The 57,671-nt window shown below is 65.4% G+C and carries 44 protein-coding genes and 2 tRNA genes (2 of these 46 only partly in view); 16 read left to right on the forward strand and 30 right to left on the reverse strand.

The features are described from left to right. The 5 genes from HGK27_RS11795 to treY all read left to right on the forward strand — a co-directional run. Positions 1-2,251: the 3' portion of an acyl-[ACP]--phospholipid O-acyltransferase gene (locus HGK27_RS11795; RefSeq protein ID WP_241127061.1), read on the forward strand. The gene continues 1,193 nt to the left of window position 1, outside the view; the window shows 2,251 of its 3,444 coding nt (coding positions 1,194-3,444); its start codon lies beyond the left edge, outside the window; the stop codon is at positions 2,249-2,251. A gap of 163 nt (positions 2,252-2,414) precedes the next feature. Next, positions 2,415-5,393 (forward strand): DUF2339 domain-containing protein, encoded by a 2,979-nt coding sequence (locus HGK27_RS11800; RefSeq protein WP_206240770.1) that lies wholly within the window; start codon positions 2,415-2,417, stop codon positions 5,391-5,393. A 141-nt stretch (positions 5,394-5,534) separates the two neighbouring features. Continuing rightward, positions 5,535-7,232, forward strand: a complete 1,698-nt coding sequence (gene treZ, locus HGK27_RS11805; RefSeq protein ID WP_206240772.1) for a malto-oligosyltrehalose trehalohydrolase — start codon at positions 5,535-5,537, stop codon at positions 7,230-7,232. Continuing rightward, positions 7,229-9,175, forward strand: a complete 1,947-nt coding sequence (malQ, locus tag HGK27_RS11810; RefSeq protein WP_206240774.1) for a 4-alpha-glucanotransferase — start codon at positions 7,229-7,231, stop codon at positions 9,173-9,175. Before treZ ends, malQ begins: the two co-directional genes overlap by 4 nt. Next, positions 9,172-11,574, forward strand: a complete 2,403-nt coding sequence (gene treY / locus HGK27_RS11815; RefSeq protein ID WP_206240776.1) for a malto-oligosyltrehalose synthase — start codon at positions 9,172-9,174, stop codon at positions 11,572-11,574. Before malQ ends, treY begins: the two co-directional genes overlap by 4 nt. Before the next feature lie 3 nt (positions 11,575-11,577). Here treY and HGK27_RS11820 read toward each other — a convergent pair whose 3' ends face one another. Beyond that, positions 11,578-12,759: an MFS transporter gene (locus HGK27_RS11820; RefSeq protein WP_206240777.1), complete on the reverse strand. Its 1,182-nt coding sequence runs from the start codon at positions 12,757-12,759 to the stop codon at positions 11,578-11,580. Between the two features lie 387 nt (positions 12,760-13,146). On the opposite strand from HGK27_RS11820, the gene HGK27_RS31035 reads away from it, so the two are divergent. Further along, positions 13,147-13,695 carry a hypothetical protein gene (locus HGK27_RS31035; RefSeq protein ID WP_241127063.1) on the forward strand — a complete coding sequence of 183 codons (549 nt, stop codon included), beginning with the start codon at positions 13,147-13,149 and terminating at the stop codon, positions 13,693-13,695. A gap of 37 nt (positions 13,696-13,732) precedes the next feature. Here the strand turns inward: HGK27_RS31035 and HGK27_RS11830 are convergent, their stop codons facing one another. Continuing rightward, entirely contained in the window at positions 13,733-14,812 is a 1,080-nt protein-coding gene (locus HGK27_RS11830) for an AbrB family transcriptional regulator (protein ID WP_206240779.1), read from the reverse strand. Positions 14,813-14,817: 5 nt separating this feature from the next. Beyond that, on the reverse strand, positions 14,818-15,348 hold the full coding sequence (locus HGK27_RS11835) for a phosphoribosyltransferase (protein WP_206240781.1): 531 nt from the start codon (positions 15,346-15,348) through the stop codon (positions 14,818-14,820). Between the two features lie 436 nt (positions 15,349-15,784). Between HGK27_RS11835 and HGK27_RS11840 the strand changes: the two genes are divergently transcribed. After that, positions 15,785-15,979, forward strand: coding sequence for a hypothetical protein (locus tag HGK27_RS11840; protein ID WP_206240782.1), 195 nt, complete (start codon positions 15,785-15,787; stop codon positions 15,977-15,979). A gap of 387 nt (positions 15,980-16,366) precedes the next feature. Here the strand turns inward: HGK27_RS11840 and HGK27_RS11845 are convergent, their stop codons facing one another. The 4 genes from HGK27_RS11845 to HGK27_RS11860 form a co-directional block, all read right to left on the reverse strand. Beyond that, entirely contained in the window at positions 16,367-17,038 is a 672-nt protein-coding gene (locus HGK27_RS11845; RefSeq protein WP_206240784.1) for a PilZ domain-containing protein, read from the reverse strand. A 470-nt stretch (positions 17,039-17,508) separates the two neighbouring features. Continuing rightward, a complete protein-coding gene (gene secA, locus HGK27_RS11850; RefSeq protein ID WP_206240786.1) occupies positions 17,509-20,277 on the reverse strand; it encodes a preprotein translocase subunit SecA in 2,769 nt (922 codons plus the stop codon). 102 nt (positions 20,278-20,379) lie between these two features. Continuing rightward, positions 20,380-20,646 (reverse strand): hypothetical protein, encoded by a 267-nt coding sequence (locus tag HGK27_RS11855; protein WP_206240787.1) that lies wholly within the window; start codon positions 20,644-20,646, stop codon positions 20,380-20,382. A 33-nt stretch (positions 20,647-20,679) separates the two neighbouring features. After that, positions 20,680-21,354, reverse strand: a complete 675-nt coding sequence (locus tag HGK27_RS11860) for a TonB family protein (protein WP_206240788.1) — start codon at positions 21,352-21,354, stop codon at positions 20,680-20,682. A 106-nt stretch (positions 21,355-21,460) separates the two neighbouring features. Here HGK27_RS11860 and argJ point away from each other — a divergent pair, with 106 nt between their 5' ends. The 3 genes from argJ to HGK27_RS11875 are packed head-to-tail and all read left to right on the forward strand — an operon-like array spanning position 21,461 to position 24,121. Next, a complete protein-coding gene (gene argJ / locus HGK27_RS11865) occupies positions 21,461-22,687 on the forward strand; it encodes a bifunctional glutamate N-acetyltransferase/amino-acid acetyltransferase ArgJ (RefSeq protein ID WP_206240790.1) in 1,227 nt (408 codons plus the stop codon). A 4-nt stretch (positions 22,688-22,691) separates the two neighbouring features. Next, positions 22,692-23,300 (forward strand): glutathione S-transferase family protein, encoded by a 609-nt coding sequence (locus tag HGK27_RS11870; protein ID WP_206240792.1) that lies wholly within the window; start codon positions 22,692-22,694, stop codon positions 23,298-23,300. A gap of 8 nt (positions 23,301-23,308) precedes the next feature. Further along, positions 23,309-24,121 (forward strand): inositol monophosphatase family protein, encoded by an 813-nt coding sequence (locus HGK27_RS11875; RefSeq protein ID WP_206240793.1) that lies wholly within the window; start codon positions 23,309-23,311, stop codon positions 24,119-24,121. A gap of 277 nt (positions 24,122-24,398) precedes the next feature. On the opposite strand, the gene trxA is transcribed toward HGK27_RS11875, so the two are convergent. The 9 genes from trxA to HGK27_RS11920 form a co-directional block, all read right to left on the reverse strand. Continuing rightward, on the reverse strand, positions 24,399-24,719 hold the full coding sequence (gene trxA, locus HGK27_RS11880; protein WP_068082393.1) for a thioredoxin: 321 nt from the start codon (positions 24,717-24,719) through the stop codon (positions 24,399-24,401). A gap of 59 nt (positions 24,720-24,778) precedes the next feature. Continuing rightward, on the reverse strand, positions 24,779-28,294 hold the full coding sequence (gene addA / locus HGK27_RS11885) for a double-strand break repair helicase AddA (protein ID WP_206240795.1): 3,516 nt from the start codon (positions 28,292-28,294) through the stop codon (positions 24,779-24,781). Further along, positions 28,291-31,314, reverse strand: a complete 3,024-nt coding sequence (gene addB / locus HGK27_RS11890) for a double-strand break repair protein AddB (protein ID WP_206240797.1) — start codon at positions 31,312-31,314, stop codon at positions 28,291-28,293. Before addB ends, addA begins: the two co-directional genes overlap by 4 nt. Further along, a complete protein-coding gene (locus HGK27_RS11895; RefSeq protein WP_206240799.1) occupies positions 31,314-32,054 on the reverse strand; it encodes a nucleotidyltransferase family protein in 741 nt (246 codons plus the stop codon). The genes addB and HGK27_RS11895 overlap by 1 nt, the downstream gene beginning before the upstream one ends. Continuing rightward, positions 32,051-33,040, reverse strand: a complete 990-nt coding sequence (locus tag HGK27_RS11900; RefSeq protein ID WP_206240801.1) for an aminoglycoside phosphotransferase family protein — start codon at positions 33,038-33,040, stop codon at positions 32,051-32,053. The genes HGK27_RS11895 and HGK27_RS11900 overlap by 4 nt, the downstream gene beginning before the upstream one ends. Next, on the reverse strand, positions 33,037-33,483 hold the full coding sequence (tsaE, locus tag HGK27_RS11905) for a tRNA (adenosine(37)-N6)-threonylcarbamoyltransferase complex ATPase subunit type 1 TsaE (protein ID WP_206240803.1): 447 nt from the start codon (positions 33,481-33,483) through the stop codon (positions 33,037-33,039). Before tsaE ends, HGK27_RS11900 begins: the two co-directional genes overlap by 4 nt. Beyond that, positions 33,480-35,858: a PAS domain-containing sensor histidine kinase gene (locus HGK27_RS11910; RefSeq protein WP_206240805.1), complete on the reverse strand. Its 2,379-nt coding sequence runs from the start codon at positions 35,856-35,858 to the stop codon at positions 33,480-33,482. Before HGK27_RS11910 ends, tsaE begins: the two co-directional genes overlap by 4 nt. A 120-nt stretch (positions 35,859-35,978) precedes the next feature. Then, on the reverse strand, positions 35,979-37,376 hold the full coding sequence (gene ahcY, locus HGK27_RS11915; RefSeq protein WP_206243085.1) for an adenosylhomocysteinase: 1,398 nt from the start codon (positions 37,374-37,376) through the stop codon (positions 35,979-35,981). A 130-nt stretch (positions 37,377-37,506) separates the two neighbouring features. After that, positions 37,507-38,178, reverse strand: coding sequence for a hypothetical protein (locus HGK27_RS11920; protein ID WP_206240807.1), 672 nt, complete (start codon positions 38,176-38,178; stop codon positions 37,507-37,509). Positions 38,179-38,557: 379 nt separating this feature from the next. Between HGK27_RS11920 and HGK27_RS11925 the strand changes: the two genes are divergently transcribed. Beyond that, positions 38,558-39,037, forward strand: coding sequence for a peroxiredoxin (locus tag HGK27_RS11925; protein ID WP_206240808.1), 480 nt, complete (start codon positions 38,558-38,560; stop codon positions 39,035-39,037). Positions 39,038-39,118: 81 nt separating this feature from the next. Here the strand turns inward: HGK27_RS11925 and HGK27_RS11930 are convergent, their stop codons facing one another. The 5 genes from HGK27_RS11930 to HGK27_RS11950 form a co-directional block, all read right to left on the reverse strand. After that, positions 39,119-39,778, reverse strand: a complete 660-nt coding sequence (locus HGK27_RS11930; protein ID WP_206240810.1) for an outer membrane protein — start codon at positions 39,776-39,778, stop codon at positions 39,119-39,121. A 118-nt stretch (positions 39,779-39,896) separates the two neighbouring features. Continuing rightward, entirely contained in the window at positions 39,897-40,517 is a 621-nt protein-coding gene (folE, locus tag HGK27_RS11935; protein ID WP_206240811.1) for a GTP cyclohydrolase I FolE, read from the reverse strand. A 130-nt stretch (positions 40,518-40,647) separates the two neighbouring features. Beyond that, positions 40,648-40,724 (reverse strand) — tRNA-Arg (locus HGK27_RS11940). A 76-nt stretch (positions 40,725-40,800) separates the two neighbouring features. Further along, positions 40,801-40,877, reverse strand: a tRNA-Arg gene (locus HGK27_RS11945). A gap of 97 nt (positions 40,878-40,974) precedes the next feature. Next, entirely contained in the window at positions 40,975-41,400 is a 426-nt protein-coding gene (locus tag HGK27_RS11950) for an NUDIX domain-containing protein (RefSeq protein WP_206240812.1), read from the reverse strand. A gap of 364 nt (positions 41,401-41,764) precedes the next feature. Between HGK27_RS11950 and HGK27_RS11955 the strand changes: the two genes are divergently transcribed. Then, entirely contained in the window at positions 41,765-41,944 is a 180-nt protein-coding gene (locus HGK27_RS11955) for a Flp family type IVb pilin (protein WP_206240813.1), read from the forward strand. 280 nt (positions 41,945-42,224) lie between these two features. Here HGK27_RS11955 and HGK27_RS11960 read toward each other — a convergent pair whose 3' ends face one another. From HGK27_RS11960 to HGK27_RS11975, 4 genes are all read right to left on the reverse strand, one after another. Beyond that, complete coding sequence (locus HGK27_RS11960; protein ID WP_206240814.1) at positions 42,225-43,172, reverse strand: acetyl-CoA carboxylase carboxyltransferase subunit alpha; 948 nt, start codon at positions 43,170-43,172, stop codon at positions 42,225-42,227. Positions 43,173-43,493: 321 nt separating this feature from the next. Next, positions 43,494-44,387, reverse strand: a complete 894-nt coding sequence (locus tag HGK27_RS11965; protein ID WP_274617179.1) for a tyrosine recombinase — start codon at positions 44,385-44,387, stop codon at positions 43,494-43,496. Position 44,388: 1 nt separating this feature from the next. Further along, positions 44,389-46,341 (reverse strand): hypothetical protein, encoded by a 1,953-nt coding sequence (locus HGK27_RS11970; RefSeq protein WP_241127067.1) that lies wholly within the window; start codon positions 46,339-46,341, stop codon positions 44,389-44,391. 5 nt (positions 46,342-46,346) lie between these two features. Next, entirely contained in the window at positions 46,347-46,520 is a 174-nt protein-coding gene (locus HGK27_RS11975; RefSeq protein WP_206240815.1) for a hypothetical protein, read from the reverse strand. Positions 46,521-46,710: 190 nt separating this feature from the next. Between HGK27_RS11975 and HGK27_RS11980 the strand changes: the two genes are divergently transcribed. Further along, positions 46,711-47,403 (forward strand): shikimate kinase, encoded by a 693-nt coding sequence (locus HGK27_RS11980; RefSeq protein WP_241127069.1) that lies wholly within the window; start codon positions 46,711-46,713, stop codon positions 47,401-47,403. Positions 47,404-47,410: 7 nt separating this feature from the next. Then, entirely contained in the window at positions 47,411-48,517 is a 1,107-nt protein-coding gene (gene aroB, locus HGK27_RS11985; protein ID WP_206240816.1) for a 3-dehydroquinate synthase, read from the forward strand. A gap of 145 nt (positions 48,518-48,662) precedes the next feature. Here the strand turns inward: aroB and bioB are convergent, their stop codons facing one another. The 5 genes from bioB to pgi all read right to left on the reverse strand — a co-directional run bounded on the left by bioB (position 48,663) and on the right by pgi (position 56,056). Further along, positions 48,663-49,736, reverse strand: coding sequence for a biotin synthase BioB (gene bioB, locus HGK27_RS11990; protein WP_206240818.1), 1,074 nt, complete (start codon positions 49,734-49,736; stop codon positions 48,663-48,665). Positions 49,737-50,010: 274 nt separating this feature from the next. After that, positions 50,011-50,829 carry a class I SAM-dependent methyltransferase gene (locus tag HGK27_RS11995; protein WP_206240819.1) on the reverse strand — a complete coding sequence of 273 codons (819 nt, stop codon included), beginning with the start codon at positions 50,827-50,829 and terminating at the stop codon, positions 50,011-50,013. A gap of 92 nt (positions 50,830-50,921) precedes the next feature. Beyond that, complete coding sequence (gene gorA / locus HGK27_RS12000; RefSeq protein ID WP_206240820.1) at positions 50,922-52,271, reverse strand: glutathione-disulfide reductase; 1,350 nt, start codon at positions 52,269-52,271, stop codon at positions 50,922-50,924. Between the two features lie 116 nt (positions 52,272-52,387). Continuing rightward, positions 52,388-54,391, reverse strand: coding sequence for an alpha/beta hydrolase family protein (locus HGK27_RS12005; protein ID WP_206240821.1), 2,004 nt, complete (start codon positions 54,389-54,391; stop codon positions 52,388-52,390). A 153-nt stretch (positions 54,392-54,544) separates the two neighbouring features. After that, on the reverse strand, positions 54,545-56,056 hold the full coding sequence (gene pgi / locus HGK27_RS12010; RefSeq protein ID WP_206243093.1) for a glucose-6-phosphate isomerase: 1,512 nt from the start codon (positions 56,054-56,056) through the stop codon (positions 54,545-54,547). A 234-nt stretch (positions 56,057-56,290) separates the two neighbouring features. On the opposite strand from pgi, the gene lepB reads away from it, so the two are divergent. Both lepB and rnc read left to right on the forward strand, forming a co-directional pair. Further along, on the forward strand, positions 56,291-57,175 hold the full coding sequence (gene lepB / locus HGK27_RS12015; RefSeq protein ID WP_206243095.1) for a signal peptidase I: 885 nt from the start codon (positions 56,291-56,293) through the stop codon (positions 57,173-57,175). Further along, on the forward strand, positions 57,172-57,671 hold the 5' portion of the coding sequence (gene rnc, locus HGK27_RS12020) for a ribonuclease III (protein ID WP_241127072.1). The gene runs 241 nt beyond the window's last position; only the first 500 of its 741 coding nucleotides appear in the window; it begins with the start codon at positions 57,172-57,174; the stop codon falls past the right edge of the window. Before lepB ends, rnc begins: the two co-directional genes overlap by 4 nt.

The raw sequence follows: 57,671 nt of genomic DNA on the forward strand, positions 1-57,671 counted from the left end.
TCTGGTGGGCGTGCTGGGCTTTGCCACGCTGATCGTCGCGGTGGTGAGCATCTGGCTGCTGCCCGAAACGCTGTTCAAGGATGTGATCCGCCTGGTCCTGCGCGCCCTCTACCGCGTCGAGGTCAAGGGCCTCGACCATATGCCACGCGAGGGTGAGCGCGCCGTGGTGGTGGTCAACCACCTCTCCTTCCTCGATGGCGTGCTGCTGGGCGCCTTCCTGCCCGGCAAACCCACCTTCGCGGTGCATACCGCCATCGCCAAGAGCTGGTGGATCAAGCCCTTCCTTTCGCTGTTCAAGGCCTTCCCGGTCGATCCCACCAACCCCATGGCCGCCAAGGCGATGGTCAAGACCGTGCGCGAGGGCAACACTTTGGTGATCTTCCCCGAAGGCCGCATCACCGTCACCGGCGCGCTGATGAAGGTCTTCGACGGCCCGGGCATGGTGGCCGACCGCGCCGACGCCCCGATCATCCCGATCCGCCTCGACGGCCCGCAATACACGCCCTTCAGCCGGTTGCGCGGCAAGCTCCGCCTGCGCTGGTTCCCCAAGGTGACGATCACCGTACTGCCCCCGCGCCGCTTCCACATCGAGGGCGAGATGAGCGCCCGCGCCCGCCGCGCCATCGCCGGTCGCCGCCTGTACGACGAGATGAGCGGCATGATCTTCGCCACCTCGCACACTGACAGCACGCTGTTCTCGGCCCTGTGCGAGGCGCGCGCCATCCATGGCGGCAAGGCGAAAGTTCTGGAGGATGTGAAGCGCGAGCCGCTCTCCTATGACCGCATGCTGGTGGGCACCCGCCTGCTGGGCAAGCGTCTGGCGCAGGGCACGGCGCAAGGCGGGGCTGTCGGCGTGCTGCTGCCCAATGTGAACGGCGCGGTGGTGGGCTTCTTTGCCCTGCAAGCCATCGGCCGCGTGCCTGCGATGCTGAACTTCACCGTGGGTCTGGCCAATATGCGCTCGGCCTGCAGCACGGCGGGCATCCGCACCATCGTGACGGCCCGCGCCTTTGTCGAGCAGGCCAAGCTGACCGACATCGTGGCCGCGCTGGAGGCCGATGGCCTGCGTATCGTCTGGCTGGAAGATCTGGCCGCCACCATCGGCAGCTTCGAAAAGCTCTGGGCCTTGCTGACGGTGAAACACAGCGCCAAGCGCCATGAAAGACTGGCGATCAACCCGGATGCCTCGGCGGTGATCCTCTTCACCTCGGGCTCGGAGGGTGTGCCCAAGGGCGTGGTGCTCAGTCACCGCAACCTGCTCTCCAATCTGGCGCAGCTGGCCGCGCGGATCGATTTCAATTCGAACGATGTGGTCTTGAACGCCCTGCCGGTGTTCCATTCCTTCGGCCTGACGGGGGGCACGCTGCTGCCGCTGCTCAATGGCATCCGCACGGTGATGTATCCCAGCCCGCTGCATTACCGCATCGTGCCTGCGCTGGCCTATGATGCCAATGCGACGATCATGTTCGGCACCGACACCTTCCTTTCGGGCTATGCCCGCATGGCGCATGGCTATGATTTCTACTCGCTGCGCTACATCTTCGCAGGCGCCGAAAAGGTGCGCGACGAAACCCGCAAAACCTATGCCGACAAATTCGGCCTGCGCATCATGGAGGGCTATGGCGCCACCGAATGCGCCCCCGTCATCGCGGTCAACACCCCGATGCATTTCCAGGCGGGCACCGTGGGCCGCCTGCTGCCCGGCATCGAGGCCCGGCTGGAGCCCGTTCCCGGCATCACGGAAGGCGCGCGCCTTTACGTGCGCGGCCCCAATGTGATGGCGGGCTATATGCTGGCCAGCGCCCCGGGCGTGCTGCAACCGCCAGTGGAGGGCTGGCACGACACGGGCGATATCGTCACGCTGGACGGCGACGGCTTTGTCACCATCCGGGGCCGCGCCAAGCGCTTCGCCAAAATCGGCGGCGAGATGGTCAGCCTGCCCGCCGTGGAAGGCTATGCCGCCCAGTGCTGGCCCGGCTTTGCCCATGCCGTGGTGACCCGCCCCGATCCCAAAAAGGGCGAGGTGCTGGTGCTGTTCACCACCTGCCCCGCAGCCCAAGCGCGAGACCTCCAGCAATGGGGCCGCCTGCACGGCGCCACCGAGCTGATGATCCCCCGCGATATCCGCGTGATGGCCGAGCTGCCCGTGCTGGGCACCGGCAAGGTGGATTACGTCACGCTGGGCGAGATGGCTCTCAGCGCCAATGCCGCGCCCTCCGATGAGGCCGAAAGCGAGGATGAGCCCGCCTGAAGGCTGGCAATCGCCCCGGGGGACCCCGCAATGATCGCGGCCTCCCCGGCCTGACGCCCATCATAGGCGCGTGAACCTCACCTGAATTAAACGCCGTATAATTTAAATTGCACGGCGCTCAATTCATCGTTAGCGTGATGTGCGACTCTGATGGAGACCGGCCATGTCTTTTCTGCTGCTGATCGGCGTGATCCTTCTGGGCGGCTTGCTGCACGATACGCGCAAGCGCCTGAACGCCGTGGAAAAGCTGCTGAAGGAGCAGGCCAAACTCCGCCCGGACGCCGCAGCAAAACCTGCGCCCTCCATCATGCTTGTCGATGATGATGACCTTCCCCGCCATATCGAGGTTTGGAAAACCAGACCTGCCCAACCGAAGCCCGAAGCGCCTGCCGAGATCGCCGCTCAACCGATGCCGATCGAGCAGGAGGTTGCAGCCACGCCCGAACCGCAGCCGATGGAAGAGGCAGAGACCGCAGCCGTTGCCCTCGCCATCGAATCCATTGAGGAAACGCCCCCCTCGGCCGCCCAGACTGCCCCCCAACCCCGCCGCCAGAGCGCCGGTTTCGAAGACCTCTTCGGTCGCAAACTGCCGATCTGGGCGGGCGGCATCACCCTGCTGATCGCGGCGGCCCTGCTGGTGCGCTATTCCATCGACGCCGGGCTGCTCTCGCCCATGGTGCGGGTGGTGATGGGCGCGATCTTCGGCTTCGCGCTGATCGCAGGCGCCGAAATCACGCACCGCAAGCCCACCCTCGTGGCCGATCCGCGCATTCCACAAGCGCTGGCAGGCGCGGGCATCGGCAGCCTCTATGCCGCCACGCTGGCCGCTGCCAATCTCTACGGTCTGATTGGCCCCATCGCCGCCTTTACCGCTCTCGCCTGCGTCACCGGCGGCGCCATGGCGCTGGCCCTGCGCTTCGGTGCGCCCAGCGCCCTTTTGGGGCTGGTCGGAGGCCTCGCCGCCCCGGCGCTGGTGCAATCCCATTCGCACAATCCGCCGATGCTGGCCGCCTATATCGCGCTGGTGGTGACGGCTCTGACGATGCTGTCGCGCCGCCAGCGCTGGGTCTGGCTGGGCGTCAGCGCGCTCATCGGCGGCGCGGGCTGGAGCCTGCTGATGATCGCCATGGGCGATCTCGACAGCTTCTCCGCCCTCTGCATCGGCGCGCTCATCCTGCTGCTGGGCCTCGGCCTGCCGGTGCTGGCCGTGGCCGAGCGCCACACCACCCTGCTGCGCGGCGCCTCCGCCACGGTGGCGGCGCTGCAACTGGCCGCGCTGGTGGCGACCGGCGATTTCGCCCCGCTGACATGGGGCCTCTATGGCCTGCTCTCCGCCGGTTTCGTCTGGCTGACCACCCGCGTCCCGGCGCTGCGCCCGCTGCTGATCCTGCCATTGCTGACGGCGCTGAGCCTGCTGGCCATCTGGCCCGATCCGCACAAGGACATCTTCATCGCGGTGCTGGCCGGGATCACGCTGATCCATGGCGGTCCTGCGCTCTACCATCTGCGCCGCGCCGCCGGTCTGCCCGAGGCCGCATCGCTGGCTGCCATCGCTCTGGCCGGTTTCGTGATCACCTGCTGGCATTTCGATCCCTCGACCGATCATACGGCACTGCTGGCACTGGGCTTTGCCGCCCTGCCCGCTCTGGGCGCCGCCCTGACATGGGCCAGCGCCCGCGCGCCCGAAAGCGATCCCTTCGCCATGCAAGCTGGCGCTTCTGCGGTGCTGATCGCCATCGCCGCGCTGGTCGCTTTGCCCGAATGGAGCGCTCCCGCCTCGCTGGCGCTGGTGGCCTTTGCCACGCTGGCGCTGGCCAACCGGGCGCGCAACCACCGCCTGTCTCACATCGCCCTGCTGGGCCTTGGCAGCAGTCCGATCGCGCTGAGCATCACCGGCACGCCAGACCCCGAATTCCGCCGCCTTGTGCAGGACAGCAGCCTCGCCCTGCCCGGCATCTCGCTGATCCGCTGGGGGCTGGTCGCGGCATCGTCCATCGGTTTTGCGCGCCTGCTGATGGCCCCGCGCGAGCGAATGCCACTGCAAAGCCTCGCCGCGCTGCTGACCTATGGCGCGCTGGCGCAACTGCTGCCTGCGCCATGGCTGGCCCCGGCCTGCGCCCTTGCCCTGCTCGGCCTGAGCGAGATCATGCGCCGCCGCGCCGCGATCGACCTGCTGCCCGCTCTGCTGGTCACCAGCGCCATCGGCGGACTCTGGGCATTGCAACCTCTGGGCCTGTGGCTGACCGCCGGCCTGCTCTCGCTCGCCGCCCAGCCCGTGCTGGCGAGCGACCTGCCCACCCCGCTTGAGGCCCTGCGCCAGATGCTGCTGCCCGCTCTCCTGGCAGGCTTCGCCCTCTGGCGCCAGCGCGACCAGCGCCTGCCCGCAAAGCTGTGGCTGCCGCTGGCCGGAACGCTCGGCGCGCTGGCGGTGGTGGCGTTGCATGTGCTGTTCAAGCAGATCTTCGCGCTGAACGATATTCAGGCCTTTATCACGCTGGGCATGGCCGAAAGAACCCTGTGGGAAGCCCTGCTGATCGGCGGAGGCATCGCCCTGTGGCGCGTCGTACACCGCCCTGTCGCCGCGATGGCGCTGATCGGCACCGGGCTAGCGCATGCGGCGCTCTATACTGTGGCGCTGCATAACCCGCTCTGGGCCGAGCAGGCTATGGGCGCCCTGCCCATCGCCAATCTGCTGCTGCCCGCCTATGGGCTGATGTTCCTCGCTCTGGCGCTGCCGGGCCGGATCATGCCCGCATGGGAGCGCCTGACCGCAAGGCCGGTGGAATGGGCGCGCATTGCGCTGATCCCGCTGTTTGCCGCCTCGCTGCTGCGCCAGCTCTTCGCCGGAAGCCTGCCCGCCGCCCATCCCATCGGCGCGAGCGAGAGCATCCTCTGGTCGCTGACGGCGCTGGCTCTGGCCGTGGCCTATCTGGTCTGGGGCATCCGCCGCCGTGCTGACAGTGCCTCGCGCGACTGGCGCATCGCCTCGCTGGTGCTGATGCTGGCGGCGGTGGGCAAGGTCTTCCTGCTCGATGCCTCGGGGCTGGAGGGGCTGGCAAGGATCGGGTCGTTCCTGGCGCTGGGCTTCAGCCTGATCGGGGTGGGCTGGCTCTACAGCCGCTATCTGAAACCCGCTTCCTAGGAAAATTATCCTTCGCGGCAAGGATGATGCATCCAAACCGCCGCCCCGGCATTTCCTTCACGCAGGCCATGATCCCAGCGTGAAGGAAATGCCCTTGAGACTTTTTGCTCCACGCCCGCTCCGCCTGAAGGCGCGCGCCTGATGCGGCGCTGGGGGCCGGTTGCCCTGAAGGACAGCGTCCGTTTTCAGCTCTGGGCCCCCGCCCGGACGCGGTTGTACCTGCTGATCGAGGGCCGTGAACCCGCCCCGATGCAGAAGCAAACCGATGGCTGGTTCACGCTGGACACAAAGGCGCCACCCGGCACACGCTATCGCTTTCAGCTGGAAGACGGCACGCTGGTGCCAGACCCCGCCTCCCGCGCGCAGAGCGAAGGCGTCCATGGCTGGAGCGTGGTGACCGATCTTGCCAGCCGCCCATGGCAGGCCCCGGATTGGCAAGGCCGCTCATGGGAAGAGGCGGTCATTCAGGAGGTGCATGCCGGGCTTTACGGCGGCTTTGCGGGTATGATGCGCGATCTGCCGCGCCTCGCCGCGCTGGGCGTTACGGCCATTGAGCTGATGCCGGTGGCGGCGGTCTCGGGCGCGCGCAACTGGGGGTATGATGGCGTGCTGCCCTTTGCTCCCGCCGAGGCTCTGGGCACGCCGCAAGAGCTTCAGGCGCTGGTCGATGCCGCGCATGGGCTGGGGCTGATGGTGCTGCTCGATGTGGTCTACAATCACTTCGGGCCGGATGGGCATTATATCCCGCTCTATGCGCCCGAATTCCTCCATGCCGAGACCATGACGCCATGGGGCGGCGCCGTGGCGGTGGACCGGCCCGAAGTCGCCGCCTTCTTTCTCGAAAACGCGCTGCAATGGCTGGAGGACTATCGCTTTGACGGGCTGCGCTTCGATGCGGTGCATGCCATTGGCAACAGTGCGTTTCTGCACGATCTGGCGGGCCAGATCCGGAAGCGCCTTCAGCCGCGCCGCCATATCCATCTGATCCTTGAAAACGAGCATAATGATGCGGCGCTGCTGACCCCCGGCCTCTATGACGCGCAGTGGAACGACGATTTCCACAATGTGCTTCATGTGCTGCTGACCGGGGAGGATGCCGGTTACTATCGCGATTTCGCGGAAAAACCGGCGGAAAAACTGGCCCGCTGCCTCTCGCAAGGCTTTGTCTATCAGGGCGAGCCTTCGCCGCACCAAAACGGCAAGACGCGCGGCACCTCAAGCGGTCATCTGCCGCCCGGCGCCTTTGTCAGCTTCCTTCAGAACCATGACCAGATCGGCAATCGCGCTCTGGGCGAAAGGCTGACCCTGCTCACCGATCCCGAGCGTCTGCGCGCCGCCACCGCCCTGCTGCTGCTTTGCCCGCAGATCCCGCTGTTCTTTATGGGCGATGAGACAGGATCGCGCTCCCCCTTCCTGTTCTTCACCGACTTCCATGACGATCTTGCCGAGATCGTGCGCGAAGGCCGCCGCCGCGAATTCGCCCATTTCCCGGCCTTTGCCGATAAGGCCAGCCGCGCCCGCATCCCCGACCCCAATGCGCTCAGCACCTTCGAGGCCTCGATTCCGGCTCCCGGGCCCGATGGGGAACGATGGGAAGCCCTCTACCGTGATCTGCTGGCCTTGCGCGCCGCGCGGATCGTCCCCCGCCTGAAAGGCGCCACCGCACAGGGCGCCGAAACCACCGGGGAAAGAGCCGTGCGCGCCGCATGGCGCCTGAACGATGGCGCGGTGCTGACACTGGCCCTCGATCTGAGCAACACCCCCGCCCTGCCCGAGGCGCAAGGCCAATTGCTCCGGCGCGAGGGCCCCCGCTTTGGTGCATGGCTGGCCCCGGCATGACCATGCTGGACGATCTGGCCCAGGCCGCAGGCGTGGCGCGACACTGGCACGATGCCCGCCAACAGAGGCAGACCGTCAGCGACGAAACGCTGATCGCCGTGCTGAACGCTCTGGGCTACCCCGCCCAGACCGAAAGCCGACAGCGCGACAGTCTGCACCAGATCGCCACGCAAAATCTGACACCGCCCAGCCTGATCACCGGCGAAATCGGCCAGCCGATTGCCCTGCCCTCTGCACTGGCCCATGCCCATCAAGCCGATCTGCTGACCGAACAAGACCAGGCTGCCAGCCTGACCATCACGGCTGGCCATCTCCCCGCCCTCCACCAGCCCGGCTATCATCGCCTGACGATCCATGGCCATGCGCTGACGCTGGCCATAGCCCCGCCCCGCTGCCCCCCGCTGGCCACGACGGGCCAGAAGCGCTGGGGCGTGGCGGTGCAGGTGCCGTCTTTGCGCGCATCGGAAGGCAGCGCCTATGGCACGCTGGCCGATCTGCCTTCGCTGATCACGGTTTTAGCCCGCCATGGCGCCGATGCCGTGGCGATCAGCCCGGTCCATGCGCTGTTTCCCGGCGATGGCCTGCATTTCAGCCCCTACAGCCCCTCAAGCCGTCTGTTCCTCAACGGAGCGCTGGCCTCGCCGGTCCCCGATACCGCATCGGATGGGCTGATCGACTGGACGACTGCCGTTCCCCGGCAATTCGCCCGGATGCAGGCGGACTATGCGGGATTGTCCGGGGCGCAGCGAAATGCTCTGGCTCTATGGGCTCAGGAGCAAGGCCCCGCCCTGCATCGCCACGCCCTGTTCAATGTGCTCAGGCGCCAGTTCGGCGGGTTGCCATGGCAACAATGGCCCTCTGCCTTCCGCGATCCCGCAGGCGAGGCCGCCCGCCAAAGCGCCACCAGCCATGCCGAGGAAATCGGCCTCCATCTCTTTATCCAGCAACAGGCGCAGCAAGCCCTCACCCAGGCCCAGCACACCGCCAAGGCCCATGGCATGGGCATCGGCCTGATCGCCGATCTGGCCGTCGGCGTCGATCCGGGCGGCAGCGATGCGTGGAGCTTTGGCAAGGCCATGCTGCGCGGCCTGACCATCGGCGCACCGCCTGATCCACTCGGCCCGCTGGGTCAGAACTGGAGCCTTACCAGCTTTTCGCCGCAGGGTTTGCGCGCCACCGGCTTTGCGCCCTTTATCGCCATGCTGCGCGCCGCTCTGGCCCATGCCGGGGGCCTGCGGATCGACCATGCCTTTGGCCTCGAACGGCTCTGGGTGGTACCGGAGGGGCTCTCTGCGGGTCAGGGCACCTATCTCTCCTATCCGCGCACAGATCTGCTGCGGATCATCACGCTGGAGGCGCATCGCGCCAACGCCACCATCATCGCCGAGGACCTTGGCACCCATCCCCCCGGCTTCTCGCAGGCCATCGAGGACAGGGGCATGGCCGGCATGCGCGTGCTGTGGTTCGAGCGCGACAAAAACGGCGGTTTCCGCCCCCCGGCCAGCTTCGCGCCCCTGAGCGTGGCGATGACCGGCACCCATGACACGCCCACCGTGGCAGGCTGGTGGCGCGGGCGCGATCTGGCGTGGGACCGCGCCTTGCGCCGCCGCACCCTGCCCGCTCTGGCCATGGCCGAAACGGAAAGGATGGTGGACCGCGCCGCCCTGTGGGCTGCCATGGAGCAGATGCCACCGCCTCCCGCGCCAGAGGTTACCGCGCCGGTCGTCGATGCGGCGCTGGAGCATATCGGCAAGGCGGCGTCAGCGCTGGCCATCGTGCCGCTGGAGGATGTGCTGGGGCTGGAAGAACAGCCCAACCTGCCCGGCACCAGCACGCAGCATCCCAACTGGCGCCGCCGCCTGCCCGCGCCTTTCGAGGATCTGGCCGCCCGGCCCGCCATCGCCGCCCGCCTCGACCTGCTCAACCGGAGTCGCCGCGCATGACCGCTTCTGCCATCCCCCGCGCCACCTATCGCCTGCAACTGCATGGCGGCTTCACCTTCACCGATGCCCGCAACATCGTGCCCTATCTGGCCGCGCTGGGGGTGAGCCATCTCTACGCTTCGCCGATCACCATGGCCGCGCCGGGATCGCTCCACGGCTATGATGTGACCGACCCACGCCGGATCAACCCCGAGCTGGGCGGCGAGGAAGGGCTGATGGATCTGGTGGAAGCCCTGCGCGCCAATCACATGGGGCTGATCGTGGATATCGTGCCCAATCATATGGGCGTGGCGGGCGACAGCAACGCCTTTTGGCGCGATGTGCTGGCCAGGGGGCAGGCCAGCCCGCATGCCAGACTGTTCGATATCGACTGGGATCAGCCCATCGCCCTGCCGGTGCTGGATGGCTCTCTTGAAGAGAGCATCGCCTCGGGCACGGTCAGGCTGGTGGATCAGGGCGAAGGCAAGGGCCTGCAGGTCGGTGGCGGCGCGATCTATCCGGCAAGGGATGACGATCCCGGCCTGCGCACCATCTCTCCGGACGATCACGCCGCGGTGGCAGAACTGGCCCGACGCCAGCACTATCGCCTGATCGACTGGCGCACAGCCAACGACAGGCTGAACTGGCGCCGCTTCTTCGCCATCAACGATCTGGCCGGGGTGCGGGTGGAGGATGAGGCCGTCTTCGCCTTCACCCACCAGCTGTTCCTCGATCTTTTCGCACGCGGATTGATCGATGGCGTGCGGGTCGATCATGTCGATGGGCTGGCCGATCCCACCGCCTATTGCCGCCATCTGCGTCAGGCCCTGGTCAAGGCAGGCGATGGCCGCGAGCCCTATATTGTGGTCGAAAAGATCCTCGCCACCGAAGAACAGCTGCCGCCCGAATGGCCGGTGCAAGGCACCACCGGCTATGATTTTATGCGTGAGGTCAGCGCCTTGCTGCATGATGCTGCGGGCATGACTCAGCTCTCCATGCTCTGGGCGCGGAGCAGCGGGCGCCCGGCGGATTTCGCGCAGGAAGCGCTGCAGGGTCGCCGCGATATGCTGTCATGGCAGTTCGAGGGGCAGTTGAACGCCTGCCTCGACAGTCTGGAAGAACTGGCGGCAACCACCGGCAAGGCACCCACGCGCGGCATGCTGCGCCGGGCCGTCACAGGCCTGCTCCATGCCTTTCCCATCTATCGCACCTATGGCACCGGCGAGGCCTCCCTGCCCGGCGATGCCCTATGGCGACAGGCCGCACGCAAGGCGATGGCCGTGCCCCCCGGCGAAGGCCGGGTGGCCGATCTGATCCTGCGCTGGCTGGCCGGAGACGGCCCTGGCGATGCGGCCCTGAAAACCGAGGCCGTCCGCCTCTTCCAGCAATTGAGCGCCCCCATCGCCGCCAAGGGCGTGGAGGACACCGCCTTCTACCGTTACGGCGCGCTGCTATCGGCCAATGATGTCGGCTTCGATCCCGCCAAACCCGCCCTGTCGGTCGAGGCGTTCCATCAGGCCATGACCAAACGCGCCTGCCATCACCCTCACGCCATGCTCGCCCTTGCCACGCATGACCACAAGCGCGGCGCGGATGCGCGGGCGCGGCTGTCGGTGCTCAGCACCATTCCCGGGATCTGGGAGGAGACGCTGCAGCGCTGGATCGCTCTGGCCGCGCCCTTTGCTGAAGGCATCGATCCGGGCGATCTCCACATGCTGCTTCAAGCGCTGATCGGGGCATGGGAGGGCGCGCTGGACGAAGCGCTGCTCCACCGCCTGCACGGCTGGCAACGCAAAGCCCTGCGCGAGGCACGTCTGCGCTCCTCATGGGAAGCGCCCGATGAGAGCTATGAGGTGCGCTGCCACGATCTGGCCTCGGCCCTTTTCGGCAATCAGCCATTCCTTGCGGATGCCCGGCAGTTTCTGGACGCTCTGGCGGCTCCAGCGCTGGCGGCCAGCCTCGGCCAGACGGCCCTGCATCATCTGGTCCCCGGCGTGCCGGACATCTATCAGGGCGGCGAGTTGGGCGATTTCAGCATGGTCGATCCCGACAACCGCCGCCCGGTCGATTTCGCCCGGCGCACCGCGCTGCTGGCCGATCCCGAAGGCGATCCGAAACTCGATCTGATCGCGCAGCTGTTAAGCCTGCGCCGCCATGGGAAGGCTCTGGCGCTCGGCGACTATCAGCCGCTGGCGGTCACCGGGCGCCGCGCGGAGCATGTGGTGGCCTTCCTGCGCCGCCATGGAGATGAGGCTTTGTGCTGCGCCGTCGCCATCAGGCTTGGCAAGCCGCTGTTTGGCGGCACCATCGCCTATCCCGCGCCCGACTGGTGGGAGGACACCGCCATCCACCATCAGGGCAACGCCTGGCTGGCGCGCGATCTCTTCGGCGGTCAAGTGTGGAGCGTGACGCCCGCCTGAGCCTCAGCCCGCTACCGTGCGGCGGTCATCATCAGGCTCGCCACGCAGCAGCACGACCATCATCAGCGCGCCCGTCAGCGAGGCCACCGCACCGAACAGGAAGGGCGCGGCATAGCTGACGCTGGAGGCCAGCAGCCCCGCCACCGGCCCGGTCGCGCAAAGCGCCACATCGGTGAACATCGCATAGGCGCCGATCGCCGAGCCGCGGTTCTGCGGCGGCACCAGATCGACCACGATCAGCCCCAGCGCCGGGAAGATCAATGCAAAGCCGAAGCCCGCCGCGCCGGCGCCCGCCACGGCCGCCCAGCTGTGCGGCACGCCCCAGATCAGGAACTGGCCCAGAGTTTCGATGGCGAAGAACACCAGCGACACCTTCAGCCCGCCATGGCGCGCGATGCTGTTCACAAACAGCACGCGGGCCAGCACGAAGCAGATGCCGAAGAGGCTCAGCGCCACCCAGGCCCCATCCCAATTGTGCGAGGCGTAATAAAGCGCGATAAAGGCCGAGATCACACCGAAACCGATGGCGCCCAGTGCCAGCGCCAGCCCATAGGGCATCACGCGCATCAGCACGGCGCGGAAAGGCAGGCGCTGCGCACGGATCACCGGGCTCGCCGCCTGAGGCCAGGCGAAGAGCAGCCCGACAAGGCCTGTGAGCAGCAATGCCACGCCCACCGCATTCATCTTGCCCAGACCATAAAGCCAGGTGCCCGCCGGAGCGCCCAGCGCAATGCCGCCATATGTGGCGATGCCGTTCCACGAGATGACGCGCGCGGTCTGTTCGGGGCCGACGCGGCCAATGGCCCAGGCAATGGCGCCGGTGCCCAGCATGCTCTCGCCAAAACCCAGCAGGATGCGGCCCAGCAGCACCACCGAAAGCGCCATGCTGGGCATGCCCGGCAGGAAAGAGGCGCCCATGGTGGCCAGTCCGCTGGCGAGGCAGCAGGCAAAACCGACCAGGATCGAAACCTTGGGCCCCGAAGTGTCCGCCATCGGCCCGACAATCCGGCGGCTGACGATGGTGGCGACATATTGCATCGAAATGGCAATGCCCGCGATCACCGCACTGTAGCCCAGATCGCCATGCACCCAGCCGGGCAGCACCGCCAGCGGCAGGCCAACAGCGAAATAGGCCAGCGCCGTGCAGGTGACAGTCAGCAGAATTTGCAACGAAGAACGGGACATGATGGGCCTGATGATGCGGGAGTCCGGGGGACCGGGGGATGTCATCGCATAAACCGCACACCTCAACGGGGCAAACATCCCGTGATGCAAAGCCCTGCCGCTGACATGCATAAAACGCAACAATCTTGCAAAGGGATCATCCCTTTGGTGCAAAAAAACGAAGATTACGCGCCAATTTCATGACCTTCCCGCGTGGGGCCAACGACACGCCATGACAGGCCCGCGTCAAATTGTAATCGGATTTTACATGCAGGATACAATGTTGAATTGAGACTGCATATCCGCTTCCGCACCTATTCAGAAGGACTCGTCTAGAAGAAACTCACAAGGCACGCAGCGGCGACAAAGACGCGATGGATCTAGCGCTCGGCCTTTCGGAGAAAGATCGTGAACAGCATCCTGAAAAAGATTTCGCTCGGTTCCGCGCTGGCCCTCACTGCCTTTGCGGGACTTGCCGCCACCCCTGCCGCCGCCCAGTCGTGGCATGGTGGTTACGGTTATCGCGGCGGTGGCGCCGGGGCGGCAGTGGCTGCCGGTGTGGTGGGTCTGGCCGTTGGTGCGGCTCTGGCCGATCAGGGCGGCGATTATGATTATGATGCCACCCCCGTCGGCTATGCGCCCTATGGCGGCCCGGCAAGCTGCTATGAAGCCTATCCCGGCTATGAAGGTTACTGCTATCCCGTGGCCGATTACTACCGGATGGGCTGGTCATGGCGCGACGGTTACTGGTGGAATCATGACGGCCAGCGGTTTGCTCATCCCTTTATCGGTCGCGGCGGCCCCGGTTTCGCCCCGCATGGCGGGTTCGGGGGCGGCTTTGGCGGCGGATACCATGGCGGCTTCGGCGGTGGCGGCTTTGCCCCGCATGGAGGCGGCAACTTCGGCGGAGGCCATGGTGGGGGCTTCGGCGGCGGGCATGGTGGCGGTCACCGCTAAGCCCTGAAACCTCTCACAAATTCGGGCGGGGTCAGTCTCAGGCTGGCCCCGTTTCGCTGTGCTTGCGTGAGAGCAGGCGGGCCAGCATCGGCCCCGTCAGGATCACCAGAAAGAAGCGCGCCACTTGCATGGCAATCACGAAAGGCACATCCACCTTCGTGGCCGTGGCGATGATCGAGACCGAATCCGCGCCGCCCGGACTGGTCGCCAGATAGGCGGTCAGCGGGTCCACGCCGGCGACATGCACCAGCACGGCTGCCGTGCCACCGCACAGCGCGATCAGCGCCAGGATCGAGGCCAGCACGCGGGGAAAGGCGCGCGCGGCATAGCTCACCACCTCGGGCGTGAAGCGATTGCCGATGCCCCAGCCGATCACCGCATAGCTCAGCGCCAGAAAAGGCATCGGCATCGCAAGCTGGACCATTCCGGTGAGTTTCAGGGCGATCCCCAGCACCATCGGCACCAGCATCGCCCCGGCCGGGACTTTCGCCTTGACCCCCAGCAGGCTGCCGCCCGCCACAATCGCCAGCGTGGCGGCAAAGGCAGGGCTGAGGAAAGCTTCGAGCCCGGCATTCACCGCGCCGCCATGCGCGCCCACCGGAGCGCCAAAGATCCGCGCCATCACCGCTGCCAGCCCCGCGCAGCAGGCCACGCGCAGATATTGCATGAAGGCCACCAGCCGCATGTCGGCCCCATAGCTTTCCGACATCAGCGTCATCGCCGTGGCGGCGCCCGGCGAGGAACCCCAGATCGCGGTCGTGCCCGGCAGCAGGCTGGAGCGCGCCAGCAGCCAGCCGAGCCCCGCCGCCATGGCCAAAGTGGAGAGTGTGCTGAGCAGAAACAGCGGCCAGCGCGCGGAGATTTCAGGGAAGAGCGACAGCGGCAGATTGCCCGCGATCATCACCCCCACCGCGCCCTGCGCCAGAAAGAACACCGGGCGGGCGATCCGCACCGCCTGCCCGCGCATCGCCAGCAGCACGCCCGCCGCCATCGGGCCCAGCAGCAGCGCCGCCGGAATGCCCGCCAGATCGAGCGCCCCCGCCACAAGCAGCGAAAGCGCGATCAACACCGCCCAGCGCAGCCCTGCCGGCCAGCCGGACCTGTCTTGTGCCTTCATGGTGCTTAAGCGAGGCGTTCCGGCACGCTGCGGGCTTCAGCCTCGATGGTGCTGGTCTGGCCGACGGCCTCCCAAGGGAAGACGAACCAGCGCTTGTCAGTCGTGCGATCGATGTCGCGCGCCCAGAAATCCACCTTCACCTGCGAGCTGGCATTGTTGATGCCCACGGCAAAGCGCCAGTTGTCGGCATTGCCGCCATGGTCGGTCAGGATGCGGCGGATGGTGTGGATGGTCCGCCCGCTGTCGTTGATGTCGTCCACGAAGAGCAGCTTCACGCCCGAGGCGCTACGCATCGCCACCTTGCGCAGCAGTTCCTCGGCAAAACCGGGCACCTTAGAGGAATGGTCGATCGAGAGCATCGGCGTGTTCAGCTGATGCGAAATGTAGACCGCCGGCACCAGACCGCCGCGCCCGATGCCCACCACATAGTCGGGCTGCCAGGGGTCGGCGGCAACCTGTCCTGCCACCTTGCGCACATCGGCCAGAAATTCATCATAGGGCAGATGGAAAAGCTCCGGGGCGGCGCTGTCGGTCATGGCGGGGGTCCTGTGTTGCCGGTGAAAGAGACCCGCTAGCCGCTGACGGCCCTCAGGGCAATCCGTGGAAAGGCTCTGTGCGGGGCGATTCGGGGAAATTTGTCGATTCCGTGACAAGGATTCTGTCGGAGCGGCTGCTGCAATGCAACCGATAACAGATGAGTCGCCGCAGCAGCGATTGTGCGCTTGCGAAAAAAATTCGCAGGTGCCGCGAGAAACAGTGCCTGACATCGGTGACATGCCCTCCACGCGCCGCCAACCGTGTTGCGAATGCTCATTCATTTCGCATCTGCGCAAATAGATTGCTGTTTTTAATGGATATTGTTTATCCGCAAACAAGATGGTATCAGTTCTTCAAGGCAGGGGGAGATTGAAGGCTTCGTTTTACGATCCTTCAGTTCTGTAAAAGAGCCGTTGAGTTCGAGGGGGCGCCGCAATGAACACTCATTTGAAACTTACACCGTTCGATCGGTGGATTTCAGGAACCGATCACTTCATTCCTGTCACGAAGACCAGTATTTGGAACGATGCGCCGGAAGAGCGCAATCAGATCGCCAGAGGAATTGTCTATTCTCTGCCGATCAGCGCCTTGCTGTGGTGCGCTCTGGCCGCGATGCTTCTGCTTCGCTGACAGACCGCCCACAGGGGCATCATATCCGCAGGTGGGGAGAGGCAGGCGGATATGGCCAAGAGCGAGGTGCGGGGCAGGGACGCAGGCGATCATCGCCGCCCCTGCCCGCCTTTCTTTCTGTTTACAGCTTTGTGGAGCCCGTCATTGGTTTGATGGGCTTTTGTGTTTGAAGACAAGGAGATGCGAGGGGGTTACCCCCTCGCGCTCCCATTCAGTCTCCCGACGAAGCGGCAAGGCATTTCGTAAGGGCAGTCTTCGGACGATGATGGTGGCTGCTTCAAACCTCTCCGGGGAGGTCGCGCTGATAGCAGCATCATTCACCGGGCAGAATGACTGCATGATCATTGCTGACTGGCAGAGCCTATCGACCGCCTGTCTGAGCGCGTTCTAGATCACCGCGCGAACATTCGCCCCGGGAACCACCCCGCCCGGCGCGGCGACCAGCGGATACTCATGCATCTTCATGATGTTGACCGCCAGCTCATCCATGGTGAAGCTGGTTTCCAGCGCCAGACCATGGCGCGGCTCCTGCCGCCAGCAAACCTTGGCATAAATCTGCGGGAAGCCCGGAATATCCACCTTCACCAGCTGACGCAGCAGCAGACGCTCAGGCGTTTCGATGCAGGCCCCCTGCTGAGAGATATCGCGCAGCAGGATCGGCCAGCTCTTGCTGCCCGAATGGATCGTGGCGGGGCGCTCCAGCCGCAGGCGGATCTGGCGGCGCGGATAGGTCTCGCGGCGATCCTCGATCAGGGCCTGAACATCGATCTCATCGAAGAAGCGGAAACCGGCGTGGTCATCCTTGAACCACATCATTTCCATCGGATAGCGCTCACCGCTGCCGGTTTCGAGCGCAATATGCTCATAGCTGGGCAGAGGGTGGAAGATGCGGACCTTGACGCCTGTGCTGGAAGCATCGCGCAGCACGCAGAGATATTCGCGCCCATCCAGCACCAGCTTGGCCGCCCGCACCAGAAGCGTGTAACGCGGGGCGCGGCGCAGTTCGGCACCCGATTGCGGCGCAGGCTGAGCCACGGCCTGCGTCGCTGCCTCCTGCATCGGGTTAGGGTCCTGCGCCAATTCGTCACCTCGTACACAAGCGCCCGGGGGAGCGCCTTCACTTCAGCCGTCGGTTCAAACTTCCATCGAACGCCCGTTTCAGAGCACCCCATGGCCGACGAATACGATCAAGCCATCACCATCACATCCTGCAGAGCCCCCACACGATATCCTCGTGCGTGATTGCCCCAGCCATCAATGCCTTGCCCATTCAATCGCACAAGAATGGTAAATCAGTTATGAAATCACGCTAAGATTCATGGCATATTCATGCCGAAACTTCGTCAAGGCAAGCCTAAAAACAGCCAGAACGGCCACAACAATAGATTGCCAACCTAAAAGACGAAATCTTTAAATAGGATAAATAATCCTCAACGCATTTCGGCCGCCCGCGATGAAGCGGACGGCCGATGCGATGGAAACAAATCCAAAGGCTTCGTTGGCGAAGCCGGGGCGAGGTTATCCTCGCCTCAGACCACCGCGCCGTGGCAGTGCTTGTACTTCTGGCCCGAGCCGCAAGGGCACAGCGCATTACGGTTGAGACCCATATGCGCATAGGGATCGCCCCCCTGCCCGGCTGCCCCGCCAGCCGTCAGCGAACCCGCCGCCACGCCGCTGCCAAAGCCGCTGGCCAGCAAACTATCAGCGGAGAAGGGCGAACCGGCAGGCGCCGGGCTCACGCCGCCGAAGCCATCGGCGCCCAAATCATCCAGATTGGTCAGGAAATCGGGCAGCTGCGGCAGTTCGGGCGCGGAAGGTTGGCCGAACTGGATCTCTGCGGTGCAGAGGATACGCGTCACATCCTCGCGGATGGTGTCGAGCATGCGCTCGAACAGACCGAAAGCTTCCTGCTTGTACTCGTTGATCGGCGTCTTCTGGGCATAGGCACGCAGGAACACCACCTGACGCAGCGCGTCGAGCGTGGCCAGATGCTCCTTCCAGTAATGGTCGAGACGCTCCAGCAGCACGCTCTTTTCCACCTGCTGCCAGATGGCGGGATCATTGGCGGCAACCTTGGCGGCCATCTTCTCATCGACCAGCGTCTGCACGCGCTCCTCGATGGTCTGGGGCTCGATGCCGTCCTCTTCCATCCAGGCGTCCAGAGGCAGTTCCAGACCCAGCGTGGCGAAGGCCTGCTCGCGCAGCCCCTCAAGGTTCCACTGCTCGGGGTAGGAGCCATGCGGGCAGGCATTGGCGACCAGCGCGTTGACCGTCTCATGGCGCATATCCAGCACCACATCGTCCAGCGCCTCGGCATCCATGATATCGGCGCGCTGTTCGTAGATGACCTTGCGCTGGTCGTTCATGACGTCGTCATATTCCACGACCTGCTTGCGGATGTCGTAGTTGCGCGCCTCGACCTTCTTCTGCGCCTGCTCGATGGCCTTGGACAGCCACTTGGAGCCGATCGCCTCGCCATCGGCCAGATTGCTGTTCATCATGCGCGAGAACATCGTGTCCGGGCCGAAGATGCGCAGCAGATCGTCCTCAAGGCAGAGGTAGAACTTCGACAGGCCCGGGTCACCCTGACGGCCCGAACGACCGCGCAGCTGGTTGTCGATGCGGCGGCTTTCATGGCGCTCGGTGCCGATCACGCAGAGACCGCCGGCGGCCAGCACCTGCTCCTTCTCGGCGTCGATCTCGGCCTTGATGGTGGCGATGCGCGCCTCGCGCTCGGGGCCCTCGGGCAGTTCGCCCAGCTCGTCCTCGATGCGGAACTCAAGGTTGCCGCCCAGCTTGATGTCCGTACCACGACCGGCCATGTTGGTGGCGATGGTCACCGCGCCAAGGCTGCCCGCCTGCGCAACGATATGGGCTTCCATCTCGTGGAAACGGGCGTTGAGCACATTGTGCTTCACACCTTCCTTATGCAGGAATTCGCTGAGCAGCTCCGACTTCTCGATCGAGACCGTGCCCACCAGCACCGGCTGGCCGATCTCGTTCTTCTCGCGGATCAGCTTGGCGATGGCGGCGAATTTGTCATTGGTGTTCTTGTAGAACTCATCCTCCTCGTCGATGCGCTGCACCGGCACGTTGGTGGGGATGGTCACCACATTCATCTTGTAGATGTCGAAGAACTCGGGCGCCTCGGTGGCGGCTGTACCCGTCATGCCCGACAGCTTGGGATACATGCGGAAATAGTTCTGGAAGGTGATCGAGGCCATCGTCTGGTTCTCAGGCTCGATGCGGACGCCTTCCTTGGCCTCCACCGCCTGATGCAGACCGTTGGACCAGCGGCGACCATCCATCATGCGGCCGGTGAACTCATCGATGATGATGACCTTGCCGTCCTTCACAATGTAGTCGATGTCGCGCTTGAACATCACATTGCCCTTCAGGGCCTGATCCAGATGATGGACCACCTGCGTGTTCTCGATGTCATAGAGGTTGCTGCCTTCCAGCAGACCGGCCTCTTCCAGCAGACGCTCGGCGCGCTCAATACCGTCCTCGGTGAAGGTGATGTTCTTGGTCTTTTCGTCAGCCTCGTAATCATCGGGCGTCAGATGCTTCACGATGGCATCGACGGCCAGATAAAGGTCGCTCTTGTCGTCGGTGGGGCCGGAGATGATGAGCGGGGTGCGCGCCTCGTCGATCAGGATCGAATCGACTTCATCGACGATGGCGTAGTTGAAGGCGCGGTGGACCATCTGGTCGCGCGAATGCTTCATATTGTCGCGCAGATAGTCGAAGCCGAGTTCATTGTTGGTGGCGTAGGTGATGTCGCAATTGTAGGCCGCGCGGCGCTCCACCTCGTCCAGATTCGGGACAATCGTGCCCACGGTCAGGCCCAGGAAGTTGTAGAGCACGCCCATGGTCTCGGCGTCGCGCTTGGCCAGATAGTCATTGACGGTGACGACATGGACGCCCTTGCCCTCAAGCGCGTTCAGGTAAACCGCCAAAGTGGCGACCAGCGTCTTGCCCTCACCGGTGCGCATTTCGGCGATCTCGCCGCGATGGAGCACCATGCCGCCGATCATCTGCACATCGAAATGGCGCATGCCCATGCAGCGGGTCGAGGCCTCGCGCACGGTGGCGAAGGCTTCGGGCAGGATATCGTCGAGCGTCTTGCCCTCTTCCAGCATGGCGCGGAAGCGGTCAGTCTGGCCGCGCAGTTCCTCGTCGGTCAGCTGCTGGACGGCGCTTTCGAAGGCCGCGATCTTCTGCACCGTCTTGTCGAGCGACTTCACATAACGGTCGTTGGACGAGCCGAAGAGAGACTTGGCAAGGGCCTGAAACATGGGATTTTTCCTGAAATGAAAGGTCGGTCATGGCCGCAGCGGCGCGTAAAGCCCGCGCGCGTCTCCGGCTTAAATGCTTGAGAAATGGAAAAGGCGCCGCCCCTATTCGCGGGCGCGCTCGATCCCCACCAGCACCGGGGCCACCACGGGCGCGGGTGCAGGCGTAAAGAGGCGCGCAGCGACCAGCGCAGGCTGGGCCGGACGGGTCATGGCCCGCCCATGCGCCACCACATGGGCCGAAACGCGCGCGGCGCCCGGCGTGGCATAACGGCCCGATGCCACCACCGCATTGGGCTGCATGGCCTGGGCAAGCGTCGGCGCGCCAGAGGCGGCCAGCCCGGACATCAAAGCCAGAAAAGTGAGCAGCATGCGGATCATGTTGGGGAGGTGATATAGGCAGGCTTATCGCTCGCGTCCAGAGACTGGCTTGGCTTGCCCGACAGCTTTCTCAGGCGAGGCGGATGCCTCTTCCAGCGGCAGCACTTCGATCCGCGTGGTGTTCACCACCCTGCGTGCGACCGGCCTGCCCTGCTCATCGGTATAAACATCAGAAAAAGTCTGATCGGTAGGGCATTCCTTCGGTTGGACCTTGGCCTTGGCCATGTTCTCCTGAAAGCCTCCCTCGGCCTCCCAGCTGCAATCAGTCAGCGAACCATCAGGCTGAAGGACATAGACCACGCGCAACAACCCAGCCTGCGGCAGTGGCTTCTTGGGAATGACCCACTTGATCCGGCTGCGATAACGCCCCGGCATCGCCTGCCCCTGCGCATCCTTGGCAGGGCTGAACAACGCCCTTTCCATAATGAGCCGGCATGTGGCCTGATCGAGTTCCTGCGAACCGCTGCTGAGCCATACCGTGCACTGATCGACACGGCCCGCGCTGTCGATGTCGAGCGCAAAGCCGGTCACCCCCTCCTTGTCGGCAGCCAAGGGCGCAGCGGGATAGTCTTCGGGCCTGACCCAGTTTGCAGGATCGCCCAAAGGCGTCGCATGGACCGCTGGCTCCGGGAAGCCTGATACAGCCGCCGACGCTGGCGCAGCAGCGCTCGTCGCCAACAGCATCGCCATTCCAATCATACCGCCCCCCTTTAAGTAAAGCCCGCCAAGGTATTAGCAGGCATCCGTCACACTGCCCACCCCATCCGCCCTTGACCTGTCACACCGCTGCGCTACCCCGCTGCGCATGAGTCACGCCATCTCCCCGCTCGCCTCGCCCTTTCCTGCTTTGCCCGCGATTGCCGGGGCCACACCCCGCGTTGCCCGCGCGCAGTACAAGGCCTGGGACCGCTGCGACCTCACCTATGTCGAGCTGGCAGAAGGCACAGCCGTGGCAGGCGTGTTCACCCGCAACATCTGCTGCTCCTCCGAAGTCGAACTGGGGCGCCAGAATGTCGTTCAGGGCCATGCTCGGGCGCTGATCGTCAATGCGGGGAATTCCAATGCCTTCACCGGCTATCGCGGGCGTGAGGCGGTCGAGCAGATCATGGATCAGGTCGCCGCGCATCTGGGTTGCACGAAAGAGGAAGTCTTCGTCTCCTCCACCGGCGTGATCGGCGTGCCCCTGCCAAAGGACAAGGCGCAGGCAGGCGTGGCAGCAGCCCTCACCGCTGCCACCTGCTCGTGGGAGGATGCCGCCAACACCATCGGCACCACCGACACCTTTGCTAAGGGCGCCACCGCCAGCGCCATCGTCGACGGCAAGACGGTGAACTTCAGCGCCATCATCAAGGGCAGCGGCATGATCGCGCCCGATATGGCCACCATGCTGGGCTATATCTTCACCGATGCCGCGATTCAGCCCGCCTTCCTGCAAAAGCTGCTCTCGCAGTCTGCCGACGAAACCTTCAACTGCATCACGGTGGATTCCGACACCTCCACCAGCGACACGGTGATGGCCTTCGCCACCGGCAAAGCGGGCAACGACCTGATCGTCGATGAAACCACCCCCGGCGCCGACGCCTTCGCCGCTGCCCTGAAGGACATCTGCCGCCAGCTGTCGCATCTGGTGGTGAAGGATGGCGAAGGCGCGCAGAAGTTCATCGCCGTCACCGTCAGCGGCGCCGTCAGCGATGCCAGCGCCCGCAAGGTGGGCCTCGCCATCGCCAACTCGCCGCTGGTCAAGACCGCCATCGCCGGGCAGGACGCCAATTGGGGCCGCATCGTCATGGCCGTGGGCAAGGCCGGCGAACCCGCCGACCGCGACAAGCTCTCGATCGGCTTCGGCGGCATCTGGGCCGCGAAAGACGGCCAGCCGCTGGCCGATTACGACGAAGCCCCCGTCGCGGCCCATCTGCGCGGCACCGATATCGACATCACCGTCGATCTGGGTCTGGGCGAAGGCACCGCCACCGTGTGGACCTGCGACCTGACGCATGGCTACATCTCGATCAACGCCGATTACCGGAGCTGACGCGATGTTCACCATCTGGGGACGGCTCAATTCGCACAATGTGAAGAAGGTGGTCTGGGCCGCTGTCGAGGCGGGCCTTGAATGGGAACGCCACGATATCGGCGGCCAGTTCGGCTACACGCCGGAGTATCTGGCGATGAACCCCAACCGGCTGGTGCCCACCATCGTGGATGCCGACGGCTTCACACTCTGGGAATCCAACGCCATCCTGCGCTACATCGCGGACCGCCACGCCCGCCACCTGTGGAGCGGCGACACGCAGGCCCGCGCCCTGACCGACCGCTGGATGGACTGGCAGATCACCTTTGCCGAAGCCCAGCGCGACGCCTTTATCCAGCTTGTCCGCAAGCCCGAAGCCGAACGGGACCAGACCAAGGTCGACAAGGGCGCCGAAGACACCAGCAAGCTGATGGCCGTCCTCGATGAAGCGCTGAGCCGTCAGGAATGGCTCTCCGGCAAGGATTTCGGCATCGGTGACATTCCCATGGGCGCCTACACCCATACCTGGTTCACCCTTGGCCTGAACCGCATCGAAGCCCCCCACGTCCGCGCCTGGTACGAGAGACTGAAGGCCCGCCCCGGCTTCGAATACGTCACCATCCCCCTCACCTGAAAGACGCCATGACCAAGCCCGTCAACGATCCGCTGACCGAAGCCGTCTACACCGTGATGGCCGATGCCGCAGAGCGCGCCATCCGCCCGCGCTACCAGCATCTGGCCGCCAGCGAGATCATCGAAAAGGCCCATGACGACCTCGTCACCATCGCCGACCGCGAGAGCGAGGCCATCCTCTCCGAAGGGCTCGCGAAAATCCTGCCCGAAGCCGCCATCGTGGGGGAAGAAGCCGCCCACGCCGATCCCTCGATCATGGCCCGCCTCGGCGAGGACCTGTGCTGGATCATCGATCCACTCGACGGCACCAACAACTTCGCCCACGGTCGCCCGCCCTTCGGCATATTGATCGCGCTGGCGCAGGGCGGCGAGACCATCGGCGGCTGGATCTATGACGTGCTCTCGGGCCGCTTCTGCCACGCCCGCCGCGGCGAAGGCGCCTTCCTCAACGGCGAGCGCCTGACTGCACGGGCTACAGGCACGGTGCCTCCGGTGGCCGCCCTTTCGCTGATCTTCGCTGATCCGGATCGCCGCACCGCGATCCAGACTCACATCGCCCCGCACTACACCATGGTCGATGTGCCCCGCTGCGCTGCCGAGCAGTATCCGCGTCTGGCTCTGGGCGTGAACGATGTGTCTCTGTTCGAGCGCACGCTGGCATGGGATCACGCCGCCGGAGCGCTGTTCCTGAACGAGGCTGGTGGCAAGGCCGCGCGGTTCGATGGTTCGCCCTATCGTGTGGATGATGATCGCAAGGGCCTGATCGGCGCGGCTTCTCCCGCTTTGTGGGATGAGCTGGCTGGCAGGATTGCAGGGATTTAAGGGAAAAGAGGAAATGCGAGGGTGTTACACCCTCGCGCTCCCATGAATGTCTACGTTGCGCATCGGGTTCAGCCGCAGAGCAACGTCGCAGCGCCGTAGGCAAGAAACGCCCGCGCAGCGCCTGTTTCATGAGATGAATTGCCTGCGGCGCATGAGGTCACACAGGTGGAGAGTCGGGGCGCAACAATGCGGCGCCCCTGCCCTATCGTCGGAAGACGTCATGGGAGCGCGAGGGGGTAACCCCCTCGCCCTTCACTTTTCTTCCTAACTCAGAACCTTAAAGAACGCTTTCGATCCAGCCCTTGAGCTGGCCCTTGGGCGCCGCGCCCAGCTTCTGGGCGACGGGCTTGCCGTCCTTGAACAGCACCAGATAGGGGATCGACTGCACGCCGAACTGGCTGGCGGTGTCGGTGTTGGCCATGATGTCCACCTTGGCGATGGTGATCTGGTCGGCCAGTTCCTCGCTGATTTCCTCCAGCGCGGGGGCGATCATCTTGCAGGGGCCGCACCAGTCGGCCCAGAAGTCCACGAGCACGGGCTTGTCGGCGCCCAGCACGTCGGTGGAGAAGGACGAATCGCTGACGGTAATCGTGGCCATAATCAAAACTCCAAATCTGTTGGACTGTATCTAGGAAGCCGGTCCGGTTTGACAAGCGTTCAGGCGGTGAAGCTTTGCTCCCTGTGGCCCAAGGCAATTTTGTGCTGGGCGATCACCTCGGGGGGAATCGCGATCAGGCGCGCGGCTTCGGTGTAGAGCAAGGCGGCCTCCACGCGGCGCCCGGGAAAGCTGCTTTCCAGCGCCGCGACATAGGCCGCCATCTGGCGCAGCGAGGCGACGGGCACGTCCTCCAATCCCATGGGAGGCCGCCGCGCGGTCTTGTAATCCACCAGCCGGATAGCGTCGGGTGTAATCACCAGCCGGTCGATCACACCCGCTACGGCCTGAGGCCCGGCGGCGGTGGGGATCAGCGCGGCGATGGGCACTTCGGCCAGCGCCTCCTGCGCAAAAAGGTCGGCCCAGCGCGGATCGTTCACCACCGCCAGAGCGGCCTTGGCCAGATTGCCCCGCGTCAGATCATCCAGATCGCCTGCCTGACGTTCCAGCCAGCGCGCTGCCACATCCTCGCGGGCATCGGGCGCCACATCGGGCAGACGCTCCAGCAGAGCATGGATCAGCGTACCGCGCCTTGCAGCCTGAGCGCGCCCGGCGCCCGGCGGGAACGGCGGATCGACCGCCCCTTCCTCGCCCAGCGCGGAGGGCGCAAGCGGGCGCGGCGGTGTCGGCTCATCCGGCGCGGCGCGGGATGCCCAGCCGGGCAGCGCCTCGCCCATATCGAAGCTGATGGCTTCGGCCTGCCACACCGGGCTGGGCGGAATACCTCCATGGCTGGCGCTGGCGCCCCAGATGGTGTCATCCTGCCAAGTCTCGGCGGGCAAGAGTTCGGCAAGGCGCGCATACCAGCTGGCCGGCGCGGGCACCTTGTCACGCTTGCCCAGCGCGCCGCCGATAAACAGCGCTTCCTCGGCGCGGGTCATGGCAACGTAGAGCAGGCGCCAATGCTCCTCACCCTCGGCCTTGGCGGCGACTTCGGCGGCTTGCGCCAGACGGCCCAGCCTTTCCTCACGCGATAGAGGCGGCATGGGCACGCGGCGTGGCTCATCACCGCCGATCAGGCTCATCGGATCGGTAAGAGACAAGGCACCACCCCGCCCGGCCTCGGGATTGCCGGTGGCATCGGCCAGAATCACGATGGGTGCCTGCAGGCCCTTCGAGCCATGCACCGTCATCACGCGGACAAGGCCATCGGCGCGGCCCGCCTCACGCTTCAGCTCGCCATCGCCCGCCTCGAACCAGTTGAGGAAACCCACAAGGCTGGGCGTGGAACTGGCGGCATAGGCGTGGGCCGCATTGATCAGCTCGTCGATAGGGTCATTGGCCTCATGACCCAACCGCGCGACCAGCCTTTTGCGCCCCTGCCACGGGCCGACCAGCATCCAGTGCAGCACCGCCTGCACCGGGCGGATTTCCGCCTTGCCCAACAGTTCGCCCAGTTGCGCCAGCACGGCGCGCGGCTCGGGATCGGTGGCGGCGCGCAGATGGTCCCACAGATGGACGCCCTTCTCGCGATAGCCATGGGCCAGCAACTGCTCTTGCGACCAGCCGACCAGCGGCGACACCAGCAGATTGGCCAGATTGAGATCATCCAGCGGCTGGGCGGCAAAGCGCAAAGCCGCCACCAGATCCTTCACCGCCAGCGGCGCGCCCAGACGCAAGCGGTCCACGCCCGCCACCGGCACGCCCGCCGCATGCAGCCGCGCCACGATCAGCGCCGCCAAAGCGCCGCGCTTGCGCACCAGCACCATCACGTCTCCGGCATTGGCGCGGCGCGGTTCCTTGCCCTTCACCAGCGGAAAACCGCCGGGCGAATCCAGCCACTCCTTGACCTGACGGGCAATCCGCTCGGCCATCTCGCGTTCGGGGCGGGAGAGCCATCCTTCATTGCCCTCCTCGCCTTCGTCCTCGACCTCATCCTCGCTGGTCTGGCCGACAGGGCGCCACAGCGTCACCAGACCGGGCCGCGCCTGCCCCTTGTGCTTTTCCGGCGCGCTGGCCAGGCCAAAGGCGGCATGGCCGACATGCTCGATCGCGCGGTCGACGAAATCCAGCACAGTGCTTGCGGTGCGGAAGGATTGCTCCAGCCCCAACTCGGTGAGGCGTGAGGCTTCGGGGCCATCGCGCAAGGCTTCGGCATTGTCCGCCAAACCCAGCATGCGGCGCTTCACCCGGGCGCGGGCTTCCTCGAAGTTTTCCGGGCTGGTGCCCTGAAAGCCGAAGATCGCCTGCTTGTAATCGCCCACCACGAAGAGCGTGCGCGCCTTGTCGGGCTTGGCGCCTTCCCCGGCGAAGAACTCCTCGGTCAGCGCATCGATGATGCGCCATTGCGCGGCATTGGTATCCTGCGCCTCATCGACCAACAGATGGTCGAAGCGGCGGTCCATCTTGTAGCGAATCCAGTCGGCCATATCGGCGCGGGCCAGCAGAGCGGCGGCGCTGCGGATCTGGTCATCGAAATCGATCAGGCCCTCGCGCGCCTTGGCCGCATCCCAGGCCAGAGCATAGGCGCGGCCCAGGGTCAGTGCCGGGGTCAGCCATGCGGCCAGAGCCACCAGAGCCGCCGCCTCGCGCACCCTGGCGATGCCTTCGCCCACGCGCAGCACATGGGCGGGGTAATCGGGGTCGATCTTCTCAAGGCTGGTGGAGGAGCGCGGTTCGCCCTTCTGGGTGAAGAACACGCCCCACAGATCGTCGATCCGCGCGGCGCGGCTCGCTTCGTCTGCGGCCAGCCAGTCGCCGATGCGGTTGGCGTTGCTTTCGCCGGTCTTGCCCTTCCATTGCTGGTTGGCGATCATCGCGGCGCGCAAGGATCGCACATCGAAGGCATCATCGGCACAAAGCGCCGCCACCAGCGCCTCATCGGCATCTGCGGGCAGGCCCAGCAACTGGCGCACGCGCTGATCCAGCGGCGGCATCCACGCCCCCGGCCCGATCCACAGATCACGCGCGCGGGCGCAATCCATCAGCCAGCGCAGCGCCGCATCCCCCCCCATCCGCAACGACAGATCGGACAGGGCGACGGACAGCCCCTCATCCCCGCCATTCTCCGCATCGAGCAGCAGATCGGCCAGCACCTGACGGCTGAGCAGCACCGTCTCCTGCTCCTCCATGGGCCGCGTGCCGGGGGTGAGGCCCGCCTCCTGAGGGAAAGCCGCCAGCAGCCACTGCGAAAAGGCATGGATCGTATCGATGCGCAGCCCACCGCCGGGGCAATCCAGCACGGCGGCGAAAAGCGTGCGCGCCCGGCCCTGCGTGTCCGGGCCGATATCCGCGCCGATGGCCTGCAATTCCAGCGCCAGCCGCGCCGGTTCCGCCCTTACCCAGCGGGCCAGCGTTTCATTGATGCGCGCGGCCATTTCGGTGGCACCCGCCTTGGTGAAGGTGAGGCAGAGTATCTGCTCTGGCCGCACATCTGGCTCCAGCAGCAACCGCAGCACGCGCGCCGACAACACCTGAGTCTTGCCCGTGCCCGCGCTGGCCGAAAGCCACACCGTCTCGACCGGATTGACCGCCAGCGCCTGATTGCCGAACAGCGGATGGATCGTGGGTTCGCTCATGGCTGCGGCTCCTCATCTCCCAGCAGGCCGAGCCATTCATCCAGACGCATCAGCTGATCGTAATCATTGTAGCCCGCGATATCGGGGTTCAGCCTTGCGGTGAAAGGCTCGCTGCCCAGCAGCCAGCGGGCGATGGCTTGGCGCAAAAACTCTTCAGTCTTGGGCAGAAATTCTTCACGTAAAAGGCCACTACGCTTGGGCTTTTCCAGAATGGGTTCGTCGCGCCAGCCGAAGCCGGGCTCGCCCTTGCGCCGCCGCGTCATCGACCAATATTCGAAGCGCGTGGCCTCGCCTACCGCGCCTGCGAAACCGCCATCCCCGGCGATCATGCCGATCAGCCCCAATTGCAGAGCGAAACCGGCCTGCACCTGCTTGCCCGAAGGCGGCGCACCGGTCTTGTAATCCACCACCGCCAAGCTGCCATCAGGATTGCGGTCGATGCGGTCGGCGCGGCCGTGGATGCGGATGCCGTCGACCTTCATCTCGCCCTTGATCTCGGTGGCGATCACGCGGCGGCCTTCCTTGACCAGCGCCGACACCTCGCTGTCGATCCATTCCAGCGCTGCGACCAGACGCGGGCGCCACAGGCTGCGCTCCAGCGGATGAGCCTGCATCGAATCCAGCACCACGCCCGCCGTGGCCGCCAGCGTGCCGGGCACCGCCCCCGCCTTGTGCCATGCGTCGAGAATGTCATGCACCGCCGTGCCCCGCCACGCCGGGCTGGGCTGGGCATCGAGCGCATCAATCGAGCGCAGCCCCAGGATGGCCTGCGCATAGAACTGATAGGGATCGGCGCGCAGGCGATCCAAGGCCGTCACCGCAATATCCACCCGCCGCTGGTCCTTGGAGGGCATCGGCTGAGGGCGCGGATGCGGCGGCACCTTGCGGCCCACATCCAACCCGCTGGCCCATGCGGGGATGCGCGTCTCGCGGTGATCCTTCGCCAGCTTTTCGCCCAGCATGGCGGTCACGCGCAGCACAAAGCGACTGGGGATCACCGGAGCGCCCTCATCGCGACGCGCCCAACTCAGCACCACCTCAGGCGCGCCGAGGCAGGCGGCAAGGTCATGCGCGGCAAGGCCGATGCGGAAATCGGCGCCGGGCACGCCGAGTTGGCGCAGCACGGCAGGCGGCAGCAGCGGATCGGGCTTGGGCGAGCCGGGCCAGACGCCCTCGGTCAACCCGCCACAGATCACCAGATCGGCGCGGCCCATGCGGGCTTCCAGCAGGCCGTAGATCGCCACGCGCGGATGGCCACCCCATGCCGGGCGGACGGAGATGCGGTCCATCGCATCGCGCAGCACGGCGGGCAAATCGCGCGGCGGGATCGGCAGATCGGCGCCATCGCTTGCATTCCGCAAGCCCTCCACGAAGGAGGCCAGAGCGCGGCCATCCGCCTCACCCCACAGGCCTTGGCCGCACAGGGCCTCGCCGCAGGTGACCAGCGCATCGAGCAGGGTGGAGAGCGGCAAGGCCTCTTCGCGCGCGGCGTCCATCAGGGGCGAGAGCATTGCCCCGGCCTCGCCCCACCATGCGGTGAGGCCCGGCTTGCGGCGGGGTGAGGCCTTTTTCTCGATCACGCCCGCGATGGGCTCCAGCCCGGCATCGGGGCGCGGCCCGCGCAGCAACAGGTCCAAAGCACGCACGCTTTCCAGCCAGCGTGCGCGGGTCTCGCCAGCCTTCACCAGCGGATGGCCCAGCAGTGCGATCAGTGGCACGGGCGTCGCCTGCTCGCCCGCCACCTCGGCCAGCAGCAGCAGGAAGCGGCCCGCCAGCGTCTGCGACAGCGGCTGACCGCCCGAATCGTCCGCGCCGATGCCCCAACGCGCCAGATGCGCCACCACACGCCCGGCCAGAGCGCGGTCCGGCGTCACCAGAGCCACGCGCTTTTCGGGAGTTTCCAGCATCTCGCGCATCAGCAGGGCGATGGCTTGCGCTTCCTCGCCGGGGTGGCCGCTTTCCATCAGGCGGACATTGGCGAGGCGGCGCTGCTTCTCGGGCAGATCGACCCAGCGCGCCGAAGCCTGAGGCGGCAGAAACAGGTTGGATATCGCCCGCGCCCGCTCGGCCGGCGCCGAAGCGGGGCCGGAACGCGGCCAGAGCTGCACCTCGCCGCGCGCCACGCCCATGCGGTTGAGCAGCAGTTTGAGGTGATATTGCGGATGGGTGGCGGCGTCCGAGCGCCCAAAAGGCGCGCCGCCGGGTTCGTCAGCGTGGCCCGCCTGCCCCAGTTCTTCCCACACTGCATCGTCGAGCGTGAGGTCAAGATCGGGCAGCACCACGCCGCCTTCGGGCAGTTCGCTCACCACCCGCAGCAGATCGGCCAGCGCAGGCGAGGCGCTGGTCACGCCCGCCGCCAGAATGGGATTTTGAGGCGGAGACGCCTTCCACGCCCGCGCGGCATGGGCAAACAGCAGATTGCGCCGCGTAGGCGGATCGACGCGGCCCTGCGCTTCCAGCTCGGCGCGCCAATAGGCCATCAGCTTGAGGAAACCGCGCGTGCTGTCCTGCCAATGCGCGGCCTGCTCGCCGACCAGCGCGACGATCTCATCGGACAGCAAGGTTTCGGGCGCAATGCCTTCCACCGCCAGCCGGTCCATCGTCTGCCCGGCTTCCCAGGCGCGACGCAGCAGGGCGGCTCCCTTGGGGGCTTCATCGCCCTCGATCTGGCGAATGAGCGCGGCAAGACGCAACCAACGCGTGGTGGGTTCGGCGGCGGGCGGCACATCGGGGCCGTCCAGCGGGTCGAGCAAAGCGCCCAAGGCCTCGTCCAGATCGAGGTCGCCCAGCACCACCATGCGCGGCAGCAGCAGGCCGCCCACGGCGTCCTGTTCGCCAAGCGCGCGTACAAAGGCTTCGGTCACCGAGCGGATCGCGCGCTGGCTGGGCAGCAGCAGCGTCAGCCGGGCCAGCCCCAGCGGATCGCCGGTGTAACGCGGCAACAGCCCCGCCACCAGAGCATCGGCAAAGCCGCGATGGGCGGGAATGGTCCAGAGGCTTGGTGTTCTCACCCCGGCCATCACATGCGGGTCAGCAGGGCCTCGGCCGGGGCGATATGGGCCGGTTCGCCCACCTCGATCCATTCGCCGGTATGGACATGGCCGAAGAGGCGCCCTTCCTCGATGGCGCGGTTCCACAGGATGTTGGTGGAAAAGCCGCCGTCCGGCGCATCGCGCAGCAGGCGGTGCGAGACCAGCTGAATGCCCGAATAGATATAGGGCGCCACGCGGCCATGGGTGCGGCGGCTGACGCGGCCCAAAGCATCGAGGTGGAAATCGCCAACGCCCTGATAATTATGGGCAACCGGATGGCGCACCACCAGCACGAGCGCATCCATCCTGTCCGCATCCCAAACGCTGCTGAGTTCGACAAAGACGTTGCGAGGCCCATCGAGCCAGATGTTGTCGCTGTTGAGCGCAAAAAACGGATCGGGCAGCAGGCCTGCCTTGGCCGCCTTCACCATGCCGCCGCCGGTTTCCAGCAGCGCGCCGCGCTCGTCCGACATGGTCACCACCGGCGCCTTGCGGTGCGAGAGATGGGCCTCCAGTTGGTCGGCCAGATAATGGGCGTTGACCACGGCGCGGGCGATCCCGGCATCCGCCAGACGATCGAGCGTATGGTCGATCAGCGGCTTGCCCAGCACCTTGACCATCGGCTTGGGGCGCGTGGCGGTCAGCGGGCGCATGCGCTTGCCGATGCCTGCGGCCAGCACCATGGCAGTGTCGCTTGCAAGAGGGGGGGCGAGAAGCGGCTTGCTCATGCGCCGAGGCTCCCGCCGCCCGCGTTGCGCAGGTTTGCGGGAATGTTGGCATCGAACCATGCGGCCACGGGGGCCAGCGCGGGATGCTTGAGGTCACGCTCAAGCCAGTTCCAGATGCGCGGAATCATGCCGAGATAGCGCGGCTTGCCGTCGCGCTGCCACAGGCGCACGAAAATGCCCACGATCTTGGCATTGCGCTGGGCGCCCAGCACGGCGTAATCGGCCAGAAAGGGCTCGCGATCATGGCCGGTGAGGGCCAGATAATGGTCGAGCGTGGCGGCTTCCGTCTCCAGCGAGACATCGCGGCGCGCATCCTGAAGCAGGCTGACCAGATCATAGGCCGGGTGGCCCGCCAGCGCGTCCTGAAAATCGAGCAGGCCTTGCGCCGTCAGCCCGCCTTCGAGCAGCATGATGTTCTCGGCATGATAGTCACGCAGCACGGTTATGCCCTCACCCTGCCGTTCGATCAGGGGCTCAAGCACCTCTTCCCATGCGGCGACATATCCGGGCACATCGACAGTCAGCCCGGCGGCAGGCGCATACCATTCGGTGAGCAGGCCCACTTCGCGCAGATAGACCGCCATATCATAGGGCGGAAACGGCCCGGCAGGCAGGCGGCCCAGCGCCACCAGCGGACCCATCGCGGCCTGATAGATCGCGGTTTCGTCGCCGGGATGGATGTCCAGCCAGTCGCGCATGCGGTGGTCGCCGAAATCCTCCAGCAGCACCCAGCCCTTTTGCGCGTCCTCGGCAAGGATATGCGGGGCGCGCAACCCGTTGTTTTCCAGCCAGTGGGCCACGGCGAGGAAGGGCGCCGGGTCCTCATGCGGGGGCGGCGCATGCATCAGCATGGCGCGCTGCCCGGCCAGAGTCAGGCGGAAATAGCGGCGGAACGAGGCATCGCCCGGCAAAGGCGAGACATGCGCGCCGCCCCAACCGGCAGCGGCGATAAAGGGTTCCAGACCATCGGGCAGAATCGTGCTCATGCCCAGCGCCTTAGCCAATCGGTGCCGGGGCGAACAAGGGCCCTGCGCGTGCCATCCCCAACCTCCAGATCGATCGAGAGGCAGGCGGCTTCATGCGCGAAGCCTCCGGCATGGTCGGGCCATTCGGCGATCAGCGCGGCATTGTAGCGATAATCGTCGAGGCCGATCTCTTCGGCCTCGGCAGGATCGTTGAGGCGGTAGAAGTCAGCATGGACCACCGGCAGGCGGGTAGCGGGCGGATCATAGGTTTCCACGATGGTGAAGGTGGGCGACGGCACCTCACCCTCATGGCCCAGAGCCGCGAGGATCGCGCGGGCCAGCGTGGTTTTCCCGGCACCAAGGCCTCCGGTAAGAGCCACCACATCGCCCACCTCCAGCAGGGCGGCGATGCGTTGGCCCAAAGCTTCGGTGGCTTGGGTATCGGGCAGGTCGATGGTGGTCATTGTTGGGCCTCCATCGGCAGATCGACCAGAGCGGTGGTGCCCTTACCGGGCTGGCTGGTGAGTTCCAGCGTGCCGCCATGCGCTTCGATCAGTTGGCGGGCCAATGGCAGGCCGAGGCCCTGTCGACGCTCGATGGCGGTGCCGTCCGGGCCCATGCGCAGGCCTCCTAGTGCGCGGGCGAGGCTGGCGGCGTCCATTCCGGTGCCATCGTCGCTGATGGCGATGCGCAGAACTTCGTGGCCCGAAACGCGATGGCGGGCGAGATCGATCAGGATCTGGCCGCCGCCCGGCTTACCGTGAGTCGCGGCGATGGCATTGTCCACCAGATGGCCCAGCGCCCGGCCCAAACGGCGCGGATCGGCGGGAATGCGGCCCGCCCCGCTGTTGCCGCGCAGGTTCAGTGCAATATGGCCCTCCTCGATGCGCGCCTCACGCTCCTTCACCAGAGCGGTGAGGAAGGGCAGGATATCCACGCTTTCGCGCGCCAGCGGCAGCATGCCCGCCTCGCTTTGCGAGAGGTCCAGCACGGTCTCGATCTGGCCCGAGAGGCGTGTCACCGAGGTGAGGATCGCCTCAACATACTCACGCCCGCTGTCGGAGAGATCGCCGCCGAGGCCCATCTGCAGCATCTCGGCAAAGCCGCCGATGGAGGTGAGCGGCGTGCGGAATTCATAGCTCATATTGGCGAGGAAGCGGGTCTTCAGGTGATCCGCCTCGATCAGGGCGGCGTTGCGTTCGCGCAGCGCGTCCTCGGCCTTTTGCGAATCGGTGATGTCCAGCGCGATCAGCAAGCCATTGCCATCGGGCAGCGGCATGCCGGCAAATTCCAGCGTGCGGCCATCGAGCAGGGAGACCCGCCCGCCCGTCTCGCGTCGTTCCAGCGTGGCGGCGCGCACGCAATCGCCCAGAGCGCGCGCCTGCCCCGGCTGCGCCAGCATCGCGCCGACATGGTCAAGCAGCACCGAAATATGCGGGTGATCGTCGAGGAAGTCGCCCTCCAGCCCCCATGCGGCGGCGAAGCGGCGGTTCCAGATCTGCATGCGGCCATCGGGCGCGAAGACCGCGACGGCCTCGAAAAGGCTGTCGAAAGTGGCGGTGCGGGTGCGCAGCAGCGTGTCGCGCATGGCCGAGATACGCAGGGTTTCGGTGCGGTCTTCCGCGATCAGCAGCAGCCCGCCATCGGGCATGGGCTGGGCGGCTATGCGCAGATGGGTGCCGTCGGACAGCGGCCATGCCTCATCCTGAGCGGCATTCTGGGCGAACCAGCCTACATGGTCGCGGCGCCAGGCGGGATAGTCGCGCGCTTCGGGCACGCGGCCCATGTCGCGGGCGACATCGAGCCAGCGCTCGAAGCCGAGGCCGCCCTGCATATCGGCGCTGTGCAGACCGAACAGGCGCTGGAACGGCTGGTTGGCAAAGACCAGCTGACGCACCGAATCGAACTGCGCCACGCCGGAGGACAGCAGATCGAGCAAGGATCGCTGCGCCTCGCGGAAGGCGCGCAGGCTGCGGCTCAGCTCTTCCATATCCTCGATATCGATGGCGTATCCGGCCACGCCTTCCGCGCCCAGCGGCAGATCGGAGACGCGCAGTGTACGGCGCTGGCCGTTGATGGTGGAGGCGACCACGCGCTCGACGGGCAAGCCCTGCGCGGCGGCCTGGGCGGCGACATCGGCAGGGGTCAGGCCCTCAATGCGTTCGACCAGTTCGATGCCCTCAGCCACCACCTGCTGGGCGCTTTGCGCCGCCACGGCGCGGACATAGGCGCTGTTGACCAGCCGCAGCGCGCCATCGGGGCCACGGAACCACATGGGCATGGGCGCAGCCTCGATCAGGCCAGAAAGTGCCGCGAAATCGCCCTTGGCCTGCGCCGTTTCCACACGCATGCGGGCCACGGCCTGTTCCGTTGCCGTATGATCGAAGAACCACAATTGCGCCGAACCCGTCGGCGCCACCAGCGGATCGGCCAGACTGCCGCGCACCGCCAGCGCCTTCTTGGAACCCCGCGCGCTGACCGACATGGCAAAGGCGCGCGAGCTGCGCTGGGTGGTCTGCACCGCCTCGGTCAGGATCGCCAGATGTTCGGGCGGCAGGCCACGATCCGGGGTGGAAAGCTGCGAGAGGAAAGCGGGCATCGGCTCCAGCCCCAGCCATCCGGCGAGGCGTTCGGAGCCGCGAATCTGCCCATCGGGATGGACCAGCAGCATCTGCGCCGGGCTTTCGTCCACCAGCCGCGTCATGCGGCGCAGGTTGGCGAGCGCGACCTTCGTCTCGCGGCGGCGGGCTTCGCCCAGCGCGATGGTCACGGCGGCGGCCAGCGTCCAGGCGGCGAGGAACAGGCCCAGAAGAACAAGGATCGTGGGAGTGACCAGCATCAGGTCTGGCTAGGGCGCGCGCGGGCCGATGGCAATAGAAAGGGCGCCCCGGCGTGCTGCCGGGGCGCCCATTTCACATTCCATAACGGATCATTGGCCGTAACGGATCGGATCATCCGATCAGTAGCGGTAATGGTCAGCCTTGAAGGGGCCTTCCACCGGCACGCCGATGTAGTCGGCCTGCTTCTTGGACAGCTGGGTCAGCGCAACGCCCAGCTTTTCCAGATGCAGCGCGGCAACCTTCTCGTCGAGGTGCTTGGGCAGAACGTAGACGTCGTTCTTGTACTGCTCGGACTTGGTCCACAGCTCGATCTGGGCCAGCGTCTGGTTGGTGAAGCTTGCCGACATCACGAAGCTGGGGTGGCCGGTGGCGCAGCCCAGATTGACCAGACGGCCCTTGGCCAGAATGATGATCTGCTTGCCATCGGGGAAGGTCACCAGATCGGTGCCGGGCTTCACTTCGGTCCACTGATAGTTCGACAGGGCCGAGATCTGGATCTCGCTGTCGAAGTGGCCGATGTTGCAGACGATGCTCATCGGCTTCATCGCGGCCATGTGATCGGCGGTGATGACGTCCTCGTTGCCGGTGCAGGTCACGAAGATGTCGGCGCGGCCCACGGCCTGCTCCATGGTGACGACTTCATAGCCTTCCATCGCGGCCTGCAGGGCGCAGATGGGGTCGATTTCGGTGACCAGCACGCGGGCGCCGCCGTTGCGCAGCGAAGCAGCCGAACCCTTGCCCACGTCACCGAAACCGGCGACCAGAGCGACCTTGCCGGCCAGCATCACGTCAGTGGCGCGACGGATGGCGTCGACCAGCGATTCCTTGCAGCCATAGAGGTTGTCAAACTTCGACTTGGTGACGCTGTCGTTCACGTTGATCGCGGGGAACGGCAGCTTGCCGTCCTTGGCGAGGTGATACAGGCGATGCACGCCGGTGGTGGTCTCTTCCGAGACGCCCTTGATGGCGGCGACCGAGCGGGTCAGATAGCCCGGCTTTTCCTTCAGGAAGTTCTTGAGCGCGCGGACGAACTCGATTTCCTCGGCATTGCTGGGCTCGAACAGCTCTTCGCCAGCCTCGACGCGGGCGCCCCACAGGGCGAACATGGTGGCGTCACCGCCATCGTCAAGGATGAGGTTTGCGGTGGTGTCGTCACCCCAGTCGAAGATGCGGCCCACATAGTCCCAGTACTCGGCCAGCGATTCACCCTTGATGGCGAAGACCGGGATGTTGCTGGCGGCGATGGCGGCGGCGGCGTGATCCTGCGTCGAGAAGATGTTGCAGGTGGCCCAGCGCACTTCGGCGCCCAGAGCAACCAGCGTCTCGATCAGCACGGCGGTCTGGATCGTCATGTGCAGCGAGCCGGTGATGCGCGCGCCCTTCAGGGGCTGGCTGGCGCCGAATTCGGCGCGCAGAGCCATCAGGCCGGGCATTTCGGTTTCGGCAATGGCGATTTCGGCGCGGCCAAAGTCGGCCAGGCCGATGTCGGCGATAACGTAATCCTTCTCGGGGGCGATGGTTGCCACGTGAGTCGTCTCCGGCTGTGGGCCGCGCCGCCGTTTGCCAGGAAGGCAAGAGCGGACGGGCCATAATGCTATGACCCGCCCTTACCCCTTTGCCACTCGCCAGGCAAATATAAAGATTGCTTTATATGGTTGTCACATCCGCATTGAAGGCGCTGACCGCCGCTTTGGGCGCTTCGGCCTTGGCGGCCACGGCAGTCGGCGTGGCGGGCGCCGGGGCCGCTGCGGCGGGCACAGGCGCCGCCGGATCAGCCACGGCGAGCGCCACCGGGCCAGCAGGCGCGGCAGGCGCCGCAACGACCGGCGCAGGCGGCGGAGACGCAGGCTGGGCCGGCACGGGCGCAGGAGCAGGCACATTGGCCGCCACCATCACCGGCGCCGGGCTTTGCGACTGGGATTGAGGTTGTGGCGCCGCCACAGCCACCGCCACCACCGAGGTGACATGCCCGTCGCCCGAAAGCGTTTCCTCTGCCGCCGCGATCAGCGCTTCCTCACCATCGACCGAGGCCAGATTGCGGGTCAGACCCTTAAGCTCGTGGCAGCCCAGCCAGGGATGGCCGTTACCATAATTGTTCGCCATGGCGGTGCTGAGGCGATCGACCATATGCTCGTCATGCTTGAGGCCGGCGGCCACGCCCTCGGCCTCCAGATCGACAGCGGCACGGTTGAGTTCAGGCATATGGCGCGCCTCGAACAGCACGAAGTCGCCCTGAAAATCATCGGCGCCGGAGCGGCAGCGCAGTCCCGTGACCATCAGCATAATGTCCAGCCTGCGGAGCTTTTCAGCCTTGCTCATGGTGCCGGCCGTGGCCGTTTGCGGCATGGCAAGGCTTGCGACCAGCCCCAGGGCCAGCCCCGTGCTAACGATTGCACGAGCGGTTGCACGAATGCGTGTCTTGTTGTCTCGCTTCATTGTTACCCCCGTGGCGGGGGACCCCTCCCCCGCCTGTCTCCAGTGATCCCGGGCATAAAATCTCACCGGCGGCTTGCGGAGGTCTGAAGAAGGAAGGTTAAATGCCGCGCGGCAGAGTCCTAGGGGCAAATCCCGCGCGGGTTTGTTCTGTATCTCTCAGCCCTCACCTGTCGTCTCGCGGCGGCTTGCTCCTTGCCGCGCCCCGCCTATAAGTGCCGGGCAAAAGACGGAGCCTCCCCGCCCGTCCACCAAGGAGAAGACCATGACCATCGAAGCCGGCCAGACCCTGCCCGACGTGAAACTGGTAAAGTCCACCGAGAGCGAGCGCGAGCCCGTGCAGACCGGTGAGTATTTCAAGGGCAAGACTGTCGCCCTCTTCTCGGTGCCGGGCGCTTTCACCCCCACCTGCTCGGCCCAGCATCTGCCGGGCTTCGTGAGCAAGGCTGCCGAACTGAAGGCCAAGGGCGTGGACGAGATCGTCTGCACCGCCGTCAACGATCCCTTCGTGATGGGCGCCTGGGCCGCCGCCAAGGGCAGCGACGACATCACCTTCCTGGCCGATGGCAGCGGCGACTTCGCTGCGGCGCTGGGCCTGGAACTGGACCTGACCGGCGCTGGCCTTGGCAAGCGCGGCCAGCGTTTCGCGCTGATCGTCAAGGATGGCGTGGTCGACAAGGTCTTTGTCGAAGCCCCCGGCGAGTTCAAGGTGTCGAGCGCCGAGCACGTTCTCGAAAACCTCTGATGGTTTTCGGCTTGGGCTGAAACACGAAACCCCGCCGGGCGATATGCCCGGCGGGGTTTTTCTTTGAGATCCAGCGGTGGATCAGAAGCCGTAAAGCAGGCCCCCGACCACTTGGTGGCGCTCACCCTTGAGGCCCGTGTCGAGCGTATCGACCGAGACCTTGCCATAATGCGTGTAGCGATATTCCAGACGCGCACGCATATGCGGGCTCAGGAAATATTCGGCGCCCGCGCCCGCACGGAAACCGCTCAGGCTGTCACCGCCCTGAAAGACCTTGATGCCGTTCTGGCGTCCCGAAAGGGTGAAGCGCGAATTGGCATAACCCAGCGTCGCGAAAATCTGCGTTTTGGGGGCCACCATCCAGCCTGCCTTGCCGCCGATGTAATAATCGACGCCCGCCGCCAACTTGAGCTCATCCACAATGGTCACGCCGCCGGATGTGCTGCTGGACGCCATGGTCCAGGCCGCGGTCGATCCCGAGACCTGAGCCTCAAGGCCGACACGCCCGCGCTTGCCCACCGGCGTATCGATGCCCACCATGCCGCCATAGGTCAGGCCGCCTGTGCTGCTCGAATCGCCAAACCCGCTCAGCACAAGCGTGTCGTAACCGAGCGTCGGCCCGGCGTAGATCTGCTCGGGCGGATTGATGTCGATTTCCTGCGCGCTGGCTGCAGACGTCACCCCCGTGGTAACGGCCAGCATTGCCCCGACGCCAACCGCCACTTTGCCCCAAATCTTCATATCAACTCCGTGAACCATTAAGCCTTCAGCGGTGGCTCTAATCTTCACGGGTTAACATCTGTTCAAAAATGCATGGCTTTTTCAAACAGCTACTTGGTGAAATCCGACAGAAGAGCCCTCAATAGCCCATCAGGCTGAGCACTTCCTTACGGCTGCGCGGATCGGTCAGGAAGCTGCCCATCATGCGGCTGGTCACCATACCCACGCCCGGCGTGCGCACACCGCGACCGGTCATGCAGCCATGCTGCGCCTCGATCACCACGGCCACGCCTTCAGGACGCAGATTGTCCCAGATGCATTGGGCGACTTCGGCGGTCAGGCGCTCCTGAATCTGCAGGCGCTGGGCGAAACCATGCAGCACGCGCGCCAGCTTGGAGATGCCCACCACGCGGTCGGTCGGCAGATAGGCGATCGAGGCCTTGCCGGTGATCGGCGCCATATGGTGCTCACAATGGCTCTGGAAGGGGATGTCCTTGAGCAGCACGATCTCGTCATAACCGCCCACTTCCTCGAACTGGCGGGCCAGATGGATCGCGGGATCATCGGCGTAACCCCGGCAATATTCCTTCCAGGCGCGCGCCACGCGCTTGGGCGTATCGAGCAGGCCTTCGCGCGCCGGATCATCGCCCGACCAGCGGATCAGCGTGCGAATCGCTTCCTGCACATCATCGGGCACAGCGATCTTGCCATCGGCACCCAACTGGGGATGCAGGTCGTCATGATCGTCGGCACAGCTCATGGGGTATCTCCGGCAGGTCGGGCCTCAAATGCCCGGAAGGTGCATGTGGCGCCGCGCGAGCCAATTGAAAAGGCCCGATTCATGAGAATTTCCGATTGGGGAGGCGCCATCTGTGGCGAAAGAGGGAAGGTGGTGCACCCGGAGCGATTCGAACGCCCGGCCCTCAGATTCGTAGTCTGATGCTCTATCCAGCTGAGCTACGGGTGCACACTATAACCTTCATGACAACGGTTGGACCGCCATCAGTTCCCTAGCAATTCCAAACCCTTCCAAAGAAGGAGAGTGGTGCACTCGGAGCGATTCGAACGCCCGGCCCTCAGATTCGTAGTCTGATGCTCTATCCAGCTGAGCTACGAGTGCTTGCTCTTGGGAGACGCGCCTCTAGGTGGGGATCGGGATCTTGGCAAGCATCAATTTCATTTTTCGTATTTTCGCCTGTGGACAAAAATCCGCACGCTCATCGCAACCAATGCAGCAGAGCCCGTGTCAGCACCACATCGAGCGGCGGCATGGCGCCACGCAGGGCCATGTCAGCAGCCTGATCAGGCGTGAACCAGCCCAACCCCTCACCCTCGGCATCCACCGGCCATTCCAGAGCGCTCGGCTGCCCCTGCCAGAGACGACAGGCATAAAGCAGAATCAGATGCGGCTGCCCCGCCCCCTGCGCAAAGCTGACAGGCTCCAGCCCCACGGGATCAAGCGCCACCCCCAGCTCTTCTGAAATTTCGCGCAGAACAGCCTGCTCGGCGCTTTCGCCTGGCTCCACCTTGCCGCCGGGGTATTCCCAAAGCAGCGCATGATGCTTGCCCGGCGCCCGGCGATGCAGCAGCACCTGCCCTTGCGCGTCGATCAGCGCGGCGGCCACCACCGGGATCAGCGCCATAAAGTCCTCCTCAAAGCTTTCTTAAGCGCGCCATGCCAAAACAAAGCAGTTTCGTCATCACTGAGTCAGGATGGCAAGCTGCGCCCGATCCGGGCACAAGCCGATCAGGCCCACAGCCTTTACCTGCGTTAACCAATTAGATGCACCAGCCCTTGGCACTATCCTGCCCCGCAAGGGCCGGCAAAGATGGTTAAATATCGGTAGTTTTCCGCAGGTCCGCAGACAGGATTGGAAAAGCGAAAATCGCCGGAAAACGCGTGCCTCGCTGACGGTTTCTTAAGACTTGCCGCCTAGAAAGGCCATCACCGCCGGGTGAGACGGGTAAATTGCCAGGCGGCGCGAGATCGAAACCAGGAGACTGACCATGAAGTTCATCAACAAGCTGCTGCGCGACGAAGCCGGCGCCACCGCCATCGAATACGGCCTGATCGCTGCTCTGATCGCCGTTGCCGCCATCACCGCGATGGGCAGCCTGGGCAACCAGCTGAAGGCCACCTTCAACACCACCTCGTCGGCCATGACGGCTGCCGCTCCCTCGGCCTAATCGCCGAGCGCGCAAGCGAGACAGAAGGGGGCGGCGGAGCAATCCGCCGCCCCTTTTCGTATGCGCGCAAGGCATTCAAAAAAAGAATGCGAGGGGGAGTCTTTGGTTGGTCGCATGCCTCAAGAGACATGCTCCGGGCCCTCGCGCGCCCATTCCGTCTCCCCACGAAAGAGCAGCGGCGCCTTGACGGAGTGTTCAACCTCTCCGCCTGCGCAAGCTACGCATGAAAAAAGGCGCCGCGGAAAGCCCGCAGCGCCCTTCTCCGTTCAGGCAATAACGCTCAGTCCTGACCGATGGCCAGAAAGCGCTCCTCGCGCTTGGCGATGATCTCGGCGGGGCTCAGGCGGCCCAGCTTGTCGAGCTCCTCAACCAGAGCGTTGGACAGCATCTTGGCCATCATCTCCGGATCGCGATGCGCACCGCCCACCGGCTCCTGCACGATCCGCTCGATCACCTTGAGGCCGTGCAGATCCTGCGCCGTCACCTTCATCGCCTCGGCGGCATCCGCAGCCTTCTCCGGCGTGCGCCACAGGATCGAGGCGCAGCCCTCAGGGCTGATCACCGAGTAAACCGCATGCTCCAGCATCAGCACGCGCGAGGCGCTAGCCAGCGCCACAGCACCGCCTGAGCCGCCCTCACCCACGATCACCGCCACCATCGGCACCGGCAGGGCAAGGCAGGCTTCCGTCGCGCGCGCAATGGCCTCGGCCTGACCGCGCTCCTCGGCTTCCACGCCGGGGAAAGCGCCCTTGGTGTCCACCAGCGTCACCACCGGCAGGCCGAAACGCCCGGCCAGCTCCATCAGGCGCGTGGCCTTGCGGTAGCCCTCCGGCTTGCCCATGCCGAAATTGTGCTTGATGCGCGTGGCGGTGTCATGGCCATTCTCATGACCGATCAGCATCACCTTGCGGCCCTGCACCGTGGCGAAACCGCCGATGATCGCATGATCCTCACCAAAGGTGCGGTCACCGCCCAGCGGCACGAAATCGGTGAAGATCATCCGCACGTAATCGACGAAATGCGGACGCATCGGATGGCGCGCCACCTGCGTCTTCTGCCAGGGCGTCAGCGCACGATAGGTGCTGGCGAGCAGATCGGCACTCTTGCGCTCCAGCCGCGTGACCTCGGCAGAAATGTCGAGATCGCCCTCGGCGGCGGTGGTGCGCAGCTCGGCAATGCGCGATTCGAGAGCGGCGACCGGCTTTTCAAATTCGAGATAGGAAATCATGGGGTCAAGGCCCTAGTCGTGCAAGCGGCGATGGGCAAGGGTTTGTGAAGATTGAGCCGTAAGGAAGAAAAGGTAGATGCGAGGGTGTTACACCCTCGCGCTCCCGGGTTTTGTCAGCGTGGCGCCCCGGGTTCTGCCTTGGGGAAGATCGCAGCGCCGCAGGCAAAATCCCCCGCACAGCGCCATTCTCGCAGGATGAAAGCCTGCGGCGCCTTAGGTTGAGCAGGTGGAAAGCCGGGGCACAAGGATCGGGCGCCAATGCCCTATCGTCGGGAGAGTTCATGGGAGCGCGAGGGGGTAACCCCCTCGCATTTCCTACTTTCAAACCTTCTGCGCCAACGGATGCCGCGCATTCACCAAAGCCACCAACCGCGCCGCATCGACATGCGTGTAGATCTGCGTGGTCGAAATATCCGCATGCCCCAGCAGCATCTGCAACACGCGCAAATCCGCCCCACCTTCCAGCAAATGGGTGGCAAAGGCATGGCGCAACACGTGCGGCGACACCCGCGAAGGATCGAGCCCTGCCCGCAGCGCCAGATCGCGCAACAGCTGGAACAGGCGAATCCGCGTCAGATGCCCCTTCTCCCCGCGCGAGGGGAAGAGGAAGCGCGATTCGGCCTCCTTGGGATTCGCCCCCCGCACCGCCAGCCAGCGCGACAGCACATGGCGCGCGCGGGTCGAGACCGGCACCATGCGCTGCACCCCACCCTTGCCGGTTAGCGTCAGCAGAGGCGCGTCGCGCGGCACGGAACGCAATGGCAGGCTGACCAGTTCGGTGGCGCGCAAACCGGATCCATAAAGCAGTTCCAAAGCCGCCAGCGTGCGCAAGGCCGAAGGGCTGTCACCTTCCGCCTCCTTTTCGGCGGTGGCAAACATCGCCTCCACATCGCCATGGCCCATCAGGCGCGGCAAAGGGCGGCGGGTGACAGGACGCGGCAGGGCTGAGGACGGATCGTCGTCACGCAACCCCTCATCGACAAGGAATCCGTAGAACTGCCGCAAAGCCGAAGCCTTGCGCGCCAGCGAAGACGGCGCCAGCTCGGCCCAATGCTCGCCAAGAGAGGTCAGCGCGGCAGGCGTGGCGCTTTCCAAAGGCCCCAGGATTTCGCGCGCGCCATCCAGATCGCGGCGATAGGCGGCCAGAGTGTTCAGCGCCGCCCCCCTTTCGGCGGCCAGCATGGCGATAAAGGCGTCGATGGCGGAGGCGATAATGTTACGCTCTCGCCACCGCCTCGGCGGCGATCATGCGGGCCTCGGCACCCAATCCCACGCGGTTCAGCGCCGAGACGATGTGATAGAGGTAGCGCGGCGTCATCCGGCCCCAGCTGTCGCCCTGCATGCCAAGGCCCGCCAGCATCACCACCAGCGTCTGGTTGTTGAGCGCCGCAGCCTGATCGATGGCCTCGCTCCAGCGGCTGTGGCCGTCGAAATCGACCGAAAGCTTGCCCGCATAGTCACGCCGCGTCGAATCGCTGACACGACCAAGGCCGGACAGGCCCGCGACCAGAAAGGCCGTCTTGCGGCTGGAATCGCTCTTGTCCGCGCCCGCAAAGCTGCTCAGAGCGCCGGTATCGGCTTCGCCGCCGCGCCCATCGGCCAGCGCCAGCAAGGCCCAGCCAAGGCTCCCCTTGGGCACCACGCCCGACCAGCGCATGGCATTGCCATCCAGCCCGGCTGCCAGCATGGAGGCGATCAGATCGCCCGCATCCCCGGCATAATCGCCACTGACCGGCAGGCGCGCGGCGGCATAGGCCGTCAACACCTGACGGGCATAGCGGCGGCCCGGATCGGCGGCGCCATCCCACAGGCTCTTCATCGCCTTCAGCCGGTCCGCCGGCGTGCCCGCAACATAGGCATCGCGCAGCAGCAGCGCACGCTCCGACGGGCTGCCGGTCACATCGTCATTGGCGTAAATCTGGCTGTAGAGATCGACCATCGCCGAAGACGACAGAATCCCCGCGCTCCCCGCCCGGTCGGAGGCATCGGCACGCGGCCCCAGCCCCACCATCGGCGCGGTGGCCGTCACATAATCATATTGCGCGGGCAGATCCTGCATCAGCTTGGCGGGCGGCGTGAGCCCCACGGCCAAAGTCAGCGCGTAACGCCAGGGCGTCATCTCGGCGACCTTGTCCCATTCGATGGTGACATTGCGGCGCCCGCTGCGCCCCGCCGTCCCTGCAGCTCCGGCATATTTCAGCGCCAGCTGCATATCGATGCGCGGCATGGCGCCGACAAAGATCATATGGTCCAGATTGGCGAAACCGCCCGCCGCATTGCCGCTGAACGCATCACACATGCCCTGCATCGCGCTCCAGCGCGGGTCCTTGGCGAAGGCGGGCTGCACACCCATGATCGGGCAGAAGCCGGTGAAATCCTCGGTCGCCACATAGCTGTCGAGCGCGGCCGCAGTCAGCGCCGGATTGTAATTGTCGGGATCGACATCCTGCGCCACGGCGCGGGCCAAATCGCCCTCGCCCATGCGCAGCAGCAGGGCGACACGCATCGCCACGAAATCGGCCGGATCGCCACCACCGGGCGGATCGAGGCGGCTCACCAGCGCGCGGCGCAGCAGAATATGCCCCCAGCGCGAGACCATCTGCCCGCCATTGCCCGTGAGAGCGGCGCGCAGCAGATCGTAATTCTGGCTGGCGAGCGTGGAGCCCAGACCGCCCTCGCTCTGGTCGATCACGCCGACCTGTCGCAGCGCGCGGGCCGAACCGGGCGGAATGTCGTAACGCGGGCGCAGGCCCAGCAGCTGGTCCAGCTTGTCTGGCGGCAGCGCCATCAGCTGCGCATAGCTGGTGACGCCCGTGGGCAGCTTGACCGGCCCTGCCGCCACCGGCGCGGTGGGCGCGGCAAACAGCGGCTGAGCGGTGATGGTCGGCTCGTTCTCGGGCAGATCGATGCGCGGCGCAGGCGCGGCGCGGGTCGGCGCGGGCGACGGCGTGGCAGCCACCGGGCGCGTGCTGGCCACAGGGCGCGGCGTAGAGGAAGCAGCGGGGCGCGGCGGCGTGGGAGACGGGCGCGCCTGTCGTGCCGGGCGATCAAAGCCGGGCGGCAGCAGCGATTCGGGGCCTTGCTGCGCCAGCAGCGGCGCTCCGGCCATGGCGCCCAGTCCCAGCACGCTGACGGAAACCAGCGTGCCAACCATCAAACGTCCGCGCATCAGGCTCATCCGCCGATCCCGCCGGACGACGCAACGCTTTGTGCTGCGGGCGCCGTGCTGCCCACTGTTGTCGAGGGCAAGGACACGGCAACCGGCTTCACCGGCACCGGCCCGCCCAGACGCCAGGCCGTCACCAGCAGCGCGATCACCACAGCCAGAACCAGCGCCAGCAAGGCCATCGGGACCCACGCCCGCTGCAACCGCGGACGATGCTTTTCCCTGCGAATGGTTATCGTCACCGCGAACTCCGAAAGCCGGTGGCCCGGCATCGGGCGCCTTGACTGCACCCGACCACCTAGCCTGCCTTTAGGCGGGGATACAATACCCACGCTTGCGCCGCCGGTTAGCAAAAGTATAGGCAGGCCTGCAATGACGATGAGCAACGGGCTTCACGGCGGCGACGGGCCGCACAAAACGCAGGGTAAAGCCGTGGACGAACCCGCGCGCCCGCATGCGCCCGAATCGGCTGATGCGGGGCGCATCGCCTCGATTCTGGCGCGCATCGACCGTCCGGTGGTGCTGGTGGGCATGATGGGCGTGGGCAAGAGCAGCCTTGGCCGCAAGCTGGCCAGCCAGCTGGGCGCGCCTTTCGTGGATGCCGACGATGCCATCGAGACCTCGGCCCAGATGACCATCCCGGAAATCTTCGCCACCTATGGCGAAAGCTTCTTCCGCGATGGCGAGCGCCGGGTGATCGCCCGCCTGATGGGTGAAGGCGCGCCTGACGAACCGCGTTTGAAGATCATCGCCACGGGCGGCGGCGCTTTCGTCAACGATGCCACCCGCGCGCTGATCCTGCGCCGCGGCATCGCGGTCTGGCTGGACGCCGAACTCGACACGCTGGTCGAGCGCACCGCCCGCAAGGACAACCGCCCGCTGCTGCGCGGCGGCAACCCGCGCGACATTCTGGGCCGCCTCAAATCCGAGCGCGAGCCCTTCTACGCCCAGGCCCCGATCCATGTGGTGAGCGGCAACATGCCCCATGCCCGCACGCTAACCCGCGTGCTGGCGGCGATCGACCAGTGGCTCGACGCGCCCACCTCGCCTCCTGCCGAAAGCTGAACCTCCCATGCAAACCATCCCTGTCGATATCGCTGGCCGCCCCTATGAGGTGCGCGTGGGGCAAGGTCTGCTGGCCGATGTGGCCGGGCAATGCGGCGCGCGGCTGCGCAAGCCTGTCGTGCCGATCGTCACCGATGCCAATGTGCATACGGCATGGGGCGCGGCGGTTGAGGCCTCTCTGGCGGGCGCTGGCAAGCAGGCGGCATGGCGCATCCTGCCCGCTGGTGAGAGCACCAAGAGCTGGGACAATCTGATCGCCGTGGTCAACTGGCTGCTGGAACTTGAGGTCGAGCGCGGCGACCATATCATTGCGCTGGGCGGCGGCGTGATCGGTGATCTGACCGGCTTTGCGGCATCGATCCTGAAGCGCGGCTGCCATTTCGTGCAGATTCCCACCACCCTGCTGGCTCAAGTCGATTCGAGCGTGGGCGGCAAGACGGCGATCAACGCGCCTGCGGGCAAGAACCTTGTCGGCGCCTTCCACCAGCCCAGCCTTGTGCTCGCCGATCTGGATGCGCTGAACACCCTGCCCCTGCGCGAATTGCGCGCCGGTTACGCCGAAGTCGTGAAATACGGCCTGCTGGGTGACGCCGCCTTCTTCGATTGGTGCGAGGAAAACGCCCCCGCCATCCTCACCGGCGATCTGGCTGCGCGCGAATATGCCGTGGCGCAATCGGTACGCGCCAAGGCCGCCATTGTCGCGCAGGACGAATTCGAGACCACCGGCCTGCGCGCTTTGCTCAATCTGGGCCACACCTTCGGCCACGCGTTGGAGGCTGAGACCGGCTTCTCCGACCGCCTGCTCCATGGCGAGGGCGTGGCGCTGGGCATGGTGCTGGCTGCCCGCTTCTCCGCCCGTCGCGGCCTGATGGAGAGCGCCGATGCCGAGCGCATCGCCCGCCACATCGCCGCCATGGGCCTGCCCTCCGAGGTGCGCGATCTGGGGCTCAATGTCTCGGGCGCGCATCTGGCGGCCCATATGCTGCATGACAAGAAGGTCGACGCCGGGCGCCTCGCCTTCCTGCTGATGCGCGGCATCGGTCAGGCCTTCCTGACCAAGGATGTGACTTTGGATGAGGTTTCCGCGTTTCTGGCGGAGCAGTTGGAGGGCTGATTAGCCTCCGGCGGGCAAAGGGCCATCGCCCTTTGCAATCCCTTTAATGTCTGCGTGGCGCTTGATGTTCAGCTTGGCGTCCAAGGCGCAGCGTCAGTAGCATTGATTGCGCCGTCGGCTGTGCCGACGGCGCGAAGAACAAAGCTTACTCAGCCGCTTCCAGCTTGGCGCAGCCGCGCGGCATCCGCTCGGCGTCCAGATCGGCCTGAGTCTGCGTGATCGCCATCGGCTTGATGCCAAGGCGGGCGAACATCGCACCATCCTTGTCATCGCCCGCATTCGGGGCCGTCAGCAGCGTGTCGCCGGTGAAGATGCTGTTGGCGCCCGCCATGAAGCACATCGCCTGAGTCATCTCGCTCATGCTCTCGCGGCCCGCGCTCAGGCGCACCATCGAAAGCGGCATGGTGATCCGCGCCACCGCCACCGTGCGCACAAACTCCACATCGTCGATCTTGGCCAGAGGCGTATCGGCCAGCATATCGCCCAGCACCGTGCCCTTCACCGGCACCAGAGCATTCACCGGCACGCTCTGCGGATGGCTGGGCAGCGTGGCCAGCGTGTGGACGAAGCCCACGCGGTCTTCACGCGTTTCGCCCATGCCCACGATCCCGCCGCTGCACACGTTGATGCCTGCACGGCGGACCTGACCCAGCGTATCGAGCCGGTCCTCCATCGTGCGCGTGGTGATCACATCGTTGTAACGCTCGGGCGAGGTGTCGATGTTGTGGTTATAGTAATCCAGACCCGCCTCGGCCAGCATATCGGCCTGATGGTCGGTCAGCATGCCCAGCGTCATGCAGGTTTCAAGGCCCATGCCGCGCACGCCCTTCACCATCTCGATGATGGCGGGCATGTCGCGGTCCTTGGGATTGCGCCAGGCCGCGCCCATGCAGAAACGGCTGGAGCCATTGTCCTTGGCGCGGGCAGCGGCTTGCAGCACCGACTGCACTTCCATCAGCTTGGTGGGTTTCACGCCGCTGTCGGCCTTCACGCTCTGGCTGCAATAGCCGCAATCTTCCACGCAGCCGCCGGTCTTGATCGAGAGCAGCGTGGAAAGCTGCACCTCATTGGCCGGATGATTCTCGCGATGGATCTGCGCCGCGCGATAGACCAGCTCGGTAAAGGGCAGGTCGAAAAGCGCCGCGATTTCCGCGCGGGTCCAGTCGTTGCGCGGCGTGGTCGCGCCAAGGACGTCAGGGGCGCAAGAGGCGTCGGTCATGCAGGTCAACTCCGAAAATCTCGACGCGGCGCGGCAGGCAGAGCCTGCGGCGGCGTCATCATGGCACCCGCGATAGGCGCGCAAAGGCCAACACTCAAGCATGGGAAGGCGCGTCTCATCGCGCCGCAGCGTTCCATCCGGGCCATGCTGACATCCTTGCGCCATCGGAAGATGGGCGTTGAACCAGGAATAGGCCACGCACGCGTCGCTGCGTCAATGGGATTTAATCATCCGGTTAAATCGCACTGCCCCCAGCACAGAGGCAAAACGCCGATCAGCCCGCCCGCTGATCCTGCAGCTCGATCACCGCCAGATAGTTGCGCAGCCGGTTGATCTCCAGCTTACGGATCAGCTCATTGTCATGATAAGGCCCCAGCAGCTGAGCCAGCGCATCGCCCCAGGGCGCCGAGGCATCGAACAGCACACCCAGCCCGAACACCGCAGGGACATTGGCAAAGCACATCATGCGCGTGCCGTCCTGCTCAACCTCGGCGATGAAATCTTCCACAGCGGTAAGCACGCCATTGCCCGCTCCGCCCGCCTGCAGGGCCCAGGCGAAAGAGCCATGCCCACGAAAGCCCTGTCCCGGCAGAGACCCGGCATAGCCCAACGTCACCCCCACATCATGGCTAAAGGGCTGGCGATGCTCGGCAGGGATGCGTTCGGGCGCATAATAGAAATCGCGGCGCGCGCAGGGCCAACCAATATCATGCAGAAAGGCCAGCAGCGGACGACCGTCACGCCGCGATGCGCGATCGGCCCGGCGTAATTCATTGATCACAGTGTAGTAATTGTGGTCGCCATCGATCACCCACGCATCGACCTGCTCCAGATCCTCCATCACCTCCAGACTGGGCGCGGCCAGATGGGTGACATGGGGATGCTGCGCCACCCAGTCGATGAACTCCTGCTTGGGGGAAGGATCAATGGTGGTGAAATGGCCCCCGGCCTTGCCGCAATGATCGGCCAGAATGCTGGACATGCCGCCGAATTCAGCGCCGATCTCCACGATGTTGCGAACCTGCGCCAGTTCCAGCCCTTCCACGATCAGGCTGGAAAATTCACTCATCGAATGAATGAGAAGGTCGCTCATCGCCAGTTATCCTTTTGGGCAAGGCGCCCGTCGGGATCACTGGCTAGTGAGTCATGGTTAAGGGGCGGAAAGCCTCCGCCCCGCAACTCTACCTAGCGCATCAGCACCAGCTCTTCCGACATCGAGGGATGCAGCGCCATGGTCGCATCGAAATCCGCCTTGGTGAGGCCGGCCTTCACCGCAATCGCGGCGGCCTGCAGGATTTCGGGTGCTTCCGGGCTGATCATATGGATGCCGATCACCTTGTCGCTCGCCGCATCGACGACCAGCTTGTAATAGCCGCGCTCCACCTGCGTGGAGAACATGTTGCTCATCGGGCGGAAATCGCTGGTGAAGACCTTGATCTCGGCGCCCGTTTCGCGCGCCTGCATCTCGGTGAGGCCCACAGCGGCCAGCGGCGGCTGAGAGAACACCGCGCTGGGGATCGCATCATAGGCGGTGGTGCGGGGCTTGCCACCGAAGACGGTGTCGGCAAAGGCATGGCCCTCGCGGATGGCCACGGGGGTGAGCTGCACGCGGTCGGTCACATCGCCCACGGCATGGATGCTGGGAACCGAGGTCTGGCCGTAATCGTCAACGATCACCTCGCCATTGCCGCCCAGCGTCACGCCGGCCTCTTCCAGCCCCAGACCCGGGGTCTTGGGGCGGCGCCCGGTGGCGACCAGCACCACATCGGCCTCAACCGGATCATGTCCGGCCAGCGACACCACAAAAGAGCCATCGGCCTGCTTTTCGATGCCGCAGATCGGGCTGTCGAAACGGTATTCGATGCCGCGCTTTTCGGTCATGCCCATCAGGCGCTCGGTCAGATCGTCGTCATAGCCGCGCAGGATGCGGTTGGAGCGGTTGACCACCGTCACCTTCGCTCCCAGCGCGTTGAAGATCCCGGCGAATTCCATGGCGATATAACCCGCGCCCTGAATCACCACGCGCTTGGGGAAGCTTTCCAGATGGAACACCTCATTGGAGGTGATGGCATGCTCATTGCCGGGAAAGTCCGGCATCACCGGCCAGGCGCCCACGGCGATCAGTATGTGCTTCGCGCTGATTTCGCGGCCCGAGGCAAGGCGCACCAAATTGGGCCCCGCCACGCTGGCGCGCTCATGGAAATGATCGACCTTGTTGTTGTCGAGCGTGTTCGTATAGGCGCGCTCCAGCCGGTCGACATCGCTGGCGACGAAATCGCGCAGCTTGCCCCAGTCGAACTGCTTCCCCTCGATGCTCCAGCCGAAACCGGCGGCGTCTTCCAGCCCATGGGCGAAATGCGAGGCGTAAACCAGCAGCTTCTTGGGCACGCAGCCCCGGATCACGCAGGTGCCGCCAACGCGGAATTCCTCGGCCACGGCCACGCGGGCGCCATGGCTGGCGGCGATGCGGCTGGCGCGCACCCCGCCCGACCCGGCGCCAATCACAAACAGGTCGTAGTCGAAGGCTTCGGTCATCGAACAAGCTCCAATCGGGCAGCAGGGCGCCGCTGCCCTTCACGCGCAGCGCGATATGGCCCCTCGCCCGCCGCTTGCCAATCGGATTTGGCGATCAGCGGCGGGAAAACAGGCGATCAGTCCGCAGGGTTATATTTGGCGAGAAAGGTCTCGACCGAGGTCAGCAAGGTCAGCCGATCCGGCGCGCGGGTGAAATAATGATCGGCCAGCGGGATCTGCACCAACTCCACATTCTTGCCCGCCGCGCGCATTTTCGCCGCCATGGCGTTGGACTGGCCGATGTCCACCCGAACATCCTTCTTGCCATGGATCAGCAGCATCGGCGCCTTGATGCGATCCACCGCATTGATCGGCGAAACGGCGGGGAAATCGGGCGTCATGCGCGTCCAGGCATCGCGGTTGCTGTTTTCGTTCAACGCGTGATCGCCCATGTCGTTGACCTCGCGCCTCAGGCTGGCCACGCCCGCGATGGAGATTGCGCAGCGCCACAGATCGGGATCGCGCGCCGCGCCCCACATCGCCGCATAGCCGCCATAGGACGCGCCCATGATGCAGGCGCGCTTGCCATCGGCCAGCCCCTGCTTCACCGCCCAGTCGAGCGCATCATTGAGGTCATCCTGCATGGCGAGGCCCAATTGCCCCTCGCCGCGCCGCTCGAAACTTTCACCATAGCCGGTCGAGCCGCGGAAATTGGGCTGGATCACCAGATAGCCCTTATTGGCCAGGAACTGCGCCCAATAATCGTAATCCAGCGTGTCATGCGACCAGGGGCCGCCATGCGGCATGACGATGACGGGCAGTTTCCTGCCCTCCTTGCCCTTGGGCGTGGTGACAACCGCTTCGATCTCCAGATTGTCGCGCGCGCGGTAGGTGACCATCCTCACCGGGGAAAGCGCACGGCTGCCCAGATGATCGTTCATCAGGGCGATGCGCTGCATCGTGCCCACATCGGTATCGTAGAAATAGAGCGCCCCGGGCGATTCGGGCAGATCCACCAGAACCAGCATCCGCTTGCGATCACGGCTGAAGCTGGCGATGCGCGCGCGCCGGCTGCCCACGGCCTTGTCGAAATTGGCCTGAAGCCCAGCCAGTTCGGTATCGATCCAGACATCCTTCTGCAGCCGCCCCCGCAGGCTGACGGCCAGCGGGGTCTGGCCATCGGCGGCGAGAGTCACATCATCGATCCAGCTGCCTTCGGGCGCGGTGTAGAGCGGCTTCACATCCTTGATCGGGTCGAGATCGGATTCGAACAGGGTGCTGTTGCCCTTGTCATCGGCATGAACCACCAGCGCGTGATTGCCGCCCGGGATAAAGCCCATCGGCGTGATGGTGGATTCGCGACGGCGCTGGTCGGCCCGGTCGATGGTGCGGAACTGGCCGCCGCTTTCGCCGCGATAATAGAGGCGGCTGCTGCGCCGCTCATCATTGTAGCCATAGCCCAGACGGACCAGACCATTGCCATCGGCCACCCAGCCCATCACGCCGTCGCGCCCCTTGAGCACCTTTTCGCGCGCGCCGGTGTCGACATTGACGCGGAAGATCGAGGGCCAGAACTCATCGCCGGTGTAGATCGATTCCTGAGCGCCCACCAGTGCGTAGGGGCTGCCGTCACGCGCGGTCCAGATCACATCGTCGGCATTCTGGCCCGCCAGATCCCACATCAGCATCTTGAGCTTGCCTGTGGTGCGGTTGAAGGACGCGAGGCGCGAGACATACCACAGGCTGCCCTGCACCGAGACCTGCGCGGTGATGTGGACGATGAAGCTGTCATCATTGATCCAGCGGATCGAATGGGCCTCCATCCTGTCGGGCACACCGATGCAGGAGCGCTTGGCCTTGGTGTCGAAGAGGCTGATGGCGCAGACGCGGCGCTCCTCGCCCTGCCCGAACAGACCCGCCACCCATTCGCCATTGGGCGAAAGGCGCACGCCCTCGGCAAAGGGCAAAGCGGCGAAATCGGCGGCGGTTAAAGGGCCGGCGGGCGCGGCAGGCGCGGCGCTTGTCGTCGCTGGAGCCGTCGTCGGAGAAGCCGCAGCCGGCGCCTGCTCCGCCAGACCCGGGCTGCCCCAGCCCAGGGTGCAGACCATAATCCCGGCCAGAGCCGTCTTGATTGTTCGCATTCTTGCCCCCGTTACGCTCCGGATCGATCACCGAAGCAGTCCCGATGGCATGCCTAACAATGCCATCGGGAAAAACAAGAAGGGGGCAAGAAAAAGCTTCTGTAAAGCCGGGCCCCTTCCGGACAATATTTTATCCGAAGGGCCTTGCTTATTTTAGGCCAGACCAGCCGCTTCCAGCAGAGCCGTGGTGCTGGCATCGAAACGCGCGCCGCCCTTTTCGATGGACTTGGCGATTTCCTTGCCCAGCTCCACGCCGAACTGGTCGAAGGGGTTGATCTGCATCAGCGCGGCATTGGCGAAGGTGCGATGCTCATGGAAAGCGATCAGCGCGCCCAGCGTGGCGGGGTTGAGATCATCCACCAGCATGGTCGCGCTGGGGCGGTCACCGGCATAGGCGCGCGCCTTGTCGGTGGCGTCCTTGCCCGCCATCAGCGCCGCGCCCTGCGCGAAGCAGTTCATCAGCAGGATGCGGTGATGCGCCGGGTCCAGATCGTCACCCGCCGCGATGCTGGCGATGAAGTCGATCGGCGTGATGACCGTGCCCTGATGCAGCAGCTGGAACACGGCGTGCTGAGCATCGGTGCCCACGCCACCCCAGGTGATCGGCGCGGTGGGGCCATCGACGGGCGAGCCATCGGCCTTCACGCTCTTGCCGTTCGATTCCATCTCCAACTGCTGGAGATAGAAGGGCAGCAGCGCCATGCGCTCGTCATAGGCGAAGCAGGCACGGGCCTGACAGCCGCGCAGGCGGGTGTAGAGCTGATCGGCAAAGGCGGCGCGCAGCGGCAGGTTGGCGGCGCCATCGGTATCGCGGAAATGCAGATCGACGGCAGCGGCGCCTTCGAGGAACTCCACGAACTCGTCCCAACCGATGGCCAGCGCCACCGGGAAGCCGATCGAGGACCACAGCGAGTAACGGCCACCGACGCTCTCGGAGAACGGCAGCACGCGGGTTTCATCCACGCCCCATTCCACGGCCTTTTCGGGATAGGCCGTCAGCGCGACGACGCGACCATAGGGGTCCTCCACACCATTCTCGCGCAGCCAGTTCAGCGCCGAGGTGGCGTTGGTCATGGTCTCGGTGGTGGTGAAGGTCTTGGAAGCGACGGCGATCAGCGTGGTGGCGGGATCGCAGCGGCTGATAGCCTGCTCCATCGCGCAGCCATCGATGTTGGCGACAACATGCACATCCACCTTGGCGCCGTCGCGGGTCAGCGCGTCGATGGCCAGCTTGGGGCCCAGCGCCGAGCCACCGATGCCGATGTGGATCAGATACTTGACCTCGCCCAGCGCGCCCTCATGGATGGCTTCCACCAGCGACTTCATGCGGGCGTGGAGCGCCATGGCCTCTTCCACGCTGCTGTCACGGCCCACGCCGCGCTGGGCGGTGTGCTCGGCAGCGCGACCTTCAGTGACGTTGATCTTCTCGCCATCGAACAGAGCCTTGCGCTGGCCGTTAAAATCGACGGCAGCGGCGAGCTTTTCGAACAGGTCGAGATGCGCGGCGTCCAGATGCGTCTTGGACCAGTCGAAACGGATGCCCCCGGCTTCCTCGCCCAGTTCGATGCGCCCGGTCAGCGTGTCGACGCGGGCCTCGTCCCTGGCGAACAGTTCGGCCAGCGTGGGGCGCGGCAAATCCGCCAGTTGGGTCCACAGGGCGGCGATGTCGGGCTGGCTGGGCACGGGCGGTTTCTCCGTTGAAGATGAAGTGCATGCCCTATGCCCGCCCGATGCGACATGGCCAAGTCCGCATTCGTTGGCACAGCCGAAAAAGCCGTTCAGCCGCCCGCAATCCGCTCAAGTGTATTGATCGAACAACACACTTATGGGACAGTCCTGCGACAAACACCCCTTCACGAAGGGTTGACGGCAGCGCGGAGGCACAACATGGACGTGACTATGACCGACACCGCCAATCAGGGCTCCACGCCCGTCAGCTCCGAAAAATCCGCTCCGGCGGGCAAAAAGCCTCAGGAAGAAGAGAATTTCTTCGTTTTCCTGATCAAGCTGGTGATCATCGTGGCGGTGTTCCGCAGCTTTATCTTCTCGCCTTTCACCATCCCCAGCGAATCGATGCTGCCCGGTCTGGTTAATGGCGACTATCTGCTAGCGGCCAAATGGCCCTATGGTTTTTCCAGCTATTCGCTGCCCTTTGGCGCCCCGCTGCTGCCCAAGCGCGTGCTGGCCCATCAGCCCCATCGCGGCGATGTGGTGATCTTCAAGGCCCCGCCGACCAACGATCAGGACTGGATCAAGCGCGTGATCGGCCTGCCGGGCGATACGGTGCAGATGATCGGCGGCGTGCTGTATCTCAATGGCAAGGCCATCCCCAAGGTGAAGATCGAGGATTTCGAGATCGCCGTCTCGGGCAACACTCATTGCTACACCCCCGCCTTTGCCGCCACCCGCAAGGATGGCACGCCGGTCTGCCGCTATCCGCAATACCGCGAGACGCTGCCGGGTGACGATGGCCGCCCCGCCAAGGACATCAAGGTGCTGGATTTCGGGCCCGAGAAGCACGATCCGGTCCCCGGCTTCGATGCCGACAACACCCCGCCCTATATGGTGCCCGAGGGCAAGCTGTTCCTGATGGGTGACGACCGCGACAATTCGATGGACAGCCGCTTCACCACGCTGGACGGCGGCATCGGCATGGTCCCGCAGGACAATCTGGTGGGCCGCGCCACGATCATGATGTGGTCGACCGATGGCAGCGCCTCGTGGTACAAGCCATGGACCTGGTTCACGGCCACGCGCTGGAGCCGCATCGGGAACACCTTTTGACGGTCGGAAAACTCAAATTGAGGCCAGTAGCCGGGGCAGAACCCCTGCCCGATGAGACGCTGGCCTTTCTGCGCGCCCTGCTGGACGGCACCGCGCCCGACAATCTGGAACTCTGGACCGCCGCGCTGACACACGGCAGCTTCACCGCCGCGCCCAACAAGGGCATCGCGCGGGCCGCCGACTATCAGCGGCTGGAGTTTCTGGGCGACCGCGTGCTGGGCCTGACCATCGCCGAATGGCTCTATGAGGCCGAGAGCGACGCCGAAGGGCGCCTCTCGCAAAGGCTGAACGCGCTGGTCTCGCGCCAGAGCTGTGCCAATGTGGCGCGCGGGCTGAAACTCGCCCCGCATATCCGGCTCGGCAAGCAGGCGCGCGACGATGGCGGCGCGGATTCCGACAACATCCTTGGCGATGTGATGGAAGCGCTGATCGGCGCCAGCTTCCTCGAACGCGGCTTCGAAACCACCCGCAATATGGTGCGCAAGCTGTGGTCCGA

Origin of the sequence: Novosphingobium terrae, assembly GCF_017163935.1 — a bacterium.
In the GTDB taxonomy this organism is placed as follows: domain Bacteria; phylum Pseudomonadota; class Alphaproteobacteria; order Sphingomonadales; family Sphingomonadaceae; genus Novosphingobium; species Novosphingobium terrae.

Bases quoted from the DNA above. Each gene is read 5' to 3' on its own strand.
- HGK27_RS11800 (WP_206240770.1), top strand. From the start codon at position 2,415: ATGTCTTTTCTGCTGCTGATCGGCGTGATCCTTCTGGGCGGCTTGCTG.
- treZ (WP_206240772.1), top strand. From the start codon at position 5,535: ATGCGGCGCTGGGGGCCGGTTGCCCTGAAGGACAGCGTCCGTTTTCAG.
- malQ (WP_206240774.1), top strand. From the start codon at position 7,229: ATGACCATGCTGGACGATCTGGCCCAGGCCGCAGGCGTGGCGCGACAC.
- treY (WP_206240776.1), top strand. From the start codon at position 9,172: ATGACCGCTTCTGCCATCCCCCGCGCCACCTATCGCCTGCAACTGCAT.
- HGK27_RS11820 (WP_206240777.1), bottom strand. From the start codon at position 12,759: ATGTCCCGTTCTTCGTTGCAAATTCTGCTGACTGTCACCTGCACGGCG.
- HGK27_RS11830 (WP_206240779.1), bottom strand. From the start codon at position 14,812: ATGAAGGCACAAGACAGGTCCGGCTGGCCGGCAGGGCTGCGCTGGGCG.
- HGK27_RS11835 (WP_206240781.1), bottom strand. From the start codon at position 15,348: ATGACCGACAGCGCCGCCCCGGAGCTTTTCCATCTGCCCTATGATGAA.
- HGK27_RS11840 (WP_206240782.1), top strand. From the start codon at position 15,785: ATGAACACTCATTTGAAACTTACACCGTTCGATCGGTGGATTTCAGGA.
- HGK27_RS11845 (WP_206240784.1), bottom strand. From the start codon at position 17,038: ATGCAGGAGGCAGCGACGCAGGCCGTGGCTCAGCCTGCGCCGCAATCG.
- secA (WP_206240786.1), bottom strand. From the start codon at position 20,277: ATGTTTCAGGCCCTTGCCAAGTCTCTCTTCGGCTCGTCCAACGACCGT.
- HGK27_RS11855 (WP_206240787.1), bottom strand. From the start codon at position 20,646: ATGCTGCTCACTTTTCTGGCTTTGATGTCCGGGCTGGCCGCCTCTGGC.
- HGK27_RS11860 (WP_206240788.1), bottom strand. From the start codon at position 21,354: ATGATTGGAATGGCGATGCTGTTGGCGACGAGCGCTGCTGCGCCAGCG.
- argJ (WP_206240790.1), top strand. From the start codon at position 21,461: ATGAGTCACGCCATCTCCCCGCTCGCCTCGCCCTTTCCTGCTTTGCCC.
- HGK27_RS11870 (WP_206240792.1), top strand. From the start codon at position 22,692: ATGTTCACCATCTGGGGACGGCTCAATTCGCACAATGTGAAGAAGGTG.
- HGK27_RS11875 (WP_206240793.1), top strand. From the start codon at position 23,309: ATGACCAAGCCCGTCAACGATCCGCTGACCGAAGCCGTCTACACCGTG.
- trxA (WP_068082393.1), bottom strand. From the start codon at position 24,719: ATGGCCACGATTACCGTCAGCGATTCGTCCTTCTCCACCGACGTGCTG.
- addA (WP_206240795.1), bottom strand. From the start codon at position 28,294: ATGAGCGAACCCACGATCCATCCGCTGTTCGGCAATCAGGCGCTGGCG.
- addB (WP_206240797.1), bottom strand. From the start codon at position 31,314: ATGGCCGGGGTGAGAACACCAAGCCTCTGGACCATTCCCGCCCATCGC.
- HGK27_RS11895 (WP_206240799.1), bottom strand. From the start codon at position 32,054: ATGAGCAAGCCGCTTCTCGCCCCCCCTCTTGCAAGCGACACTGCCATG.
- HGK27_RS11900 (WP_206240801.1), bottom strand. From the start codon at position 33,040: ATGAGCACGATTCTGCCCGATGGTCTGGAACCCTTTATCGCCGCTGCC.
- tsaE (WP_206240803.1), bottom strand. From the start codon at position 33,483: ATGACCACCATCGACCTGCCCGATACCCAAGCCACCGAAGCTTTGGGC.
- HGK27_RS11910 (WP_206240805.1), bottom strand. From the start codon at position 35,858: ATGCTGGTCACTCCCACGATCCTTGTTCTTCTGGGCCTGTTCCTCGCC.
- HGK27_RS11920 (WP_206240807.1), bottom strand. From the start codon at position 38,178: ATGAGCAAGGCTGAAAAGCTCCGCAGGCTGGACATTATGCTGATGGTC.
- HGK27_RS11925 (WP_206240808.1), top strand. From the start codon at position 38,558: ATGACCATCGAAGCCGGCCAGACCCTGCCCGACGTGAAACTGGTAAAG.
- HGK27_RS11930 (WP_206240810.1), bottom strand. From the start codon at position 39,778: ATGAAGATTTGGGGCAAAGTGGCGGTTGGCGTCGGGGCAATGCTGGCC.
- folE (WP_206240811.1), bottom strand. From the start codon at position 40,517: ATGAGCTGTGCCGACGATCATGACGACCTGCATCCCCAGTTGGGTGCC.
- HGK27_RS11950 (WP_206240812.1), bottom strand. From the start codon at position 41,400: ATGGCGCTGATCCCGGTGGTGGCCGCCGCGCTGATCGACGCGCAAGGG.
- HGK27_RS11955 (WP_206240813.1), top strand. From the start codon at position 41,765: ATGAAGTTCATCAACAAGCTGCTGCGCGACGAAGCCGGCGCCACCGCC.
- HGK27_RS11960 (WP_206240814.1), bottom strand. From the start codon at position 43,172: ATGATTTCCTATCTCGAATTTGAAAAGCCGGTCGCCGCTCTCGAATCG.
- HGK27_RS11970 (WP_241127067.1), bottom strand. From the start codon at position 46,341: ATGCGCGGACGTTTGATGGTTGGCACGCTGGTTTCCGTCAGCGTGCTG.
- HGK27_RS11975 (WP_206240815.1), bottom strand. From the start codon at position 46,520: ATGGCCTTGCTGGCGCTGGTTCTGGCTGTGGTGATCGCGCTGCTGGTG.
- HGK27_RS11980 (WP_241127069.1), top strand. From the start codon at position 46,711: ATGACGATGAGCAACGGGCTTCACGGCGGCGACGGGCCGCACAAAACG.
- aroB (WP_206240816.1), top strand. From the start codon at position 47,411: ATGCAAACCATCCCTGTCGATATCGCTGGCCGCCCCTATGAGGTGCGC.
- bioB (WP_206240818.1), bottom strand. From the start codon at position 49,736: ATGACCGACGCCTCTTGCGCCCCTGACGTCCTTGGCGCGACCACGCCG.
- HGK27_RS11995 (WP_206240819.1), bottom strand. From the start codon at position 50,829: ATGAGCGACCTTCTCATTCATTCGATGAGTGAATTTTCCAGCCTGATC.
- gorA (WP_206240820.1), bottom strand. From the start codon at position 52,271: ATGACCGAAGCCTTCGACTACGACCTGTTTGTGATTGGCGCCGGGTCG.
- HGK27_RS12005 (WP_206240821.1), bottom strand. From the start codon at position 54,391: ATGCGAACAATCAAGACGGCTCTGGCCGGGATTATGGTCTGCACCCTG.
- lepB (WP_206243095.1), top strand. From the start codon at position 56,291: ATGACCGACACCGCCAATCAGGGCTCCACGCCCGTCAGCTCCGAAAAA.